Origin of the sequence: Streptomyces sp. OR43 (genome assembly GCF_008042275.1) — a bacterium.
Lineage (GTDB): Bacteria > Actinomycetota > Actinomycetes > Streptomycetales > Streptomycetaceae > Streptomyces.
Genome location: NZ_RDBK01000029.1, coordinates 4,729 through 62,399 on the forward strand (window position 1 = coordinate 4,729; position 57,671 = coordinate 62,399).

At 69.5% G+C, this 57,671-nt stretch carries 47 protein-coding genes and 2 pseudogenes; 22 read left to right on the plus strand and 27 right to left on the minus strand.

Features of this window, described 5'->3' with window-relative positions:
- Positions 1–70: 70 nt before the first annotated feature.
- The 3 genes from EAO72_RS15355 to EAO72_RS15365 all read right to left on the minus strand — a co-directional run bounded on the left by EAO72_RS15355 (position 71) and on the right by EAO72_RS15365 (position 3,431).
- Positions 71–1,696 (minus strand): prenyltransferase/squalene oxidase repeat-containing protein, encoded by a 1,626-nt coding sequence (locus tag EAO72_RS15355; protein ID WP_187285060.1) that lies wholly within the window; start codon positions 1,694–1,696, stop codon positions 71–73.
- Between the two features lie 150 nt (positions 1,697–1,846).
- Positions 1,847–2,728 carry a terpene synthase family protein gene (locus tag EAO72_RS15360; protein WP_148017896.1) on the minus strand — a complete coding sequence of 294 codons (882 nt, stop codon included), beginning with the start codon at positions 2,726–2,728 and terminating at the stop codon, positions 1,847–1,849.
- 88 nt (positions 2,729–2,816) lie between these two features.
- Positions 2,817–3,431 (minus strand): hypothetical protein, encoded by a 615-nt coding sequence (locus EAO72_RS15365; protein ID WP_187285061.1) that lies wholly within the window; start codon positions 3,429–3,431, stop codon positions 2,817–2,819.
- Positions 3,432–3,780: 349 nt separating this feature from the next.
- On the opposite strand from EAO72_RS15365, the gene EAO72_RS15370 reads away from it, so the two are divergent.
- Positions 3,781–4,332: an AAA family ATPase gene (locus EAO72_RS15370; protein ID WP_261991481.1), complete on the plus strand. Its 552-nt coding sequence runs from the start codon at positions 3,781–3,783 to the stop codon at positions 4,330–4,332.
- A 219-nt stretch (positions 4,333–4,551) separates the two neighbouring features.
- Here EAO72_RS15370 and EAO72_RS15375 read toward each other — a convergent pair whose 3' ends face one another.
- Positions 4,552–6,078, minus strand: coding sequence for an alpha/beta hydrolase domain-containing protein (locus EAO72_RS15375; RefSeq protein ID WP_148017899.1), 1,527 nt, complete (start codon positions 6,076–6,078; stop codon positions 4,552–4,554).
- Between the two features lie 227 nt (positions 6,079–6,305).
- Here EAO72_RS15375 and EAO72_RS15380 point away from each other — a divergent pair, with 227 nt between their 5' ends.
- Both EAO72_RS15380 and EAO72_RS15385 read left to right on the plus strand, forming a co-directional pair.
- Positions 6,306–6,845 (plus strand): ArsR/SmtB family transcription factor, encoded by a 540-nt coding sequence (locus EAO72_RS15380; RefSeq protein ID WP_148017900.1) that lies wholly within the window; start codon positions 6,306–6,308, stop codon positions 6,843–6,845.
- Positions 6,842–8,137, plus strand: a complete 1,296-nt coding sequence (locus EAO72_RS15385; protein WP_148017901.1) for an MFS transporter — start codon at positions 6,842–6,844, stop codon at positions 8,135–8,137. The genes EAO72_RS15380 and EAO72_RS15385 overlap by 4 nt, the downstream gene beginning before the upstream one ends.
- A gap of 128 nt (positions 8,138–8,265) precedes the next feature.
- Here the strand turns inward: EAO72_RS15385 and EAO72_RS15390 are convergent, their stop codons facing one another.
- From EAO72_RS15390 to EAO72_RS15400, 3 genes are all read right to left on the minus strand, one after another.
- Positions 8,266–9,027: a maleylpyruvate isomerase family mycothiol-dependent enzyme gene (locus tag EAO72_RS15390; RefSeq protein WP_148017902.1), complete on the minus strand. Its 762-nt coding sequence runs from the start codon at positions 9,025–9,027 to the stop codon at positions 8,266–8,268.
- 345 nt (positions 9,028–9,372) lie between these two features.
- Complete coding sequence (locus EAO72_RS15395; protein ID WP_148017903.1) at positions 9,373–9,867, minus strand: HIT family protein; 495 nt, start codon at positions 9,865–9,867, stop codon at positions 9,373–9,375.
- Between the two features lie 262 nt (positions 9,868–10,129).
- The gene (locus EAO72_RS15400) at positions 10,130–10,483 is read right to left on the minus strand and encodes a DoxX family protein (protein ID WP_148017904.1); all 354 of its coding nucleotides are present in this window, start codon (positions 10,481–10,483) and stop codon (positions 10,130–10,132) included.
- A gap of 375 nt (positions 10,484–10,858) precedes the next feature.
- On the opposite strand from EAO72_RS15400, the gene EAO72_RS15405 reads away from it, so the two are divergent.
- The 3 genes from EAO72_RS15405 to EAO72_RS15415 all read left to right on the plus strand — a co-directional run bounded on the left by EAO72_RS15405 (position 10,859) and on the right by EAO72_RS15415 (position 13,577).
- On the plus strand, positions 10,859–11,713 hold the full coding sequence (locus EAO72_RS15405) for a sigma-70 family RNA polymerase sigma factor (protein WP_148017905.1): 855 nt from the start codon (positions 10,859–10,861) through the stop codon (positions 11,711–11,713).
- 205 nt (positions 11,714–11,918) lie between these two features.
- Entirely contained in the window at positions 11,919–12,524 is a 606-nt protein-coding gene (locus EAO72_RS15410; RefSeq protein ID WP_148017906.1) for a hypothetical protein, read from the plus strand.
- A 210-nt stretch (positions 12,525–12,734) separates the two neighbouring features.
- Positions 12,735–13,577: an endonuclease/exonuclease/phosphatase family protein gene (locus EAO72_RS15415; protein WP_261991482.1), complete on the plus strand. Its 843-nt coding sequence runs from the start codon at positions 12,735–12,737 to the stop codon at positions 13,575–13,577.
- Between the two features lie 297 nt (positions 13,578–13,874).
- Here the strand turns inward: EAO72_RS15415 and EAO72_RS15420 are convergent, their stop codons facing one another.
- The gene (locus EAO72_RS15420; RefSeq protein WP_148017908.1) at positions 13,875–14,393 is read right to left on the minus strand and encodes a hypothetical protein; all 519 of its coding nucleotides are present in this window, start codon (positions 14,391–14,393) and stop codon (positions 13,875–13,877) included.
- Between the two features lie 274 nt (positions 14,394–14,667).
- Between EAO72_RS15420 and EAO72_RS15425 the strand changes: the two genes are divergently transcribed.
- From EAO72_RS15425 to EAO72_RS15440, 4 genes are all read left to right on the plus strand, one after another.
- Complete coding sequence (locus EAO72_RS15425) at positions 14,668–15,201, plus strand: kinase (protein WP_187285066.1); 534 nt, start codon at positions 14,668–14,670, stop codon at positions 15,199–15,201.
- A 299-nt stretch (positions 15,202–15,500) separates the two neighbouring features.
- Positions 15,501–17,156 carry a sigma-70 family RNA polymerase sigma factor gene (locus EAO72_RS15430; protein ID WP_148017909.1) on the plus strand — a complete coding sequence of 552 codons (1,656 nt, stop codon included), beginning with the start codon at positions 15,501–15,503 and terminating at the stop codon, positions 17,154–17,156.
- Between the two features lie 379 nt (positions 17,157–17,535).
- Positions 17,536–18,819, plus strand: coding sequence for a cation:proton antiporter (locus tag EAO72_RS15435; RefSeq protein ID WP_148017910.1), 1,284 nt, complete (start codon positions 17,536–17,538; stop codon positions 18,817–18,819).
- Between the two features lie 223 nt (positions 18,820–19,042).
- Entirely contained in the window at positions 19,043–20,239 is a 1,197-nt protein-coding gene (locus tag EAO72_RS15440; protein WP_261991490.1) for a phospholipase D-like domain-containing protein, read from the plus strand.
- A 123-nt stretch (positions 20,240–20,362) separates the two neighbouring features.
- Here EAO72_RS15440 and EAO72_RS43065 read toward each other — a convergent pair.
- From EAO72_RS43065 to EAO72_RS15465, 5 genes and pseudogenes are all read right to left on the minus strand, one after another.
- Positions 20,363–20,584: pseudogene (locus EAO72_RS43065) on the minus strand (RNA polymerase sigma factor); the annotation flags it as partial.
- Positions 20,585–20,666: 82 nt separating this feature from the next.
- Positions 20,667–21,104, minus strand: coding sequence for an STAS domain-containing protein (locus EAO72_RS15450; protein ID WP_148017912.1), 438 nt, complete (start codon positions 21,102–21,104; stop codon positions 20,667–20,669).
- Positions 21,101–22,198, minus strand: a complete 1,098-nt coding sequence (locus tag EAO72_RS15455; RefSeq protein ID WP_148017913.1) for a cobalamin B12-binding domain-containing protein — start codon at positions 22,196–22,198, stop codon at positions 21,101–21,103. The genes EAO72_RS15450 and EAO72_RS15455 overlap by 4 nt, the downstream gene beginning before the upstream one ends.
- A complete protein-coding gene (locus EAO72_RS15460; protein ID WP_148017914.1) occupies positions 22,195–23,871 on the minus strand; it encodes a SpoIIE family protein phosphatase in 1,677 nt (558 codons plus the stop codon). Before EAO72_RS15460 ends, EAO72_RS15455 begins: the two co-directional genes overlap by 4 nt.
- 235 nt (positions 23,872–24,106) lie before the next feature.
- Positions 24,107–25,288 carry a PP2C family protein-serine/threonine phosphatase gene (locus tag EAO72_RS15465; RefSeq protein WP_148017915.1) on the minus strand — a complete coding sequence of 394 codons (1,182 nt, stop codon included), beginning with the start codon at positions 25,286–25,288 and terminating at the stop codon, positions 24,107–24,109.
- A gap of 93 nt (positions 25,289–25,381) precedes the next feature.
- Between EAO72_RS15465 and EAO72_RS15470 the strand changes: the two genes are divergently transcribed.
- The 4 genes and pseudogenes from EAO72_RS15470 (at position 25,382) to EAO72_RS15485 (ending at position 28,828) form a co-directional block, all read left to right on the plus strand.
- Positions 25,382–25,870, plus strand: coding sequence for a MarR family winged helix-turn-helix transcriptional regulator (locus EAO72_RS15470; RefSeq protein WP_148017916.1), 489 nt, complete (start codon positions 25,382–25,384; stop codon positions 25,868–25,870).
- Between the two features lie 49 nt (positions 25,871–25,919).
- Entirely contained in the window at positions 25,920–26,321 is a 402-nt protein-coding gene (locus EAO72_RS15475; protein WP_315986306.1) for an ABC transporter permease, read from the plus strand.
- Between the two features lie 15 nt (positions 26,322–26,336).
- A pseudogene (locus EAO72_RS15480) lies at positions 26,337–27,129 on the plus strand (helix-turn-helix domain-containing protein).
- Positions 27,130–27,454: 325 nt separating this feature from the next.
- The gene (locus EAO72_RS15485) at positions 27,455–28,828 is read left to right on the plus strand and encodes an alpha-lytic protease prodomain-containing protein (RefSeq protein ID WP_148017917.1); all 1,374 of its coding nucleotides are present in this window, start codon (positions 27,455–27,457) and stop codon (positions 28,826–28,828) included.
- A gap of 251 nt (positions 28,829–29,079) precedes the next feature.
- Here EAO72_RS15485 and EAO72_RS15490 read toward each other — a convergent pair whose 3' ends face one another.
- Both EAO72_RS15490 and EAO72_RS15495 read right to left on the minus strand, forming a co-directional pair.
- Positions 29,080–30,147 (minus strand): aldose 1-epimerase family protein, encoded by a 1,068-nt coding sequence (locus tag EAO72_RS15490; protein ID WP_148017918.1) that lies wholly within the window; start codon positions 30,145–30,147, stop codon positions 29,080–29,082.
- Complete coding sequence (locus EAO72_RS15495; RefSeq protein WP_148017919.1) at positions 30,144–30,890, minus strand: SDR family NAD(P)-dependent oxidoreductase; 747 nt, start codon at positions 30,888–30,890, stop codon at positions 30,144–30,146. The genes EAO72_RS15490 and EAO72_RS15495 overlap by 4 nt, the downstream gene beginning before the upstream one ends.
- Before the next feature lie 199 nt (positions 30,891–31,089).
- Between EAO72_RS15495 and EAO72_RS15500 the strand changes: the two genes are divergently transcribed.
- From EAO72_RS15500 to EAO72_RS15520, 5 genes are all read left to right on the plus strand, one after another.
- On the plus strand, positions 31,090–32,298 hold the full coding sequence (locus EAO72_RS15500) for a CaiB/BaiF CoA transferase family protein (protein ID WP_148017920.1): 1,209 nt from the start codon (positions 31,090–31,092) through the stop codon (positions 32,296–32,298).
- Entirely contained in the window at positions 32,295–33,392 is a 1,098-nt protein-coding gene (locus tag EAO72_RS15505; RefSeq protein WP_148017921.1) for an extracellular solute-binding protein, read from the plus strand. The genes EAO72_RS15500 and EAO72_RS15505 overlap by 4 nt, the downstream gene beginning before the upstream one ends.
- Positions 33,389–34,192, plus strand: coding sequence for an enoyl-CoA hydratase/isomerase family protein (locus EAO72_RS15510; protein ID WP_148017922.1), 804 nt, complete (start codon positions 33,389–33,391; stop codon positions 34,190–34,192). The genes EAO72_RS15505 and EAO72_RS15510 overlap by 4 nt, the downstream gene beginning before the upstream one ends.
- 10 nt (positions 34,193–34,202) lie before the next feature.
- A complete protein-coding gene (locus EAO72_RS15515) occupies positions 34,203–35,375 on the plus strand; it encodes a fumarylacetoacetate hydrolase family protein (RefSeq protein WP_148017923.1) in 1,173 nt (390 codons plus the stop codon).
- 74 nt (positions 35,376–35,449) lie between these two features.
- Positions 35,450–36,490 (plus strand): LacI family DNA-binding transcriptional regulator, encoded by a 1,041-nt coding sequence (locus tag EAO72_RS15520; protein WP_261991484.1) that lies wholly within the window; start codon positions 35,450–35,452, stop codon positions 36,488–36,490.
- Positions 36,491–36,566: 76 nt separating this feature from the next.
- On the opposite strand, the gene EAO72_RS15525 is transcribed toward EAO72_RS15520, so the two are convergent.
- On the minus strand, positions 36,567–37,226 hold the full coding sequence (locus EAO72_RS15525) for a ThuA domain-containing protein (protein WP_148017924.1): 660 nt from the start codon (positions 37,224–37,226) through the stop codon (positions 36,567–36,569).
- A gap of 502 nt (positions 37,227–37,728) precedes the next feature.
- On the opposite strand from EAO72_RS15525, the gene EAO72_RS15530 reads away from it, so the two are divergent.
- Complete coding sequence (locus EAO72_RS15530) at positions 37,729–38,478, plus strand: FadR/GntR family transcriptional regulator (RefSeq protein WP_187285063.1); 750 nt, start codon at positions 37,729–37,731, stop codon at positions 38,476–38,478.
- Between the two features lie 59 nt (positions 38,479–38,537).
- On the opposite strand, the gene EAO72_RS15535 is transcribed toward EAO72_RS15530, so the two are convergent.
- The 10 genes from EAO72_RS15535 to EAO72_RS15580 all read right to left on the minus strand — a co-directional run bounded on the left by EAO72_RS15535 (position 38,538) and on the right by EAO72_RS15580 (position 51,605).
- Positions 38,538–41,237 (minus strand): right-handed parallel beta-helix repeat-containing protein, encoded by a 2,700-nt coding sequence (locus tag EAO72_RS15535; protein ID WP_148017925.1) that lies wholly within the window; start codon positions 41,235–41,237, stop codon positions 38,538–38,540.
- 292 nt (positions 41,238–41,529) lie between these two features.
- Entirely contained in the window at positions 41,530–41,871 is a 342-nt protein-coding gene (locus tag EAO72_RS15540; RefSeq protein WP_148017926.1) for an L-rhamnose mutarotase, read from the minus strand.
- Positions 41,872–42,004: 133 nt separating this feature from the next.
- Positions 42,005–42,847 carry a carbohydrate ABC transporter permease gene (locus EAO72_RS15545; protein WP_148017927.1) on the minus strand — a complete coding sequence of 281 codons (843 nt, stop codon included), beginning with the start codon at positions 42,845–42,847 and terminating at the stop codon, positions 42,005–42,007.
- Positions 42,844–43,755, minus strand: a complete 912-nt coding sequence (locus EAO72_RS15550; RefSeq protein ID WP_148017928.1) for a carbohydrate ABC transporter permease — start codon at positions 43,753–43,755, stop codon at positions 42,844–42,846. The genes EAO72_RS15545 and EAO72_RS15550 overlap by 4 nt, the downstream gene beginning before the upstream one ends.
- 2 nt (positions 43,756–43,757) lie before the next feature.
- Positions 43,758–45,023, minus strand: a complete 1,266-nt coding sequence (locus EAO72_RS15555) for an ABC transporter substrate-binding protein (RefSeq protein WP_261991485.1) — start codon at positions 45,021–45,023, stop codon at positions 43,758–43,760.
- A 90-nt stretch (positions 45,024–45,113) separates the two neighbouring features.
- Positions 45,114–46,559 carry a hypothetical protein gene (locus tag EAO72_RS15560; RefSeq protein ID WP_187285064.1) on the minus strand — a complete coding sequence of 482 codons (1,446 nt, stop codon included), beginning with the start codon at positions 46,557–46,559 and terminating at the stop codon, positions 45,114–45,116.
- 62 nt (positions 46,560–46,621) lie between these two features.
- Entirely contained in the window at positions 46,622–47,623 is a 1,002-nt protein-coding gene (locus tag EAO72_RS15565) for an aldo/keto reductase (RefSeq protein WP_148017931.1), read from the minus strand.
- A gap of 7 nt (positions 47,624–47,630) precedes the next feature.
- Positions 47,631–48,653: a hydroxyacid dehydrogenase gene (locus EAO72_RS15570; protein WP_148017932.1), complete on the minus strand. Its 1,023-nt coding sequence runs from the start codon at positions 48,651–48,653 to the stop codon at positions 47,631–47,633.
- On the minus strand, positions 48,650–49,852 hold the full coding sequence (locus tag EAO72_RS15575) for a mandelate racemase/muconate lactonizing enzyme family protein (RefSeq protein WP_148017933.1): 1,203 nt from the start codon (positions 49,850–49,852) through the stop codon (positions 48,650–48,652). The genes EAO72_RS15570 and EAO72_RS15575 overlap by 4 nt, the downstream gene beginning before the upstream one ends.
- Positions 49,853–50,447: 595 nt before the next feature.
- The gene (locus EAO72_RS15580) at positions 50,448–51,605 is read right to left on the minus strand and encodes a GntR family transcriptional regulator (protein ID WP_187285065.1); all 1,158 of its coding nucleotides are present in this window, start codon (positions 51,603–51,605) and stop codon (positions 50,448–50,450) included.
- Between the two features lie 579 nt (positions 51,606–52,184).
- On the opposite strand from EAO72_RS15580, the gene EAO72_RS15585 reads away from it, so the two are divergent.
- Positions 52,185–54,065: a right-handed parallel beta-helix repeat-containing protein gene (locus EAO72_RS15585; protein WP_148017935.1), complete on the plus strand. Its 1,881-nt coding sequence runs from the start codon at positions 52,185–52,187 to the stop codon at positions 54,063–54,065.
- Positions 54,066–54,197: 132 nt separating this feature from the next.
- Positions 54,198–56,630: a glycoside hydrolase family 95 protein gene (locus EAO72_RS15590; protein ID WP_148017936.1), complete on the plus strand. Its 2,433-nt coding sequence runs from the start codon at positions 54,198–54,200 to the stop codon at positions 56,628–56,630.
- Positions 56,631–56,746: 116 nt separating this feature from the next.
- On the opposite strand, the gene EAO72_RS15595 is transcribed toward EAO72_RS15590, so the two are convergent.
- Positions 56,747–57,649, minus strand: a complete 903-nt coding sequence (locus tag EAO72_RS15595; protein WP_261991487.1) for a sugar-binding transcriptional regulator — start codon at positions 57,647–57,649, stop codon at positions 56,747–56,749.
- Positions 57,650–57,671: the final 22 nt, after the last annotated feature.

The following is a 57,671-nucleotide window of genomic DNA, read 5'->3' on the forward strand; positions in this document are numbered from 1 at the left end:
GGAGACAGCAGGGGGGCGGGGTCACGCCCTCCCCGAGAAGGGCTGTCACGTCAGGCTTCCGCCCGCGGCATCACGCTTTCCCGGAGCGTGGCGATGAGACGGCGGACCCGGACGGAATCCGGCGGGTGGACGAGGCCGGTGTCGAGAGGGTGCGACAGGAGGACGCGACGGGGCTGCCCGCTGTGGCGGCAGGTTTCGTACCGCGGTGTCGGCGAGCCGGCACGATGACGGCTGACTGGCGGATGCGTCGGGTGAGGTGGCCCAGGGCGAGCAGCGTGAACGCGTCGGTCAGCAAAGGGACGTGGTACGGGAACGGACGCGGGCCGAGCATGTCGGGGACGGAGATGATGCTGCCGTCGGGACGCTGTCGAGCGAGCAGACAGCGCGTGGCGCGCACCGCGGGAGCGGGGTCGGATTGTCCGGCCAGGATGATCAGGGCGTACGCGGTGCTGATGGCATCGCTCGGGGCGCCGTTCCGCTGTCCGAAGCCCCCGTCCTCGTTCTGTGCGGCCCGCACGAGGCCGATGATCCGGCGGTTCATGTCGTGGACGGCCGGAGGGAACTGCCGCGAGCCGGGGTGAGCGGCGAGGTACGCCCGGAAGGGGGTGTGCAGGCGGCTGCCGCTCCAGCCCGGAGGAAAGGACCCGTCGGACTTCTGGCGGCCGGCGAGGAACCGCAGAGCAGACCGGACGACCTCATCGTGGCGGCCTTGGGTACTGAGCGCGTTGACCGCGGCGGCGGTCATGCACGCCTCGGAGGGAGTACCCGCTCCGTAAGTGGGGAATCCGCCGTCGGCGCCACGAACCGCGATGAGGCATTCCACTGCACCCCGGATGGGGTCGCGGTAGGTGTCCGCGTCGAGTTGATGCAGGAACTCGACAGCGACGGTGGTGCAGTCCGTGTCGGTGAGACGGGCACCATCGGTGTAGGACCAGCCGCCGTTGGCCTGCTGAACGCGCAGAAGGTGGCCGGCGATGCGGTGCAGTACCTCGCGCGGCGCGCCGGAGCCGCACAGGGCAAGGCCCGCGACGGCGGTGCACCACGTATCGGTGTCCGTGACGAAAGGCAGACCGCCGTCCTTCCGCTGGTGCATGAACGTGGTACGCAGACCGGCGTCGACGACGCCTTCCATGCCGGGTACGCCCACCAGCGCGTGGAGAACCGACAGGTGAACGAGAAGGTTTCCCTCCCACACCCTTCCCGGGGCCTGCGTGGACACCAGCAGGGCGACATCGTCCCGGCAGACCGTGGCCCTGCCTCCCGCCAGGATCGCTTTCACGGCAACGGCCTGCACCGCGGCCCACGGATGCAGCGCGCGCACGTCGAAGGAGTGTGCGTCACCGTTGTCAGGTGCGTCCCCTGCGCCGAGCATCGTGAAGACGGCGTGCACCAGGGCACGTTTGCGTTCTTCTGCGAACTCCGGCGCACGGCTGACGACACCTTCGAGGGCCTGACGACGCGACAGATGCCCGGTGCCACGGCCCAGAGCGGCAGAGGCAACGGCCGCATCCATCGGACCTGAACCGCCGCGGTGGCGTTCCAGGTAGCGCACCACGCGGTCACGGTCGTGCGGATGGACGCGGGATGATCCTGACCGCCGCACCAGTGCCAGGGCGAGTGCGGATTCAAGGACCCGACTTCGACAGGTGTCACGCACGGCACCGTCCGCTCCCACCCGTTTCAGTACATACGCCATGAGTCGACTGTGTCCGGCGGACAGCGATGCCGGGAAATGCGACGACGGCCAGGCCGGGGGAAGCTGCTCGAAGGCAAGAGGTCTCATCGGGGCACGGTCCTTGAGCGCACGGCAAGGCAGTGACGTGCGAGTCGGTAGGGGCGGGGGCACTTACATGGACCGGTGGCCGGGCGACCAGCCGACGTCGAAGCGATCGGTGACACCGAGCCAATACAGCGTTGCGGCCACGAACGACCCGAGGGCGGTCACGAAGCTCCGCACCCTGTCCCGCTCGGATCCGGGAGCGGCCATCGCGGTCAACGAAGCCGCGAGCACGTGGAAATCCTCGAGCCGACGGTCCCGTATCCGCGTCACCTGCTCTCGCGCCGAGCGAGGAGAGCAAGCGCGTTCACGGCTCAGCACGGTCACCAGGTTGTCTCGGTCCTCTCGCAGGTCGTCCTCGGCCGAGACCAGGTCATTGGCCCACCCGGCCACATCGGCCGCGGCCAGCCGCAACGCACTCATGAGCTCCTCCCCACCGGGAAGTCCGGGCCACGGCGCGCGGGCGGTGCATTCCAGAACGTCGGCCATGGGCAGCGCCGTGATGGTCCTGCGGCGCCGCAGGACGTAGTCGTCGAGTCCCAGCCGGGCCCGGTTCGTGCGGTCGGAGGCCTCCTCGAGTGTCGCCAGGGCGAAGTCGCGGTAGTCGGCGACGAACCGTTCCCGCCACTGTGCGGACATCCGAGGGGCCGTACGCCGCCACAGGTCGTCCAGGGCCCGCTCGACCCCACCGGACGGCCAGGCCGCGCCGCCGCCGATCACGCCCAACAGCCCGTCGAACAGAGCCCCGGCCTCCTCCGGCCGGACATCGACCCCACGGCGGTCGAACCGGTCGTCGACCAGGCAGATGAAGGCAGCCCACTGAGCCGTCAGTTCCACGTCCTGGGCGCTCGTCCCCGGCACGGCCACACAGGCGAATGCGCCCAGCCGCATGGCAGCCAGCCGCTTCTCCTCACCGGCGTCGGTGACCAGACCCTGCTCTCGCGCCCACACGAGCACCGCGGCTCCGGCCCTGTCAGCCCGGGCGTCGCCCGGTGGGCGAGGACGGGCCACACCGACGCCCGATTCACCCGGCATCGGATCAGCCCAGTTCCGGGACCACATCGACACGAGCGGCGACCGTGGCCAGACTGCTCCCCACGGGAACAGGCGAGGCACCGTACGCCCGGGAGAACACCGCCGCACCGTCCTGCGTCAGCATCGTGTCGAACGGCTCGGCGACGACCGAACCAGGCGAGCTGAAGGACGGCATGGTGACCGTCATCTTCGTCATGTCGAGTTCGTACGTGGAGAGATCAACCGGCTGCGGGGCCTCGTCTCCGACAGCGGCATCTGCCGAGAGGGTTCGCCGCGCCAGGTCGCCGTGGGCCCCGGTGAAGCTCAGGCTGCGCCCGTCCGAGTCCCTGGTGAAGGTCATGGCGCCGTCGGTGGTCCAGGTCCCTTCCGTCAAGTCCAGGCTGATGCTGCCCTTGATCGGCCACTGCACGCACGGGGCCGGCCCCGAGGAGTCGAGCACGGCCGGAGCGGTGGCTGACACCACGACGCCGTCCGCCGCCAGGTGCTGAGCAGCGGCAGAAGACAGGCACCAGGTCACCGCCCCGGCGACAGGCATCACGGGCCCCGCCGCCACCGCGGCGGACACGGCAAGAGTGGACAGGGAAACCAGGACGGTAGTGATCACAGCACGACGCCGCATGGGCAAGCCTTCCGTTGTAGAGGCGCCACGATTGCCTGGAATCATCCGAAAACTGAAAGAATGAACGTTTCGGCATGACAAGTTCACCTGAAGGCGTGAGGCAGTGACTTCCACCGCAGGCCGGCCCGAGTGACCGTCGGGGGCCCGCCGGTCCGATGCCGATGTGCCGGTGCATCGCAGTCGGCGGTACAGACGATCCACGGCACGGCACGGCAAGGCATGGCAGGGCAAGGCACGGCAGGGCAAGGCACGGGACAGGGGCCGTGGCAACATGGCTGACCACCATGGAGCGCCCGTTCCCGAAGAGGGATCGCGCATCCGGCATGCCGCCTGCACACGAGAGGCCCCCGTGGACACCGAACTGGGTTCCGCAGTCGTCCTGATCACCGGCGTGATGGCGGCGGGGAAGTCCACCGTGGCCGAACTGCTGGCAGGGCGGCTACCGCGAGCCGCCCATGTGCGCGGCGACGTCTTCCGGCGGATGGTGGTCTCCGGCCGGGAGGAACTCCTGCCTGACGAGACCGTCGAGGCCAGAGCTCAACTGGAACTGCGCCACCGGCTGTCCGCGCTGGTTGCCGACGAGTACGCGCGCCATGGCTGGACCGCGGTCGTCCAGGACATCGTCCTGGGGGAGGACCTGAGCCGGTTTGTCGCCAGGGTGCACACGCGGCCTTTGTACGTCGTCGTGCTGGCGCCTTCCATGACCACCGTGCAGAGCAGAGAAGCCGGGCGCCCGAAGACGGGCTACGGCGCCGGGTGGACGGTCGAGGCCCTCGATCGGACTCTGCGCGAGGAGACGCCGCGCATCGGGCTCTGGCTGGACACGTCGGAGCAGACGCCGGCCCGGACGGTCTCATCGATTCTCGACAACCTGCCCACCGCACGCGTACAGGCCGGCTGACATCGCCGCCATGGCCGCGACTTCATCCGCCGCCGCTTCGGCGGTATCCCAACGGGGCAGGCCGCACCGTGACGACTCGCCCGACAAGCGCTACGGAGCCTGTGGCCCGCCGTTGCCTGGCTGGGGCAGGCGCGTGCCCAGGGTTCACGGTCTGCCGGCCGCGGCCCCGCGCCGGGGTGGTGCCGGGCGGGACCGCGGCCGGCGAGTCGGCCCGGTGGGTCAGCTGCCGATTGCCGAGTCCTGCGCGGCGGCGATGATCGTCGTCGCGTCTTCCGGGAGCAGATAGCCGGCATTGACGGAGGTCTGCGCGGCGTTGCGTACCTTGTTCACGTAGTCGGCGTGGCTCGGGTAGAGCCGGGCGAGCACCGGTTCCGAGGTGGCCGGGTAGTTGGGGTCGGAGGGGTCGCCGTCGTCGTGCCGGTCCCAGACGTCGGCGTCGCCGTTCCATGGGTCGCGGGCGCCGTACAGGCCGCAGAAGACGCCGCTGCCGGTGGTGTCGCGGGAACCGGTGAGCGTACGGGTGGGCACCGTGACGTCCGGCAGACGGACGCCGCCGGTGGCCAGGCCGGTGGCCGGGTCACGCAGGACGGTGCTCAGCGGCTGACCGCTCGGCGGCCGCGCACCGCCCCGTGCCCACGTGGCCAGGTGACGCAGCGCCGCGTTCATCGCCCAGTGTCCGGGCCCGTCGTTGAACGGAGCCGAGCCGGCGGCGCAGTCGGGCGACGGCGCGGCGGAGCCCGCCGACTTCTGCACGGTTGCGTCGCCGAGGTCGAAGGCCCACTGGTCACCGTGGGCGGTGCCGGCCAGTTCCCAGTGCACGACCCTGCCGGTGTCCGGCTGCCGTGCCGTCGCGGCGCCCGGCACATCGGTCTCGGTGAGGACGACGAACGTCGGCACCGGCAGGTCGGTCCTGATCCGGGACGGGTTCGGCATCAGCAGGGTGTCGGCGAGCACGCCGCTGATCGGTGAGGCGATGGCGCTGTTGCTGTGCACCATGAATCCGTCGTAGACCTGGGACACCGGCTGGACGGCGTTGACGTAGGTCGTCATGAACCCCGCCGACTGCGACTCGCCGTCGGCGAGGAGCGTACGGACCGGGAGCCCGCCGAGCGGGTCTGCCCCGACGGGGGTGCGCAGTGCCTGGCCGGCCTGGGAGAAGATGTCGTAGGCGAAGGCGTCACCGGGGTGGACCAGGCTCCCGTACCGGGCCGGGTCCCAGCCCTTGAGGCCCTTGATCTCACCCAGCCCGCCGTTGACCCCGACGGCCTGCGCCGACACGCCGACCCAGGCGTATCCCTCGCGCAGTAGCTCGTCCCGCTGGAACCAGTAGTCCGGGGAGAGGTCGAACTGCCCGCTGACGTTGAGCCACTCCACGACCACCGTGCCGTTGAACCTGGCCGGATCCGCGGGGCGGCGCACCAGCAGCCGGCTCTTGTACGCGGCGGTGCCGGACGCGCGGACCTTCCACCGGCCGTCCGACGTCCATAAACCGGACTTGGCGTACGACGTGGCGGTGCCCGAAACGAAGTACTCGTTCTCCGTGTAGCCGAACGAGCCGAGGTCCTCCGCCGCTGCGAGGAACGGGAAACCGTGACTCCCGGCGGGCGGAACGGTGACCGTGGGGCTCGCGGCCGCGGCCGGGGAAGCGGCGACGGCCGGCGGGGTGGCGGTGAGGGCGCCGCAGAGCAGCGCCCACAACGCGGCGGCGATGACGGACCGCCTGGATAACCGATGGAGCATGCGCATGGATTGCCTCCTGTATGCCTGTCCCAGTGGGCTGAGTGCGTCGAGACCGCAGTCTCGACGGACGGGGACGGGCTGCCATCGGTGAATCCACCGGTGTCCCGGGAGCGGTGACCGATCCCCGGTAATGGACGAATCGCCGTGCGATCCGAACCTGCCACCGAGGAGACCTGTCGGACCGGCGCGGCAAACCCCTTGACCAATGGTCAAGAAGTGTTGACCATTGGGGCATGCCTACCGACGACCTCCCTGAGACGTTCCACGTCACCACGGACGAGCAGCTACGCGCCCTTTCCAATCTCACGCGGCACCGGATCATGGCCGTGCTCCGTTTCGAGCCCGCGACGATCACGCAGATCGCCGGGCGAGTGGGCCTGGCGAAGGGCAGCTCCAGCTACCACGTCCGGCTGCTCGAACGGGCCGGCCTGGTGAAGGTGGTGCGCACCCGGAAGGTCAGGGGCGTCACCGAGCGGTACTACGCGATGGCCGCCCAGTCGCTCGTGCTGCCGGACCCGGGCGAGGGCGGACCCGACGTGCTGATGCGGCATGCGGTGGCGGACCTGGAGGCAGCGCCGGCGGATGGCGAGCGGCACGTACGGATGGCGCATCTGCGGCTCACCGACGAGCAGTTCGCAGAGCTGGGGGAACGGCTGCAGGCCCTGGCGGACGAGTACCGGAAGCTCTCCGATCCGTCGCTGCCGGACGCGTCACTCGTCTTCGCGCTGTTCCACCCGACACGGCACGAGCAGGCCGAAGGAGGCGCCAAGTGACTTCAGCCGCTGAGAAGTTGCCGACCGGCTTCGGACGGCTGTGGACCGCGCAGACGGTGTCCTCGCTCGGCGACGGGGTGTCGCACGCGGCTCTGCCGCTCCTCGCTCTGACGCTGACACGGAATCCGATGGCGCTCGCCGTCGTCACGGCCGCCGGAACACTGCCGTGGCTGCTCTTCGGGGTGCTCGGCGGCGCGCTGGTGGACCGCTGGGACCGTCGGCGCACGATGTGGGTCACGGACGCGGCGCGTGCGGTGTTGCTGGCGATACCGGCGGCAGCGGCCGCGTTCGACGCGCTGAGCGTTCCCCTGCTCGCGGCCGTCGCCTTCCTGCTCGGCCTCGGCGCGCTCTTCTTCGACACGGCCGCCACGGCCTATCTGCCGGATCTCCTCGGCCGTGACCCCGTGCTCCTGGAGCGCGCCAACTCCCGCCTGCGCGGCACCCAGACCGCCGCGTCCGGCTTCGCGGGGCCGCCCGCGGGCAGCGCCCTGCTCGCGCTCGGCCGGGCGGTTCCGCTGCTCGCCGACGCGCTGTCCTTCGCGCTCTCCGCCCTGCTCGTACGGTCGCTGCCTGCCGCATCCCGGCCCGTACCGCAGGCCCGCGAGTCGTTGCTGCGGCAGGCGCGGGCCGGCGCCTCGTACGTGTTCCGGGACCAGTTGCTGCTCGGGCTCGCGCTGCGGCCGGCGGTCGGGAACATCGCCTTTCTCGCCGTGGAGACCGTACTGGCCCTCTTCGCGCACGAACGCCTCGGCATCGGCACCTTCGGCTTCGGCCTGCTCCTCACGGCGGAGGCCACCGGAGGTCTCCTCGGCGCGGGCATCGCCTCCTTCCTCGGCCGGCGCCTGGGCACAGGCACCGCGCTCACCTGCACGGCCGCGGTCGAGGGACTCGCCGTCCTGGGCCTCGCCGTCGCCCCGAACCCGTACGCCGCCGGCCTCGCGCTCGCCGTCTGCGGAGCGGGCATGGGCGCCACGATGGTACTGGCCCCCTCCCTCCGCCAGACGATCGTTCCCGCCCACCTGATGGGCCGGGTCGCCTCCACCTCGCGCATGCTCGCCATGTGCGCCGCCCCGCTCGGCGCCTTCCTCGGCGGCTGGCTGGCGACCACCTACGACGTACGCACTCCGCTCTACGCCGCCGCCGGCCTCCTCCTCACCATGACCGCCGTCACGGCGACCATGACGAGCAACCGCCAGGTGGAGGCAGCGCTGCGCGCGGCCGCCCCGGCCGATGATCCGAAGCACAAGGAACCCGGGGCTCACGTGCAGGAGGGTGCCATGGAGAGCACCTGACAGAAAGCCTGGTCGCAGCCACATCGCCCGCGGGGCTGAGCCGACAGCCGACAGCCGACAGCGCTGTGCGGATGCTCGGGACCGAGCTGTACGAGACGTACTGGCCGCCCACCGCCGGGATGGACCGGTTACTCCTCGGGCTCCCAGGCGATCAGCCGCTCGAACACCTGCTGGTCGCCCTCGGTCTTCAGGTCGCCCAGCGTGAGGCGGCCCCAGACGAACAGGAGCAGCTCCTCGGCTGTGCCCGTGGCCGAAGCCGTGGCGGGCGCGGCGTCGTCCGTGAGGGGCGCGGGCCAGGCGCCGGTGCCGTCCAGCGTGAGGAGCCAGGAGCGGCCCTCGGTGGCGTGATAGTGAAGGGTGGCGGCCTCGTGCGGCCAGGCCGCCGGGGTGGAGTTGCACGTGTCGAGAAACTCGGCCACACCATCGATCGCGACGTCCGCCGGCATGGGCCGCACGGCGCCTGCGGCGAGCTGGGCGTCGTAGGTGTGCACCAGCAGCTCGTGCACCCGGCGCCGGGCAACGCCCCAGGCATTCGCCGGCGACAGGCCCGCGCCCCACCACGCCCAGCACTCGCGCTCCGGGCCGGCCTCGCGGAGCGCACTCAGCAGCAGCTCGTTCGACTCGGCGTACCAGGCCAGCAGCGCCTCGAGCTCGCGCGGCACTTCCGCGGCATCCCTGGCCGGCGGAGCCGCCGCCGGCCCCGCGGCGATGATCGCGGCCCACCAGCGCTGGCCCGTCCCCAGGTGCTGCACCAGATCGGCCAACGTCCACTCGGGGCAGGAGGGCACCGGCGCGTCGAGGCGGGGCGCGGCGGCAACCGCACGCCGGAACGCGGCCGACCGCTCGTCGATCAGTTGCAGTAGGGCGGAATACTGAAGACTCTCTGTCACATCGCTTACCTATCACCCCGGCCCAGCCGACAGCACCCTGTTTTCCGGGCCGTCAGCTGCGGGATCTGGGACCTCATGGAATGTTCGTCCGGAGCCATCTCCCTTCCCTGACGGGCGCGTTGAGCGAGTCGCGGGGAGGCGACCTACCCCCGACCGCCATGGCCACGCCGGTTCTGGCCCTCAAGGAAGCTCGTGCCCGCGGCTTGTCGCCGTAGCGGACGTCGTCACCCACGGCCGGGCAACTCGGCTTCCGGCGTTGCGGGAACCGCGTCACTATGCAGCAGCCAGCTCCGGCTTGATGACCCTCGGGTGTGGGGCCGGCCGGAAGCCGCCGGAGGCCACAGCTCAGGCCGGCTTGAGCACACCACGAGCGACAACCGCTTCACACAGCCGCGCGGCCATCGAGGCCGACTGTTCAGGCGGCAGGGCAAGGACCCCGTTCTCCGTCATCAAGGTGTGGAACTGCTGTTCACGGTAGGGGACGCCGGGCGGCAGGGCGGCGATGTGCCAGTGCAGATGCGCATTGCCCTGCTGGCTGCCGAGCGAATAGAGGTACGTACGCTCAGCACCGCAGACCGCCTCGACGGCGAGGGCGACCTCCCGGACGAATAGCATGAGTCGGCTGTAAGCCTCCTCATCCAGATCGCGTACGACGTGCTCGACGTGCGCCTTCGGCGCAACCAGGACCTTGCCCGGCACGGTGGGCCACCTGTCCAGGAACGCCACGTGATCGGCATCCTCGAAGACCGTCGCATGCGCGTAGTCCGGGTGACCGGCCAGGAACGCGCAGACGAAGCAGGGGCCGCTCCGGGACCGCTGCACGTAGCTCTCAAGATCCATTGGCCCTCGCTCCGTTGACACCTGCGCACCTCTCCGTAGGGGGTGCGCCAGTCTGCCGCAGATCCGGCGTCTGCCCCGGCGAAACGAGAGCCGTGCCTCAAGAGCGGGATCTGGAAGTGACGTACTGGGGGTGGCTGGCCGACGGCAGTGCCTCTGGCCGACGGGGGTTGTCGTGCACGCTCGTGTGCAGACGGACGCACTTCGTAGCGATCGAACAACCGCCGTCGTCTCCCTCACACGGCCTGGGTGCGTTGGCACTGCCTCATAGCTCGCCCGCGAAGAAGCCGGCGCCGGCGACTGCGAGCAGCAGGTAGCCGCCCGGGAAGGCGATGTTGTGGAAGACCCGTGCGCGGACGTGAGCCAGGACCGCGCCGATGAAGAACGCGGTCAAGCCGATTCCTGCCGCCAGGCCCAGCCGATGGACCCCGAGAAGGCCCATCAGGAGACCGGCGGCGCCCGCGAGTTTGAGCGTTGCCAGGTACGGCATCGCAGTGGGCGGAAGTCCGACCTCGGCTGAGTTGGCCAGCACGAACGGCGCCCGCGCGTAGTCCGCGATCGCCATGAACGTGTTTGCGACGACGCAGACAACGGTGGGGATGATCAGTACGGAACTCACGAGGGGTACGACCCCACGACGGCGAAAGGTTCCGGTGCAACCGGCGCTCCCGTGGCGCGGCTGGTCAGGTCTCGCGGCTGAGCGGCTTGCAGCAGTCCCGCCCACGCATACGCCGCTGCTTCCCCCAACTCGAGGGCCAGGAAGAAAACCGGCCCCGGCTTACCGAAAGGCGCTGTGCGGGCCATGCGCGGAGGTGCCGCTGTCCGGAGAGCGGCGCACACTCTCGCACGGTGCGACCGGACAGCGGCGGTTGCGCCGCTGTCGATGCGGAGCCACGCGATCTGTAGGCTCATGACGTTGTCATCTCCTCGGGATGCGAACGGGAATGGGTTCAACCGACCGTCCGACGTCCGCAAGCCCGGAAAGGTGACACCCATGGCGATCACGGTCGAGGAATTCGAGACCGCGCGACCACATCTGCTGTCAGTTGCGCACCGCATGCTCGGCTCGGCTCATGACGCCCAGGACGCGGTCCAAACGACATGGTTGCGGGCCATGACCGCCCGTTCCCCAGTATCGATTGAGAACCCGTCAGCCTGGCTCACGACCGTCACGGCCAGAGTCTGCTTGGACGAGCTACGCGCCCGACGGCGTCGCAACGAAGCGCCGCTGCTCGCGGACGCCATCCCAGCCATGGAACTGGGCGCGGACGAAGCGATTCTCCGCACAGAGAAGGTCTCCCGGGCGCTCATGGTCCTGCTGAGCCGGCTGACCCCGCCCCAACGGGTCGCGTACGTCCTGCACGACCTGTTCTCGGTGCCGTTCGACCGGATCGCACACGTGCTGGGCGGGACAGTGCCCAGTGCCAAGAAGCACGCCAGCAGGGCTCGACAACGCCTCCACCGCCCTCAGCACGCCCCCGAGCGGAACAGCCGGCCGGACCAGCAGATCGTCGAAGCCTTCCTGGCGGCGGCCCGAACCGGGGATACGCGCAGGATGACCGAGCTGCTCGCGCCCGACAGCGTCCGTGACGCCGACGCTGCGCTGCTGCCTCGCGGAGCCCGCACCACAGTCATCGGTGCTGCCGGCATCGCCAACGAGACCGTGCACTTCCGTGATCGCATTCAGTCGGCCTGCAGACTCACTGTCAACAACAAGTCGGTGTACCTCATCGCTCCGGGAGGACATCCCCTCGCCACGATCGAGATCAGTACAGCCGAGGGGAAGGTCGCGCGCATCGCGGTGCGAGTGGCGCAAGCCGACGATCAGTTCGCGCCTGCCCTGCCGTGAACAACCTGGATTCGTCTCCTTTCGGACACACAAGGAGACGGCGGGCAGCCAATTTCTGATGGAGGTGGCGAGCCGTGAGCCGGCCGACGCTCTCCTTACGGCGTTCGCCGTCTCCCTCTTCCCGGTGAGCGACTGGCCCCGCCTCGGCTCTGGAGCCGGCCACCAGGCGGGCAACGTGATCCTTCGTGCGCAGTAGGGTGAATGGGTGGACGTATCACAGGTGTTGGGGGAGCAGGATGCGCTGCGAGCTGAAGCGGAGGGCGTATACCGCGAGCTCCGGCTGGACGAACTGCTGGCCGCTGTCGGCACTCCGACCATCGTCGGGAGCGCGGCGCTGGGCCTGATGGTCCGTCGGGACCTGGATCTGGACGTGGTGTGCGAGCGTCTGGACGATGCCGCCGTGGCGGCCGTCGCCGCGGTCGGCGCCCGGATCGCGACCCAGCCGCACGTCCGCCTCGTGACTTTCCGCAACGACTGCGGAGCGTGGAACCGGGAGCCGCACGCCTACCCCGACGGCCTGTACCTCGGTGTGGAGTGCGAATCGTCCGGGGCCGGCTGGAACCTCGACATCTGGTTCCTCGACGAGCCCCAGCGCCAGCCCTCGACCGCCCACCTGGCAACCCTGCGCCCACGTCTGACGGACGAGAGCCGCGCGGCCATCATCGAGATCAAGCGTGCTTGGGCCGGTCGTCCCGAGTACGGCACGACGGTGAAGAGCTTCGACGTCTACCGCGCGGRTCTCGATGGCGGCGTCCGCGATCCGGCACGGTTCGAGACCTGGGTCGGGCAGCAGAAGGAGTGGGAAGCGTGACCAGGAACGTCATGTGATCGGCGGGTCAAAGCTTGTCGCGTGCACGGGGCCACGGGTTGCCGGCCAGGAACGTACAGACGAAGCAGAGGACGTACGGGGTTCGCCCCGAAGGAGATGCAGGTACTTCATGTGCCGCCTACGACCCGTCGCATAGCCTCGGGCAGGGAGACCTCATGTGATGGGGTGCGGTGCTGCGTCGAGGAGGCGAAGGTGACCGGAACCGGCGCGCGGTGGCTCACGGGCGTGCTGATCGTGGCCTGCGTGCTGCTTGTCGGCCCCAGTACGTCGAACGGTGTCCACGTCGCCAAGCCGTTGCCGGCCGGCGCCCCGGAGGATGTGGTGCCGAACCGCGTCATGACGTGGAACATCTGCAATCCGTGCAAGGGGAGCGACCAGAACGTCGGCCGGGCGGCGGAGATCGCCACGTACGCTCCTCAGGTCATCGGTCTGCAGGAAGCGTGCGTGCGTGACGTCGAGCGGATCCGGGACCACCTGCAGTATCAGTACGGTTTGGTCTACCACGTCGCGTACGGGTCGGTTCTGCAGAGATGGAGCCGCTGCGGGGGAGTGCCGTGGAGTCCCGGCGGTTTCGGCCAGGCCATCCTCTCGGCCGCTCCGATGACCGGCCAGGTGAACGTGAAGTACCCCGACGGCGGTTCCGAGGACCGCGGGTACATGGCCGTCACCACCCTTGTGGACGGGCGGCCCGTCAGGGTCTTCAACACGCACCTGGCCCAGCGACGTCAGGAGGCGGTCCGCGCGAAGCAGACCGTCGTCCTGGCGAAGGCGGTCGCCCGGTACGACCGCACGATCGTTCTCGGTGACTTCAACGCGGTGCCGGAGGCCGCCGAGCTCAGCGGGATGTGGCGCCTGGCCGAGGACGCGGACTCCGAGTGCGGCCCCTCGGCAGCCGGGATGTGCGAGCCGACCACGGACTGGCGCAGCAAGTTCGACTACATATTCCTGCGCGGCTTCGTCCCGCTCGAGCAAGATGTGCATCTCACTCCGTACTCCGACCACGATCTGGTCCAGGCCGATCTGAGCCGGTCCTAGCGAGGTCCGGCGCTGCCGCTAGGCCTGTGGACGCCCGCAGGCCCACAGGTCTGGGTCAGGTCACAAGTTCTCCGTCTGCTGATGTCGCGGGGTGAGTGGCGTGCCGGGGCCCAAGGCGACGTCGCCGTTTGAGGGCTTGCTCTGCTGGGGCCCCAGCCGGCCGACGAGGCGGGTCTGATCCTTCTTGAGAAGCAGGCGGCAGCAGGCGTTCCGTTCGGGGCGTTGTTCGGCGAGTTTGTCCTCACCCATCGGCTGTCCGGTCCGGTGAACGGTGCAGGACCGGACAGCGTTCGCACGTCAGCTGGGTTCGGCGGCCATCGAGTCGAAGGTTTCCCGCATCAGCTGATCGATGGTGCCGGCCCGTTCGGCCAGGGAGTCGAAGAGGTCAGCGAGCAACCACAGCACGAAGCTGTGCACCAGTGCTTCGTCCGGCGGGATCGGCCCGAACCGATCGCGCCACGCCACTGTGTCCATACCCATGGCCGCCGCCATGAGGACGCCGGTGACGATGGGCACCTGAACCGGGTCAGCCATCTCGAAGGTGGGGAGCTTGCGGATCACAGCTGGGATCAGATCGCTGAGGGGATCCAGGCGGTCTTTCCTGCCTTCCTGCTCGACGAGCAGGTAGCCGGTCAGCACGCCCACCAGAAAGACCGTTCCCCGTGAGACTTCTTCGGGCCCGTAGGTGTCCATCGCAGCCTGGACCCGCTGCTGTGCTTGCCGGCGTTCTTTCGGGGAAGTGCGCTTCTCCAGGACTCGGTACGAGTCCCACGCTGCACGGATCGCTTGATCTACGACCACGCCGTCATCAGTCATGAGGCAACCGTAGTGAGCGAACGACGTGCGGGAGAAATCCTCGAGCAGCCGGCCACGGAGACCTGATGAAGCCATGCCCCGACGGAGACTGCTCCGGCACCGCCTGCGTGGGGGTGCCACCGGAGCTGCGACACAGCAGGTGCCACACCCCGTGCTGCGTCCGTGACCTGCGCATACACACGAAGGGGTTGAACAGCACGCGTGTAGCACCACCGGGTAGACCTGACCGAAGTTCCTTGAAGCGCCAGTGCCCGCCGGTAGCGTGGTGCAGATGATGGTGGGCACCACACAGACCAGGCTCGTTGTCCTGCGCGGGAACAGCGCCTCGGGCAAGTCGACGGTCGCGGCCGGCATCCGGGAGCGATTCGGCCGCGGTCTGGCGTTGGTCGGACAGGACAACCTCCGCCGGGTCGTCCTGCGCGAGCGGGACCGTCCCGGCGCCGCGAATATCGGCCTGATCGATACCGTCGCCCGGTACAGCCTCGATGCCGGGTATCACGTGGTCCTCGAAGGAATTCTGTACGCAGACCGCTACGGGCAGATGCTCCAGCGACTGCGCGCCGAGCATCGCGGGCCCACCCACTGCTACTACCTGGAGGTCCCTTTCCCGGAGACCCTGGCCAGGCACGCGACCAAACCCATCGCGGACGAGGTCAGTGAGGGGCAGCTGCGCGAGTGGTACAGGCCGCTCGATCTCCTTCCCGGCAGCATCGAGACCGTCATCCACGCCGACAGCATCCTGGCGGACACCGTCGACCGCATCATGCACGACACCGGCCTCGCCCGGCTTCCCGCACTGGAGCACTGACCCACAGGGCGGCCCGCGCGGAGACGCGTGTCCGGACGAGACAACGAGACCAAGCACACCATCTGACGCGGTTCGGTTGTCCCCACCTTCCCTCTCGACCTGGTGCGGACCCCGTGCGACCTCACCGTCACGGAACCGGCGCTGGAAGAGCATTCTGCTCGGCCTGCGGCGGGGCGGCGCAAGGCCCTACAGAGGCAGGTGGTGGAAATTGAGCCCGGAAGAACTGTTATGCCGGCCGCCTGCGACGGTCTCCCAGTCATCGGGCATCATCAGCGGCTGACGGACAGGGAAGTTCTTACATGAGCAATCAGCAGATAGCCGACCCAGTGGCCCTGGTGAACGCTGCTCGTCACGGGGACGTGGAGGCGCAGGAGGCACTGGCAGGCGCGTACCTTCCACTCCTCTACAACATCGTGGGCCGGGCGCTGAACGCTTCGTCGGACGTGGACGACGTGGTGCAGGACACCATGCTCCGTGCGTTGGACGGCTTGAACGGCCTGCGGGCTCCGGAGAGCTTCCGCTCCTGGCTGGTGGCGATCGCGATGAATCGCGTCCGCGCACACTGGCAGGACTGCATGACCACTCCGGGCGCACTGGAGGAGGCCGGCGAGGTCGCCGACCCCGGCGCCGACTTCGTCGATCTGACGATGGTGCGGCTGCAACTGTCCGGTCAACGTCAGGAGACGGCGCGTGCGACGCGGTGGCTGGAGCCCGACGACCGGAGCCTGCTGTCCCTGTGGTGGCTGGAGTGCGCAGGGGAGCTGAGCCGGGCCGAGGTAGCCGAGGCTCTTGAGCTGTCGCCCCAATCCACTGCGGTCCGCGTGCAGCGGATGAAGGCGCAACTGGAAACGGCCCGCGTCGTTGTGCGCGCACTCGACGCGCAGCCGCCGTGCCAGGACCTTCGCAGGACTCTCACACCATGGGACGGCCGCCCCTCGGCACTGTGGCGCAAGCGCATAGCCCGGCACGCGCGTGACTGCGTCCGGTGTGCCGGAATGTGGAGAGGCATGATGCCTGCCGAGGGACTGCTTGCGGGGCTGGCGCTGGTACCGGTGCCAGCGGCCTTGGTCGCGCTGTATCCCGCGCAGGACGGGAGCATGGTGTCCATTGCCGCTGCACGGCCGTTCGACGCAGCGGTGAGCGATGGCGCGTCAGCTGCCCCGTCCGGCCGGCACCGTTCTTCGGCCGGTCGGAACCCAGGCCCTCGAAACACGTCGCGCGCCGACGCGCGCCGACGCCGCCGCAACCAGCGGCGGGCGGTCGGTGGCGCGGTGCTGGCTGTCTGCATGACGGGCGGGGGCCTGTGGTACATGTCCCTCGGGCCCGGAGCCGGTAGTCGCGGCGACAGCACGGCGCACACCTCGGCGGGCCCCATCGCTGACCTTGCGGCCCCCGAAACCGATACCCCTACGTCAATGCCGCCGCCGCTGCCGTCGGCATCGACGTCCGTCGCAGCCTCGCCCTCTGCGAAGAGGAGCCCCTCCGTCGCCCCCAGCCGAAAGCCGAAGAAGAGCGTGGCTCCGGAGCCGACTGTCACGCGCGCGCCAAGTGCCACCACCGCACCACCGGTCCCTGTGAGTACCACGGCCCAGGTCGTCAGCCTGGTCAACAAGGAACGGGCGGCGGCCGGATGCGGCGCGCTCACGGAAGACGCGCAGCTTACGGACGCTGCCCAGCGGCACTCGGACGACATGGCAGCCCGCGACTTCTTCGAGCACACCAACCCCGACGGCGCCGACCCCGGACAGCGCGTCACCGACGCCGGATACCGCTGGTCGACGTACGGCGAGAACATAGCCCGGGGCCAGCAGACACCTGAATCGGTGATGGAATCATGGATGAACAGCCCCGGCCATCGCGCCAATATCCTCAACTGCTCCTTCAAGAACATGGGGATAGGCATCCACAAGGGGTCCGGCGGGCCGTGGTGGACCCAGGACTTCGGCGCGAAGTGACCGGCTGGCGGTGGCCATCGGCCCCAGGAGCAGCCCTTTCGGTGCTGCTCCGGACGATGCTCTGACGGCGTCTACAGGGCGAAGGTGCGGGAGAAGGACAGGCGGTGCGGCGGGTGGCCGGCTTGTTCAAGGGCGGCTGCGCTGGTGGCGCCCGTTCGTCTGGCATCCGAGGTCCGCATCAGCGAAAGCTTCGATGACCAGGGTGGCGTACAGCGGTCAGGGGTGAGCTGGCCCGGGCGAGCGTTTGGTGACGGCCCGTGGAGCGGGCGTGGGCTCCGAGCCGCGGGGTATGCGGATATTCCGCCCGCAGCAACCACAGTCAGTACGACCGTCTCCTTCGGCTGCGTGTGGCCCGAAGCGACAGAAAGACTGCGACCGGATGACGTTGGCACACGGCATATACGTGGCAGCAGGCATGGGCATCCTTCTGGCTGCCATCCTTCCCCCAGTGGTCCATAGACGTCCCTTCTCCCTTCCCATGGTGTTCCTCCTCGCGGGCGCGGCGATTGCCCTGCTGCCGCTCGACATGCCCGTAGCGGACCCCGTACGTCACCGGGTCTGGGTCGAGCATGTGACGGAGGTCTGTGTGATCGTGTCCCTGATGGGCGCGGGGCTGGCGATTGACAGGCCGTTCGGATGGCGTGCGTGGGCAGGGGCGTGGCGCTTCCTGGGGGTTGCCCTTCCGCTCACCATCGCTGCCATGGGGGTGCTGAGCTGGTGGCTCATGGACTGGCCCCCGGCGGTGGCCTTGCTGCTGGCGGCGGCGCTGTCGCCCACCGATCCGGTGCTGGCCGCGGAAGTGCGGGTCGGCGAGCCCACGAGCGGCGACGACGAAGGGGACGAGGAGGAGGTGCGCTTCACGCTGACGTCCGAGGCCGGTCTCAACGACGGCCTGGCCCTGCCCTTCGTACTCGCCGCCATAGCACTGGCGACCGCAGCGGGCGAGGGATGGTCCGCAGACTGGGTCGGCCACTGGCTTCTGGCCGACGTACTCCTGCGAGCAGCCCTCGGGCTGGTCGCGGGGGTGGCCCTCGGCCGTCTCCTCGGATGGCTGTTCTTCCGCTCGCCCCACGTGCACCTCTCGCACCGAATGGAGGGTTTCACCGCGCTCGGCGCCACCTTCACCGTTTATGGGATCACCGAGTTGGTACACGGATACGGTTTCCTCTCCGTGTTCATCGCTGCTTGCACCATCCGGTCCGCCGAACGCAACCACGGATACCATCAAGTGCTGCACGGCTTCAGCGAACAGATCGAGCGTCTGCTGACCGCTGTCCTGCTCTTCCTTCTCGGTGTCTACCTGGTCGCTGACGGGCTCTCGATCCTCGGTCTGCGAGAAGCTCTCCTGGGGATCGCTCTCATCCTCGTGATCCGCCCGCTCGCCGGTGTTGCCGCCCAGCTGGGGTTTCCTTCCGGTCGGCGCGAGCGAGCGGTCACGGCACTGTTCGGCATCCGGGGGATCGGGTCGCTCTTCTATCTCACGTACGCACTCGGGGAAGGGCCCTTCGCCCGGTATGCCGACGAGTTGTGGGCAGTCGTGGCGTTCACGATCCTCGCCTCGGTGCTCGTGCACGGCGCGACCGCCACGCCGGTGATCAGGCACCTGGACCGGCGGCGTTCCCAGTCCCGTGGACGTAGTGAGCATTCCCCCACCTCACATTGATGCGAAGTGAAGGAAATGGACGGCCTGCACGGCTCTCGGTGATCCGGTAGGTGCCGCAGCGGAGCGTCCGGCGGGCTTTTGGGGGTAGATGCTTGCTGCTCGGAAGCTCTACGGCCGCCTGCAGACCATGTCTGGAGTGCCGAAGAGGTGCCATACCGGTCCCTTCTCCCGCCCCGAACCGCACAGGTGGAACATGAGTGACATAGCCGTAACCCCCGTCGAAATGGGTCTGCATGACAGTGCGGATAGGGATGCAGGGGTCCGTGACCGGCGCTCGCTGCGACTGAGACGCAGGCTGGAGCGCCTGATCGGGATCGCGGCCACCGAGGGCAACACCATAAGAACCCTGCGCAACGGAGACGAGATCTTCGGGGCGATGCTGGCAGCGATCCGGGACGCCGAACACACCGTGGACATGATGACGTTCGTGTACTGGCGCGGCGAGATCGCCGAGAAGTTCGCCGCGGCACTCGCAGACCGGGCCCGTGCTGGGGTGCGGGTACGCCTGCTGCTCGACGGGTTCGGCAGTCGGCTCATAGAGAAGGACCAACTGGATCTGATGGACGAGGCGGGGGTGGAAGTCGCCTGGTTCCGTAAGCCTCTCTATCTCTCGCCTCTCAAGCAGAACCATCGCTGCCACCGCAAGGTCCTCGTGATCGATGAGCGGACCGCGTTCACCGGTGGTGTCGGGATCGCCGAGGAATGGTGCGGTGACGCGCGCAACGAACACGAGTGGCGGGACACCCACGTACAGGTCAGCGGGCCGGCCGTGGACGGACTGGCCGCCGCGTTCGCCCAGAACTGGGCCGAGTGCCACGACGAACTGTTCGACAGCCATGACCGATTCGTCACCTGCGAGCAGCAGGGCAAAGCGGTGGTCCAGGTGGTGCGCGGTTCGGCGTCCTTCGGCTGGCAGGACATGCAGACTCTGATCCGGGTCGTCCTCGAATCCGCTGAGGAACGCCTCCGGCTCACCACTGCGTACTTCGCTCCCGACGCCTTCTTCACCCGACTGCTCTGTGCCGCCGCCAAGCGCGGGGTGGAGGTCGAGATCCTGCTGCCTGGCCCCCACACCGACAAGAGGGTCTGCCAACTCGCCGGACAGCGCTACTACGAAGAACTGATCGCCTGCGGCGTGAAGATCTACCAATACCAGCCGACGATGCTGCACGCCAAGGTCATCACCGTCGACCGGATCGCCTCACTGGTCGGCTCGACCAATTTCAACCGGCGCTCGCTGGACCACGACGAGGAGGTCATGCTCGCCGTGATGGACTGCGACTTCACCGCTGCTTTGGACCGGCACTTCGAGGAGGACAAGGAGAAGAGCGTGCTCATCGAATGTGGCCGGTGGAAGCGCCGCTCCGTCATGCAGCGTGCCCGAGAGGCTGCGGTCGTGCCGATCCGGCGCTACCTCTGAACGACGCAGCACCGGTGGTGATGGTGGGGGCCGGGTTCCATGGCCGCATGACCGAGTGGGAGGGCCGCGCAAGCCTTGGCGTCGGCGCCGGAGGTCAGGGTGTCCTCGCGGTGGACGCGGGCCGCGTCTGATGCGCGTGGTCTGCAGACGGTCGGCGATGCCCAGAAGCCACGGCACGGCCGAGTCGCGGTCCAGCACCGTCTCCGACCGCCGGCGCCAGGCGTGCAGGAACACGGTCGAGGTCAGGTCCTCGGCCTCGGCCCAGTCGGCAGTGCGCCGGGACAGGTGGTGGCAGACGGTCTTGGATGCAGTTTCGGTCTCGCCGGTTCCGCATGCCCCTGGCAGCGGTGCGTCCAACTGCGCGCCGGCCGGGACTGCTCCGGCACTGGGGTGGCTCAAGCCTCGCCGCTTCGGCCCCTCGTGTTGGTCACACGGTGGGCGCTGAAGGCGGGGAGGCGTGCAACGGGTTCTTGGCCCGTGCGGACAGCTCGTCGGCGTGTGGCTGTTGGGCTTGTCCGTGCTGGGATTCCTGGCCATCGATGGCGAAGAGGTGGCGGATTCCGGTGAGGCGCAGGATCCGCTCCAGGAACGGTGGCGGGTTCTCCAGGTGGAGGCGCACGTCACGCGCTGTGGAACTGCGGTGGATCTGGATCAGTGTGGAGACGCCCATGGAGTCGCAGGCTCTCAACTGGGCGCAGTCCAGGTACAGGTCGCGCATACCTGACAGCTCGGCGATGCAGTTCTCCGCGTACTGGAGGATTTCGTCGGCCGTGTCGTAGTCCAGATCACCTGCGAGCCGCAGAGACGCGGTTTCCGGTCCGGCTTCAACGGTGAGGGTGAAGGAGGGGCGGGGCATCGCGGTCATGTGAGAGCTCCGGAATGTCGGCCGGCGGCTGCCGCAGTGCAGTCCAGGGCGACGCGCGCCTGGCCGAGCAGCCGGATGGATCGGGGGAATTCCTTCAGTTCGGCCGTCAGTATGTCCAGGGCTGGGTGCAGGGACTGAGCGGGGACGTGGCGCGCGGTGAGGATGCTCGCGGTCCAGGTGATGAAGGTGGTGAACAGGTCGTCGTCGTCGGTGTAAAGAGCGACGGTCAGGAATTCGACGATGTGTGCGATGTCCTCGGCGGTGCGCCGACGCTGCTGATCGCTGTAGGCGGCCATCGCCGGGAAGCGCTCTTCCATCTGCGCAAGGACCTCTTTGACGAGTTGCCCCTGCGTGCGGGTGACAAGGGTGTATTCCTGATCCGCGAGGTGGGGCAGGTCATCGATCTGCAGGCGCCCGGCGGCCAGGTTGGGCGCGGCGATTCCGTCCGCGAGTTGCTGTGCGGCGGTGCGGGCATCGGGCGCCCAGGCGTTTGCGCCGAGCAGGCGTGCGTAGCGGCCGTCGGGTCCGAAGGCGGCCCCGCCGGCGAGGACGGGTACGCCGATGGACTGGCAGGCGGTGATCGCGCCGTGGGCTGCGGGGATCCGGGTGGGGATGGAGGAGGAGAGGGCCACTACGTCCGCACCGGTGTGATGGAGGTGGGCGACGAGGTGGGGGGTGGGAACTTGAGCGCCGAGGAAGTCGACCTCCCAGCCCCGCAGGGTGAGGACTTCGGCGAGGAGGCGGGCGGGCAGAACATGCCATTCCTGTTCCACGCACGCCACGGTGACCCGGCCGAGATGCGGTGTGGTGAGGGAGGTGGGGTGGTGGGCGAGAGCGGCGACGACGCGCTCGGCTATGGCACTGGCGGCATGTTCCTGCGCGACGGTGATGCGGTTGGCCGCCCATTCGGTGCCGACCCGCATCTGCACAGGGGCGATCACGTCCAGGAGGGCCGATTCGGCGTCCATTCCGTCGTCCAGGGCGGTGAGGACGAGGCCGGCGGCGGCGAACTCGTCGCGATCGACGGCCGCAGCCCACAACCGCTCCCGAAGTCCCTGGAGGTCACCGCCGTCGGCGGTCGTGCATGTAGTCATGCGGTGTACCTGCCCCGGGTGTGGCCGTTCACCGCGCTCAGGTGGTTGGTAAGGGGTGCGGTGATCGCGACGACGGCCATGTCATCGTGTCTGCCCTCGCGCAGCCACTGCGAGGCGAGCATCTGGATGTGCTCGACGACTGCCTCACTGGGCATGTTCGCGCATTCCGACAGTGCCTCCATCAGGCGTTCTTCGCCGTAGAGGTCGTCGCCGAGCGGCCCGCCGCGGGCTTCTGTGATCCCGTCGGTGTACAGCAGGCAGGTTTCACCGGGCTGCAGGGTGGTTTCCACGGTGTGGGACTCGACGAGGGGAAGGGCTCCGATCAGTGTGCCGTGGGTCTGGATCTCATCGACCCGGCCGTCGGCCCGTACCACCAAGGGCGGGGGATGGCCGGCCGAGGTCAGGCGCAGCCGTACCGTTTTGTCCGAACGCTGGACCGAGGCCATGACCATGGTGGCGAAACGGGCGTGATGGGAGTTGAGGAGCGCCCCGTTGAGGAGTTGCAGCATCCGCTGGTGATCGTCCGCCATCGGGACGAGCGCGTGCAGGGTGTTGCGGATCTTGCCGGTGAGTACGGCTGCGTCGAGACCCTTGCCACAGACGTCCCCCAGGACCACCAGTGAAGCCCCGGTGTCGGTGCTGCCCGGGTGGACGTCGTAGAAGTCCCCCCCGACGCGCTCGGTCGCCCCCGCCGGGCGGTAGCCACCGGCGAACTCGACCCCATTGATCCGGTGCAGTTGTGGCGGCAGCAGATCACGCATCAGTGTCTTGGTGATTTCGGTCTGTTCGGCGTACATCCGGGCGGCTGACAGAGCGGCACCTGCCCGAGCGGCGAACAGCCGGGCAAAGATCTCCTCGTTCTCCGTGAACTGCCCACTGCCGCGCAGCAGGATCAGCGCACCGGCCGGAACACCGTGGCCGGGCAGCGGGGTGATGACGACCGACCCGATCTCCCCGGCGTGCCCTGGGGGAGTGACCCACTCGGGCAGCGTCCTGGGGTCGAGCCACCGCGAGGGTACGGGCGGGAAGCCCTGCAAAGCCTCCTTCAGGCCCGGCAGCTGCGACGGATCCGCCACGATCAGACTGCGGATGGCCTCCTGACCCGCGGTGGCATGGGCGACGGGCAGTTTGTGACCCCTGGCCGGAGCCACGACGACCGCCGCATCCGCAAGATACTGAGAGGCGAGCTGTGCGGTGGCCGTCATGCACCGGTCGGAGTTCAGGGAAGCCAGCAGAACGTTGGAGGCCTCCGAGAGGAATGTGGTGCGTTCGCGCTCGGAGGCCAACGCTTCTTCGGCGAGCCGCCGGTCGGTGTCCTCGATCAGCCACCACACCACATTCCCGTCCCGTCCCCGGGTGGGATGCGCCACGAAGCTCTGCGCTTCGATCTGCCCCGACACCGAAGGGAGCGGGCCGCTGTGCCGAGAATCCTGGGCCGGAAGCGTGGTGCGGAGGACCGCCTCGTGGTGGGCCCTGGCGAGCCAGGCCGGAGCCAGGTCTGCCATGGTGGCCCCGGGCAGCGCCCCCGCCAGCAGGTGAGAGGCCGCAGGGTTGATCTCGATGACGGTGCCATCCGCGTGGGCCTCGATCACGGGATACGGGGCCATGCCCCACACACCGGACGCCGGACGCTCTTGAGTCTTCGTGACGGAGTTTCCTTTGAGAGGGGTCATGAGGGGGGACTCGCCTGTGGCGAGTCTCACCGCCTTCCACCTGGACGAAATACTTACCTTCCGGCAACCATCTCGCAGGCGCGTCGCTCATGGCAACCCGCCCCCTGCCGCGATGGTTCTGAGGGCGCCTCATGCTCGGCACTCCGCGTATCCCGCGATCTCGACCCCGTAGACGGATTCCTGGAGCTAAGTGCCGAAAGACCGCTTCTGTAAGATTTCCACCTCTACGTCGTGGTTAGCGCGTGGCCGGGCGGCCGTGCCAGTCCAGGCAGACGACCAGCGAGTCATCCGCGGCCGGGCCGGCCCCGCGATGCCCCAGCAGTTCCTGCAGCATCGTTCTCGGGACCTGTGACGCGGGGAGCAGGCGCGTGCTGGTGATCGACTTGGCCAGCGCGTGGAGGCTGTACCTCTCGCCCGCGGGCGACAAAGCGTCGTAGACGCCGTCGCTGATGAAAAGCAACCGGTCTCCGGGCTCGACCGTGAAGTGCTGCGAGGCATAGGACGTGTCCTCGAACATACCCAGCGGCATCTGGGCGTCGAGCTCGATCGGTTCTACCACCCCCTTGCGCAACCGCCAGATGCGGGGCGACCCGGCGTCAATGATCTCCACATCTCCGGTCGGCAGATGGAAGCGGAGCAGCAGTGTCGACAGGAACTGCCGCCCCTGGTGCTGGCCGTAGACAGCCTGGTCAGCCAGGAACGCCTGGTCCGCCAGGCTCAGCCCTGCTCGGCGGGCGTTGCGCAGCGCGTTGACGGCGAGGTTGGTGAGCAGAGCGGCGTCGATGCCTTCGCCCATGCCGTTGCTGACCGTCAGAGTGAGGTCGTCCGCAGAGGCCGACCAGTCGAAGCTGTCCCCGAAGATCGCGTAAGCGGGTTCGAGCTGGGCGCCGAGGCTGTACTCGATCCGGGAGCACGACCGCCCGGGCAGGAGCTGCCACTGCATCTCGGCAGCCAGAGTCAGCCGCTCGGCCCGGCGGGCCTGGAGGAACAGGTCGGTGTCCCGCTCCGCAACGACGACCTCGTGCGCCAGCGCACGCGCACACTCCTGAAGATCGTCTATCACGTCAGTCGCCACTTCGTCCTTACCGGGCGGCAGCGTGACGCTCAGCACTCCGAGCCTGTCCCCCCGCACGCTGACAGGCAGATGAACCGTTACGGTGGACAGATGCCCGTCCTTGACGCAGTACGGCTCCTGGGCACCAAAAGCGCGGCCTGCGTCTGTGTCGTACACCGACAGGGGTTCACGGGTTTGTGGCAGAACGCTGACCGGCTGCAGCCTGGTCATGGCGTAGTCAGCCATCAGAAGCTCCACCGCCACGGTTTGATAGCGACGCTCGATCAGGGCATGGAGCACGTCGAAAATCTCATGCGGCGCGGCCTCACGTAGAGCGCGTTCGACTGCACTGGGTCTCTCCACCGCTGCTGGCCCTGCTTTCCTTGACATATCGTTGTTGCTGCGCCTGCTCATATCGACCGTCCGAAACGGGCACAAGTCCAACGGGAGTGTCACATGCGCGAGGACCCCGCCGCCCTCCACTCGCAGGTGGCCGATGCCCTGTCGGAGGTGACCCAGGCCCTGGAACTGCTCGAAATCGCCTGGGAGCGCAGCCGCGATGTCCTCAGTACCGCACCCGTCTCCACCGCACAGACACGTGTGATGTACATCATTCAACGTGAGCCCGGGATCAACCTCAGCGCCCTGCGCCACCATCTGTCCATAGCCGCCCCCTCGGTCACTCGTCTGTGCGACCGCCTTCAGGCAGCCGGCTTCCTCCGCAGAACCCCCCGCCCCGAGGACCGCCGTGAAGTCCAGCTGGAGCTGACCGACGCCGGCGCGGCCCACCTTCGGGAAATTCGGCGTCGCCGCGAGCAGGCTCTTTCCCAGGCCATGAACCGCATGACGCCCGAGGCGCGTCAGGCACTGTCCACCGGACTCGTCGCCCTGTGCGAAGCCGCCCCCGAACCCCTCCAGCCACTGCACCACCAGAACACCGCTTGAACCGGCCGGCGTCGCCGGTATCGGATACACGGTTTCGGAGCTGGAGCGGTTGGCCAGCTCGAGAAGCTGGGCGGAGGTCGAGGCCGGAACCAACCGGTGCCGCTGTCGGGTCGGGCCATTCCTCAAGCAGGCCGACCCCCTGGCGCTGACCTGGCTCGCCGTGATCCCCGGGCTCTCCGCGTCGTCGGTCGAGGGAGCAGGCGCGTTCGCCTACCCCCTCATCTTCCTGCCGTTCGTCAGCTCGGCTTGCGTGCCCACGGAGACGATGCCCGGCCCGGTGCGCCGGTTCGCCGAACATCAGCCGGTGACGTCGATCGTCAACACGATCCGCAACCTGTTCGCCCAGCAGCCGGTCGGCGACGACATCTGGACCGCCCTCGTATGGTGCGTCGGCATCCTCGTCGTCGCGTACGTCTTCGCGATGACCGCCTACCGCCGGAAGATCGCCTGAAGCAGTCTGAGACCCATGCTCACCATCAGCCGGCTTGCGACCCACGCCGGCGTGACGGTGCGGGCGGTACGCCACTACCACCGGATCGGGCTGCTGCCGGAGCCCGGCGCGATCGGTCCGGATACAGGACCTACGACGCTGGCGCGATCGTGCGACTGATCCGGATCCCACCCTGGCAGATGCCGGCGTGCCGCTGGCCCGGGTGCAGGAACTCCTCGACGCCGGCCCGGAGGAGTTCGCCGGCGGCGTCCAGGAGATCGACAAGGATCTGCGAGCCGAGATCCGGCGGCTGCAGGGCACCCGCGGACGGCTCGCCCGTCTCGCTGCCGGAGAGCACCTGGCGCTCCCACAGAGCGTCGTGGACTACCTCGACCGGTTGCGCGGGCTTGGCGTCGAGGAGCAGTACATCGACATGGAGCGGGACGCCTGGATCATGATCGCCGCCCAGGTGCCGCACCTGATCGACGCCGTGATCGCCAAGAAGCACGAGGAGCTGGACGACCCCGACACGGTGAAGCTCTACAGCCTTCTCAGCGGCGCACTCGACTGGCCGGACCACGACCCGCGGATCGTCGAGGTCGCCGACATCATGGAGCGCCTGATGATTCGCGCTGTTGAGGCCGGCGAGGTGGATGCCGACGACGGCATCGACGACCGGTTCGTCGGCCTGCTGGACTCCACCATGATCGGTTCCTCACCGGGCGCCGCGCGGCTGCTGGCGATCCTGGAGGAGCGGGGCTGGAGGGGCTGGACCCGCATCGAGCGAGTGCCTGCCGAGAGACTCAACACTGACCTTCCGCCAACTTGAGGGCAGGTAAGGGTTCCTGGTGTGACGCTGTCCGGGGCAGATGCCCTGCTGGACGGGCGGCAACGGCCGCGCACCCGGCGTCGCGGTGGAAAGCCTCTGGGGACACACCGGCCGCTGCGGCGGTCCGAAGCTGCCCGCCTAGACGTTGGTCTGTACGCAGTTCCCGGACATGCCTTTGCATGCGGCGAGTGGTGCGTGGAGGCAGTTAGGCCGCATGGTGCCTTCCTGTCGGCCATCACGCCGGAAGCATGGGCGCAAAAGGCATCATTGCTGCCGTTTCGGTAATGCCTGTGGTCTCAACTTCCGATGGAACAAGGAGCACCTGATGGCCCACAGAAGCACCGGAGCCGCACCTGCTGCGCTGACCGCGGTCGGAGCCCTCCTGCTGACGGGCCTGCCCGTCGCGTTCGCCGCCGAGCAGCCCGCGCCCGCAACCGCATCCGCGCCCTTGGCGGCAGGGGCGGCCCCCGGGTGGAGCGAGCCGTCCGCTGCCCTGCTGAACGCGCTGCAGCGCGATCTGCACCTGACACCCGAGCAGGCGCGCGAGCGGCTGGGCAACGAGGCGGAGGCAGGTACGCGCGCCGGCCATCTCCAGATCGCTCTGGGCAAGAACTTCGCCGGCGCGTGGGTGCACGGCCAGGATTCAGCCAGCCTCACCGTGGCCACCAACGACGCGGCCGACGCCCCCGTCATCGAGGCTGCGGGCGCCGAGGCGCAAGTCGTCCCGTACGGCCTGGACGAGCTGCGGGACGCTGCGGCGAAACTGGACCGGGCCGCGGCCGACGCCAAGGGCCTCGACACGCCGGTGCGGTACGTCGACGTCCGTAGGAACCGGGTGACGGTGCAGGCCCCCAGGAGTGACGCCGCGGAAGCCCTTGCCGCGGCTGCTGGGGTGGACAGGGCCATCGTGAACATCAGTCTCTCCCCGGAACGGCCCCGCGCCCTGTACGACATCGTCGGCGGCGACGCCTTCTATGTACAGGCCGGACGCTGTTCCGTCGGCTTCTCCGTCACCAAGGGAGACGATCAAGGCTTCGCTACTGCCGGGCACTGCGGCACGGCGGGTACGGCCACGACCGGCTTCAACATGGTCACCCAAGGCACCTTCCAGGCGTCCACTTTCCCGGGCCAGGACACGGCCTGGGTGAAGACCGAGAAGGACTGGACAGCTGTACCACAGGTCAGGGGGGCGGGTGGTGAGAACGTCCAAGTGGCGGGCTCGACCCAGGCGCTGGTTGGCGCGGCGGTCTGCCGTTCCGGCTCCACCAGTGGCTGGCACTGCGGTGAGATCGAGCAGCACGACACCTCCGTCAGCTATGCGGAAGGCACCGTCAACGGGGTGACCAGGACAACGGTGTGCGCGGAGCCCGGCGACTCCGGCGGCCCCTACATCTCGGGCAGTCAGGCGCAGGGTGTCACTTCGGGCGGATCCGGGAACTGCACCAGCGGCGGCACCACCTACTTTCAGCCCATCAATCCACTCCTGGAGACGTACGGGCTCGTCCTCACGACCACCACCGCGCAGAGCGGCGACACGCCTGGCACGGAGACGTCGCAGGGATCCTGGGGGGCCGGCCACGTCTACCAGGTCGGCGACGAGGTCACGTACAACGGCGTCACTTACCGGTGCGTCCAGACCCACCAGGCGCAAGGAACCGGGCAGCCCGCAGACACGCCGGCGCTCTGGGAGCGCGCCTGACAGAGTGGTGACATGTCATTGACGGGCACCCCCGAGTGATGCGCGGCCGCCCGGTCCAGCCCGCAGACACGTGGGCGCGGATGTTGCCGGCCGGGCGCCGCACGATCGCGGCCGCAGCGCCGTGCCCCGCCGGCCCGGCCCGGGTGCCTGCCCTTCCACCCTCGCCACCCTGTGACCCACATATCCGGAGCGGCCGCGCCGTTGTCGGGGCCGGTGCTCGGCCCCGCGAAGCGGTCCGCTCCGTCGGTTGATCAGCCGGTCCGGCCTACCCGGAACGTCGTGGTGTACAGGCGTTCCTCACCCGGCTCCAGGAACGTCATGGATCCGTTCTCCCGGGCCGCGGGCTCGCCCTGTACATGGTGCGTGGAAGGCTCGAAGCCGACGGCGTAGGCGCCCTCGCGCAGGTGCATCCACTGGAAGAAGGACGGGAACTGCGCCCGGTCGTACTCCAGCTCGAAGTACATTCCCAGGCGGTCGTTCACCAGCCGGGGCCGTACCGAGCCGTCGGCGTCCGGTTCCAGTTCGTGCTCGTAGACCTGCTCGACGAATCCGGACAGCGGGCCCGGCATCTCGGTGTTCGAGACGCCCTGTTCGGCGACGCTGTCGCTCTGCCACAGCGTGCGGCGCAGCGGCAGCTCGTAGCGCGCGCCCTCGTCCAGGAAGGGCCAGCCGACGTTGATGTGGTAGAGGAACATGTGCGGTGTGGGGTCGAAGCCGGCGTTGCGCACCCGGTCGATGAGCCGGATCTCCGTCCCGCCGAGATCGGCCTCGATGCGGCGGGTGAGCCGCAGGTGCTCGCCAAAGATCGCGGCCTGGCGGACCTCGCCCTCCGCCCAGAGGACGCAGTGGTCCTCGTCCTGCCACTGCTCGCCGTAGCCGGTGAGCCGGGCGGGCAGGTTGCCGACCCGGCCGTGCAGTGCGTGGGAGGCGGTGCGGCGCGGCGGGTAGCGGTACTGCGAGGCGTCCACCTCGGCGCCGAACAGCGTGTGGTCGAGACCGGCGGTGAGCAGCAGACCCGAGAAGCTGCGCATCATCGACAGGCCGTCGTCGTCGCGGTACTCGTGCAGGCCGGGGTGGCGGAATCCGGTCGCGGAGCGCCAGCCGAACCCGCGGCCCAGGAACTCCGCCCCGCCGAGATCCATGGCCCGGTCCACGAGCACATCGAAGGAAAGTCCTGCGCCGGTACGGAACTCCAGCGTGCGGATGCCGCGTTCGGAGCCGTCGTCCAGGACGACGGACCGCACACCGCCGGCGGCTGCCAGGTCGCCCGCGTGACGGGCGACGGCGTGACGGTCGTAGTCGCGTCCGTTCAGGTTCACGCCATCACCCACCCTCCGTTGACCTCCAGGCACTGGCCGGTGACGAAGGAGGAGTCCGGTCCGGCGAGGAAGGAGACAGCCGAGGAGAGCTCTTCCGGGCGGCCGCGCCGCTTGAGTGCCTGATGGTCGAGCACATGCCGCGTATAGGCCTCGGGATCGTCGTGGATCTCCTCGGCCGCCGTGGGGAACGCGCCGGGGGAGACGCAGTTGACGCGGATCTCCGCAGGCCCGAGCTCGCGGGCGAGCGCGCGGGTGAAGGCGACGGCGGCGCCCTTGGTGGAGATGTAGGCGGCGAGCGAGTCCCAGCCTCCGTGCATGGTGATCGAGGCGACGTTCACGATCGCCCCGCCGCCCGTGCCGGCCATGCGGCGCGCGGCCGCCTGAGCGGCGACCCAGTAGGCGCGCTGGTTTACCGCGACCACATCGTCGTACTCCGCCAGCGGCACGTCGAGGAAGGGCCGGCTCGGGTATACGGCGGCGTTGTTGACCAGGACGCGCAGGGTGCCCAGCTCGGTCGCGGTCCGTTCGACCGCCGCTTCGACCGCCTGTGCGTCGCGCAGGTCGGTGGTGAGAGCCAAGGCGCGGGCACCCGACTTCCGCACCTCCTCGACCGTCTGCTCCAGTGATGCGGCGTCGCGGTCGAGCACGGCCACATCGTGCCCGTCGGCGGCCAGACGGGAGGCTATGGCGCGTCCGAGGGCGCCGCCGGCGCCGGTCACGAGTGCTGCTTGCGGTTGACTCATCGGTGGTTCCCATCTTCCCGGTGCCGGCCGGGCGCCGCGGGGCGGATCGAGGCGTTGACACTGCGAGCGGTGCCCGCATAGCGTGAATGTTAGCGCTGCCGGTAGCGCTAACAAAGAGCTTGGAACAACAAATGCGGCGAAGGCGCGGTGAGTCCCCTTCCCTCCCTCCTCCTCGCCTCCCTCCCCTTCAAGGAGTCCCATGACGACGCCTGACAAGCCCGGGATACTCAGCGGGTACCGGGTCCTCGACTGCTCCATCGCCATGGCCGGCCCGTTCGCGGCCCAGCGGCTCGGCGACCTCGGAGCCGACGTGGTCAAGGTCGAGCCGGTCACCGGGGAGTGGCAGCGTCATGCTGCCGCGGGAGGCGCGGGCGGGAACCGGATCAACGTCTCCTTCCTCTCGCTGAACCGCAACAAGCGCTCCCTCGCCGTCGACCTCAAGGACCCGGACGGCAAAGAGGTGCTCCGCCGGCTCGTGGCCGACGCCGACGTCTTCCTGCAGAACTACCGTCCCGGCGTCGCCGACCGCCTCGGCGTCGACTACTCCTCGCTGGCGGAGATCAACCCGTCGCTCGTGTACGTCTCCATCTCCGGCTACGGCGAGGACGGTCCTTACGCCCAGCGCCCCGGACAGGACCTGCTTCTCCAGGCGATGTCCGGTGCCATGCTCTCCGCGGGCCGCGCCGGCGCGGCACCGCAGGCCGCGGGCCAGTACCTGGTGGACGCCGTCACCGCGTCCACCGCCTTCGAGGGGGTGCTCGCTGCGCTGCTGCACCGCGAACGCACCGGTGAGGGACAGCTCGTGACGGTGAACATGCTCGACGCCGTCACGACACTCCAGATGCAGGAACTGTCGGTGCACACCGTGGGCGGCCTGGCGCAGAACCGCTCAGCCGAACCGCACGCACACGTCTACATCCGTGCACCCTACGGCGCGTTCGAGACCGCCGACGGCTACATCGTCCTCGCCTTCCCGCCGCTGAAGACACTCGGCGAACTCCTCGGCGAGGAAAGCTTCCTGTCCATGGAGGACGAGGAGCACGGCTGGACCCACCGCGACGAACTCTTCTCGCGCACCGCTTCCCGGCTCCGTACCCGTACCTCGCGCCACTGGCTCGACGCCTTCGAGACCGCGGGCGTATGGGCCGGACCGGTCTACGGCTACGCGGACCTGGTCGACGACCCGCAGATTCGCCACAACGGCACCTTCGTCACCTACGACCACCCCACCGAGGGCCGTGTGAAGGTGCCCGGGTTCCCTTACAAGTTCTCCGCCACGCCGCCTCGTATCGACCGAGGCGCCCCGCTCACCGGCCAGCATTCGCGCGAGATCCTGGCCGAAGCGGGCCTCGGCCAGGAGGAGATCGATGCGCTGTTCGCCTCCGGCACCGTGACGGAGACCCAGTGACCTACACCGGACTGACCTGGGACCACCCGCGCGGCCACGACGCCCTCGCCGCGGCGGCCGGCGACCTCGTGCACTGGTCCGTCCAGCCGCTGGAGGGCTTCGAGTCCCATCCCGTGGACGAGCTCTGCGCCCGGTACGACCTGGTCGTGCTGGACCATCCGCACCTCGGCGAGGCAATCGCCTCGGGCTGCCTCCGCCCGCTGGACGATCTCTTCGGCAGGGAGGAACTGGACGGCTGGCGTGCCGGCTCGATCGGACCCACCATGCGCTCGTACGCGATGGACGGCAGCCAGTGGGCCCTGCCCCTGGACGCCGCCACCCAGGTCTCCGCGACCCGCACCGACCTTGCCGGGGAGCCGCCCACCACCTGGGAGGAGGTGCTCGGCCTCGCGAGCCGCGCCCCGGTGGCCCTGTCGCTCGCCGGACCGCACGCCTTCCTCACCTTCGCCTCCGTCGCGGTCGCCCTCGGCGAGGAACCGGCCGCCGACCCCGGTGAACTGATCAGCGACACGACGGGACGCGCCGTCCTGGACCTCATGGCCGGGATCGACGCCCGCGCACCCGCCCGTACGCGCACTCTCAACCCGATCGGGCTGCTGGAGCTGATGGCGGGCACCGACCGCCTGGCGCACTGCCCGCTGGTGTACGGCTACGTCACCTATGCGGACCGGCTGTCGTTCACCGACGCCCCGGCCGCCGGGCCGGGGGGACGGCCGGGATCCACCCTCGGCGGCACCGGACTCGCCGTCAGTTCCCGCTGCACCCCCACCTCGGAACTCCTGGACCACATCCGCTGGCTGATGTCGCCCTCCACCCAGTGCGGATTCCTGCCCCGGCACAGCGGGCAGCCGAGCGCACGCGCCGCCTGGACCGACCCGGCGATCGTCGCAGCGGACTTCTACCGCCGGACCACCGCCACCTGTGAACAGGCGTGGGTCCGTCCCCGCCATGCCGGCTACATCGGCTTCCAGCGCGCGGGCTCCGCGGTTGTCCGGGACGCACTGGCAGGCGAGACCAGCCACCGGGCGGCAGTCGGCCGGCTGCGAGCTCTCTACCGCGCGAGCCGGACCACGAAGGAAGCAGGACGAGCATGACCGACACCACCAGCACCCCGCCCGACCTCGGCACCGGACACGTCCTGCTCGACGTCGCCGACCGTGTGGCCACCCTCACGCTGAACCGGCCCGAGAAACTGAACGCCGTGACCCCCGAGATGTCCCGCGCCCTGGTGCGGGCCGTGCAATGGTGTGACACCACGGACGACGTCCGCGCGGTGATCCTGACCGGTGCGGGCGGGCGCGCCTTCAGTGCCGGATCGGACATCCGCGAACTCGACGGCTACCGCACGCCGTGGGAGTTCCGCAACCGCGTCGACTACTGCGACGCCATCCGCGAGGCCCGGACGCCCACGATCGCGGCCGTCGGCGGCTACGCCCTCGGCGGCGGGCTGGAGACAGCTCTGTCCTGCGACATCCGGATCGCCTCACGGACGGCGTCCTTCGGAGCACCGGAGATCACACTCGGCTGGATCGGTGGCGGCGGCATGGCGGCCTTCCTCAGCCGTGCGGCCGGCCCGAGCAACGCGGCACTCATGCTGCTCACCGGCGACCGCATCGACGCCGCACGGGCGCTGGAGTGGCACCTCGTCAGCGAAGTGGTCGCCCCCGGTGAACTGCTCGACCGGGCCCGCGCCCTTGCCGCGGTCATCGCCTCCCGGGCCCCCGTGGCGGCGGAGACCGCCAAGATCAACCTGCGGGCGGCCGGGAATCTGCCCGAGGACCAGGCTCTCGCCTACGAACGGGACCTGCAGACGATCTGCTTCGCCACCGAGGACGCTGCCGAAGGCCGCCGCGCGTTCGCCGAGAAGCGCCCGCCCGTTTTCCGCAAGGCCTGAGAGGAACGACATGACCCAGTGGCCCGACGCCGCCACCACCCTGCCCGACGACGGCACGGAAGGGGCCCTCGTCGGCCGGGTCTGGCAGCCCGGCATCGGTCCCTGCGTCGTCGCCGTCCGCGAGAGCGGTGTGCACGACGTGACGAGGACCTTCCCGACCGTCCGCGACCTCTGCGAAACGCCCGACCCGGCGGCGCAGTTGCGCACCGCCGACGGCGAGCGCCTCGCCGGACTCGACGAACTGCTGGCCAACACACCGCCCGATTCACGTGATCCCGCACGTCCCTGGCTGCTGGCCCCCGTGGACCTTCAGGCGGTCAAGGCCGCCGGCGTGACCTTCGTGGTGTCCATGCTGGAGCGGGTGATCGAGGAACGTGTGCGGGGCGACGCCTCCGGCGCCGCCGAGGTGCGCGAGCGGATACGCGGACTCGTCGGGGACGATCCGGCATCCCTTCGGCCCGGCTCACCGGAGGCCGCCGCGTTGAAGGACCTCCTGGTGGCCCGGGGGATGTGGAGTCAGTACCTGGAGGTGGGCATCGGGCCCGACGCCGAGATCTTCACCAAGGCCCCCGTGCTGGCCGCCGTCGGCACCGCGACCGATGCCGGGGTCCTTTCCGTCTCGCGGTGGAACAACCCCGAACCGGAGATGGTGATAGTCGTCTCCTCCGCAGGGAAGGTCGTGGGCGCGACTCTCGGGAACGATGTCAACCTCCGTGATGTGGAGGGACGTTCGGCGCTGCTGTTGGCGAAAGCCAAGGACAACAACGCCTCTGCCGCCCTGGGGCCGTTCGTGCGGCTCTTCGACGCGGCCTTCGGGATGGACGACGTGCGGAAGGCGGCGGTGGCCCTGACCGTCGAGGGCGAGGAAGGGTACCGGCTCGACGCGGTGTCCTCCATGTCCGCCATCAGCCGCGATCCGCTGGACCTCGTCGGTCAGCTGATCGGCCCGCACCACCAGTACCCCGACGGTGCGGTGCTCTACCTGGGCACGATGTTCGCCCCCGTCGAGGACCGTGACGCCCCGGGCCAGGGCTTCACCCATCACGACGGAGACCTGGTCACCATCGCCACGCCCCGGCTCGGTTCACTCGTCAGCCGGATCAGGCCGAGCGATGCCTGCGAGCCGTGGACCTTCGGAATCGCCGATCTGATGCGCTCCCTGGCCGCACGGGGAGCGCTGTGACGCAGGGCGCGCCGTCCGCCCGGACCGGCCGGGCGGACGGCGCGGCGGCGGGCGCAATGGATATCGTCTCGGATGTGACCCAGCCACCCCGCCGCCCACGCAAGCGTTCCGCCACCCGTTCGGTGACCCTGTCGGACGTGGCGGCGGCGGCCGGGGTGTCCGCCCAGACGGTCTCCCGGGTCGTGCGCGACCCGCGGTCGGTGCCGGACGAGACCCGGGCCAACGTCGAAGCGGCCATCGCGGCGACCGGCTACGTGCCCAATCTCGCCGCCAGCAACCTGGCGTCGAACCGCAGCCGCACSGTCGGTGTCCTGGTCCCGCAGATCAACGCGTCGGTCTTCGCGGACACCGTTCACGCCTTCTCGACCGTCCTGGCGGCCCACGGCTACCAGATCTTCGTCGGCACGACCGACTACCGGCCGGAGCACGAGGAGGACGTGCTGCGGAGTTTCCTCGGCCGGCGGCCGGACGGACTGCTCATGGTGGGAACCGACCACACCCCCGGAACCCGTGCCCTGCTGGCCGCCGCTGGAGTGCCCGTCGTGGAGACCTGGGGCTGGTCGGACGATCCGGTGGACCTGCTGGTCGGCTTCTCCAACGCGGCGGCGGCCGCCGCGATGGTCGGGCACCTCGTGGAACGGGGCCGGCGCAGGATCACGTTCGCCGGGCGGCACACCTCCGGGGACCCCCGGGCCGCCGAGCGGCTCGACGGCTACGCGACCGCTGTCCGTGAGCTGCTGGGGACTGCTCCGCGCACGGTGGACGCGGGGCCGGAGCCCGTCACCATGGACACCGGCGTCACGCTCCTGGACCTTGTGCTGGAGCGGCATCCGGACTCGGACGCCGTGATGTTCTCCAGCGACGTCTTCGCCGCCGGTGCCCTGCAGGCGTGCGTGCGCCGGGGGATCGACGTCCCCGGCACGCTGGCCCTGGCCGGGTTCGGCGACTTCGAGCTGGCCCGGCACCTCGTCCCCTCGCTCACCACCGTGGCGGTGCCCGGCACGCTCATCGGCGAGCTGGGGGCCGAGTTGCTGCTGGAGAGGATGCGCGGCACCCCGGTCGGCGTTCCGCACCGGGACGTGGGCTACCGGGTCGTCGCCCGCGCAAGCTCCTGACGCACGGGTCGCCGCCGGGGCGGATCCCGCTGAGGCCCGGGGCGGCCGGCGCACCGGCGGGCGGCCGCCCCGGACCTCAGCGTGCTGCCCAGACCAGGCCCCGTTCGACCATCTTCGCGGTCTGCGGCACCTCCAGGTCCGCGACGCGGTGGCCGAGGGTGCAGACGAAGACCCGGCCGGCTCCCCAGCGGCGCGTCCACACGACGGGGAACTCGACCGGCTCGTCCCACTGGCCGCCGTCGGGGGAGAGGACCGAGGTGGCCAGCACCGTGTTCAGAGTGTCCGTCAGCACCCAGTAGTGCTCGGTGAGGACGTCGAAGTCCTCGATGCCCTGGGTGATCTGGCCGTCCCGCTCCGGCAGGGCCGTGATGCGGACGGTGAAGTCCTGGAACCCGTCCGGGTGCCACAGGAACCGTCCGCCCACCATGCGCAGATAGCGAGCGGCGGCGACATTCGTTCCGATGACGCCGCCGTGCCAGCCGGCGAAACCCGTTCCCGCCTCCACGGCCGACACGAGCGTCGTCTCCTGGAGGAGCGTCAGTTCACCCCCGGACCATGAGTGGACGACGAGGTCGGTGGCGGCGAGCAGGTCCGCATCCTCGTACACCGAGAGGTCCTCGGCGACGGATACGTCGAACCCCGCGCGTTCGAGCCGGGGAATGAACATCCGGGTGCATCCGACCGGGTCGTGCCCCTCCCAGCCGCCGCGTACCACCAGGGCGTTGCGCTGACTCACTTCGGATTGCCTCCGTACGGTGTCGGTTGTGCCTGCGGCTCCGATGGTTCCGCTCAGCCGCTGCCGGGCGGAACCGCGCCTGGTCGATTACTGCCGGCTCCCTCAACACCCCATCCCTGAGTGCGAATTGAGGACCGGGGAGTAACCTGATGCCAAGCGCTCCAGGTCTTCCTGTGGTCACGCTCCTCGGCCCGCCGTTTCCGTCCTGGCCGTGGACCGGAACCCAGTGACATGCGTCGCACCCCGCCTTCGGTCGAAGCGTGTCGCACGGTGGTGACGGGCGAATCCCGCCCCCGGGCCCTGGCCGTGCGTGCCCGAAGTGCCTTTCGCGGGCGACCGGTCCGGCCCCGGGCATGCTCTCGCTTCCGGGGCGGTGGCGTGACCGGAAACCTCAGTCATCACTTATGATACGAGTGATGACCTTAGCATGTTCCGCTAGCCTTGAGCCCTCGGACAGTGGGGACCGGGCACACCTGCACACACATTGGGAGTCGCTGACCAGATGAGTAACCCATCCGCGGACGCCGTTGCCGTGTCCCCCCGTCAACGGCGTCGGCCTCCCCTCGCCGCCGCCGTCGTGCAGAGCCTGGCGACGGCCATCGTGCTCGGCGAGTACCCGCCCGGAACGGCACTTCCCTCGGCGGGCGTCCTGTGCGAACAGTACGAGGTGAGCCGCACCGTCATCCGTGAGGCGACCATGGCCCTCTCCGAGAAGGGCCTCGTCGCGACGCGCCAGGGATGGGGGACGGTCGTCCTCGATCAGGAGCAGTGGAGTCTGCTCGACCCCCTGATCCTCGACGCGCTCTTCCAACGGAAGGACCGGCTGGTCTTCCTCGACAATCTGATCGAGATCCGGACGACCCTCGAGTGCGCCATGTCCGCCCGCGCGGCGCGTCTCATGGACGACACGCAGGCGGCGGCGCTCTCGGCCAAGCTCGACGAACTCGCGGCTCTGCGAGGTGACCCGGAGGCCTACTCCCGCGCCGACATCGAGTTCCACGAGATCATCCACCGTGCGTCGCGGGACGCGTTCGGGCGCGCCATCGTGTCGAGCATCCAGGGCAAGGCCGTGCGCTACCCCCAGTACAGCGGCGATCCCACGCGTGAGCACATCGAGCTGACGCATGAGGCGCACGCACGGATCGCGGCCGCCCTGCTCGCCCAGGACGCCGACGAGGCGGCCGAGGCGATGCGGGACCACATCACGTCCTCCTGGGATCGCCGGCGACCGCTCGACACGTCCGGCGCGTGACGTACGCCGGGGCATCCGTGTGCGTGGATGCCCCGGCGTGAGGAGACGGCGTCACCCGGCTACCGGTGGACGGCGTCGGTGTCGCGGTTCGCCGGGCGGCCGATGCCCTGCGTCGTGACGCTGCGGTTCCACTCCCTGACCCAGGCAGCCCCGTACGACCGCGCCACTGAGCCGGAGGCCGAGAACCTGAGCGTGCCGAGGTCGAGGCCGGTCTCAGCCACCGAGGCGGCCAGGACAGGGCTGGTGTTGACCCGGTTGCTCCACCGCGACAGGCTGTACTGCGCTGCCGGCTCGGCGAAGTCGGCCTTCGTCTCGATGAAGCCGCAGCAGCCGACGATCACCGCGTGGTTGATCTCGACCCGCGACGGCACCCAGACCGAGTCGGGATCCTCCCACACCGTCGCGCGGCTGCAGCCGTTGGTCCCGGACGTGGTGTAGACGGCGGCCGTGCACTCCTCGCCCGTCGCGGTCACGCGTGGCACGTACCAGTCGTTGACCTCCGGATACGTGATCGGCTTTCCGTCGGAGTACTTCTGCTTCCCGTTCGTGTAGTGCGCGTGCCAGGCGGCGACGGTCCGGGGGGTCGCGCTGTACTTCTCGCCCTCGCGGACGTCGAGGAACGTGTTGTAACGGCTCTCCAGCACCCAGCTGTTGGCCAGGGGAAGGCGCGTCTCGCCGTTCTTGTGGTAGATGCCGCCGTGGCCCACGTGGTCCACCCCGATGAACACGTTGTCGTTCGCGGTGTTGCTGTGGCCGGAGTTGAAGTTGACGCCGGACTTCGCGTCGCTCACGACGTTGTGGTGGAAGCGGACTCCGGTCGCGCCGTCGTCCATGTACAGGGCGTCGTTGGAACCCCCGATCTTCTCGAAGTGGTTGTAGGCGATCTCGTTGCCGAGGTAGGTGAAGTCCCGCCCGGCGTAGACGGCCCCCATGTCGCCCGCGTTCTTCACCACGTCGTAGAAGTGGTTGTGGTTGACGCGCATGTCGTTGCCCATGATCTGCACGGCCATGTGCGGAGCGTCGTGGACGTAGTTGTACTCGAACGTGTTCCCCACGCCGTACATGTAGCCGGCCGGGGTGTACGTGGCGAGTTTGGAGAAGCGTGTGATCTCGTTGTGGCGGGCGACGTTGTTTCCGCGTTCGAGCGTGGCGCGGTCGCCGCCGCCGAGCAGTACGCCTCCGCCGCCGAGATCGTGGAGGTAGGAGTTCTGCACGACGTTGTCGTGCCCGCCCTGCACGGTCTCGTAGTCCGGCATGCTGGTGATCGTGTCCGTCGTGCGCCCGATCCGGATCGCGTCCATGCTCACATTGGAGATGTCGACCCCGTCGATGAGGGTCCCGACGGCGTCCAGCAGCTGCACGCCGCTGATCAGCGACCCGGTCATGGCCAGGCCGCGGACCGTCACGCCCCGGGTGCCGTCGAGCAGCATGAAGTTCTTGTCGAACGTCTGCAGCGTGGTGGTCCTGCCCTCGACCGTGCCGTTCGGGGGCCGGTAGTAGAGGACGTCGTTGTCGTGGTAGCGGTCGATGTAGTACTCGCCGGCCGTGTCCATCTCCGACAGGACGTTGAGCACCTTGACCTTGGTCCAGGAGTCCTGCGGGATGTACATGGAGGGGTACTTCGTATACAGCTGCTCGCCGCTCCACGACAGGATGCGCACCATGTCGTTGGCGTAGTTGTTGCCGAGGTAGCCCGAGAGCCAGCCCTCCGTCTCGGACTCGGTGTTGTCGATGTCCTCGATCCAGCGCGGATCCAGCTGGACCGGTACGTCGGAGTACTCGCCGAATCCGCGGGTGCCCGGATCATCCACCACGGGCACCGCCTCGGGTGCCCAGTTCCGGTAGCGGTCGCCACTGACGGCGCGGCCGCCGACGGTGAAGACGGACGGGGTCATGCGCCGCATCTCCTCCGGGCTCCAGGTGTCCCGCTGCCCGGTGTCGGGAAGGAACTGCTTCTTGTCCTCGAACTGGGCGCGGGGCGTCGTGCCGGAGCCGTTCCAGGCGCTCTCCGGCCCGAAGCGGGCGTCCGGGTCCACGTTCATCAGGTCCCGGGGGCCGTCGGCCTTCCACTTGGCTCCCGTCCCCCACAGGTGGCAGGCGGTCTCCGTGGTGGTGCACGCGTCGCCGTTCGGGTACTCGGCCAGGGTCTGGGTGCCGCCGTCGACGACGAGTTCCGGAGCGAACGGCTGCTGGACCCAGTTGAAGCCGTTCTTGTAGAGCGTGCCCGGGTCGATCCCGTGCGCGCCGAGGTCGAACACCCATACGCCGTCGCGCAGTTCCGGTGTGTTCAGACGGGTGTTGGAGGAGTACCGGGGCTCGGCGAGCGTGTCGTCCGAGAGGTCGGTGAGCCTCTGCCACCCGTCCGCCGGAAGTTCGTGCGACCCGGTCAGCGTGACCGTCTCATCGCGGTACGCAGCGTACGTCACCCATGAGTTCTCCTTGCCGCTGAGCCGGACGGTGTCGTCGAGGACGTATGTCCCGCCCCGGAGGTACACCGTGCCGCGTGCCTCGGCCGAGGTGCGGCCGGCCAGCGCGTCCCGCGCCGCCGTGATCGTCCGCAGCGGGGCATCGCGGCTCCCGCTGTTTCCGTCGTCGCCGTCCGAGGCCGACACGTAGACCGTGAGGGCCCCGGAGGAGGCCGCCTGGCCGGACGGCGCGGCCGACGCGGTGCCGGCCGCCGGCACGCCGACGCTCGTCACCAGCGCCAGGGCGACGGAGCCCAGCAGGGTCCGCGCCGGTCGTCTCCCGGTTCGTGACATGAAGGAGCCTTTCGTTGGATTCCGTGATTCCGTCCCGGACGCGACAGCCGGTCCTCTTCGAGGCGTCCCGGCGTCCCGGCGTCCCGGCGGCCATGAGCGGACGCCGGAGAGGAGCCCGACAGCCCCTGTGCAGCCCGGGCCAGAACCGCAGGCAAACAGAACATGTATGACATGTGCAGACTATGACTCCCGTTGACCCCGCACAAGCGTCGCGACAGGACCGGGCGCCGGAGACCGGGCGCGAGGGGGCGGGGCGGTGGGAGATGGCCGGGCGGAGCCCGCGGACGGCGCGTCAGTCCAGATGGAAGACCTCCTCCGCGTCCACCCAGCGCTCCCCGGGCTCCGCCGAGCCGAGAGGCTGCTGGCAGGGATCGGTGAGGGTCCACCACCACTGGGTCTCCGGGTCGGCGGCGACGGCGGCCATGTCGGCGTCGTAGTCGTCGCCGGTGTACTCGTAGTAGGCGAACAGTGTGTGGTCGCGCAGGAAGATGGAGTACGACGTGATGTGGGCGCGGGACAGGGTGTCCAGGACCGGCTGCGGGACCGACCGGTGCAACTCCCGGTATTTCTCTTCCTGTTCCGGGCGCAGGCGGATCACGGACGCTACACGGCGCGGGGTACGGGGGGCGGGCATGGCGAGGCTCCTTCATGACGCGGGCCAACGGCCTCTGCCGGCCGGGCGGAAGGGCCGGGCCGGTCGGATGTGGGGGAGGAGAGGGACGGGCGGGGCCGGCCGGAGGACGCCCGGCCGGCCCCGCCGTCGGGGATCAGCCCTTCACGGCTCCTGCCGCGAGGCCGCTCATGACGTGACGTTGCATCACGACGAAGATCACCAGAATGGGGATCACGGCGAGCAGCAGGGTCGGGAACACCTTGGTGTAGTCCGTCGAGTACTGGCCGACGGCGGCGTACACACCGGTGGTGACGGTGTAGACGTCACTGCCGGGGCCGAGGATCATCTGCGGACTGGCGAAGTCGTTCCACACGCTCAGGGAGTTCAGGATGAACACGGTGGCGATGATCGGCCGCATCAGCGGCACGATGATCCGCCACAGCGTGTGGTACTTGCCGGCCCCGTCGATGGCCGCGGCCTCGTCCAGCGACCGGGGCAGCACGCGGATGTAGCCGAAGAAGACGAACAGCGTGAACGGGATGGTGGTGGCTGTCATGAAGAGGATGAGGCCGGGCATCGTGCCCATCAGTCCCACGGCGCGGAGCACGAAGATGACCGGCACCAGGATCACCTGGGTCGGGATGAACATCCCCGCGATGAAGAAGAACAGCAACAGCCGGGAGATCAGCTTCGGTGTGCGGGCCAGTACGTAGGCTGCGGGCGCGCACACCACCATGGCCAGCGCGTTCACACAGAGCACCAGCGCCAGCGTGGTGCCGTAGCCCTTGAGAATGCTGAAGTCGGGGTTGTTCCACGCGTCCGCGAGGTGCTGGAACGTCGCGGTGCCGAGGTCCAGGGTGAAAGGGTTGCTGAGGATTTCCCGCTGACTCTTGAAGGCGTTGACCACCAGGAGGTACATCGGCACGAGCATGCCGAGGGACGTCAGGGTGACGAACGCCACGCGCAGGGCGGCGGCCGAGGTGGGTGTCTTCTTCATCCGATGGACTCCGCGTCGTTCTCGGCGCGCCTGCGCAGGAAGAGGACCGTGAGGGACAAGGCCGCGGCCGCGAGGATCAGCAGCACGGCCTGGGCCGATGCCAAGCCGATGTTCCGCTGGGGGAACGAGACCGCGAGGATCGAGTAGGCGAGGGTCTTGGTCGATCCCGCGGGACCGCCCCCGGTCAGCGACACGACGACGTCGTACGTCTTCAGCAGCGAGATGCCCGAGGTGATGACGGCGACCGTCACCGTGGAAGCCAGCGATGGCCAGGTGACGGCACGGAAGGTCTGCCACCGGCCGGCTCCGTCGAGCTTCGCCGCCTCCAGCAGATCCTCCGGCACGGCCTGGAGCCCCGCCAGATACAGGATCAACTGCACGCCGAACAGGGACCAGACGATGACGAGGATCATCGACCACAGAGCCCAGTCGGGGTCGCTGAGGAAAGGCAGGCCGTCGGTTCCGACCTTCTCCAGCATGGTGTTGACCACACCCTGGGGCCCGAGGATCGCCTGCCAGAGGAAGCCGACGACCAGCGCGCTCAGGACATGCGGGTAGAACATGACCACCCGGCCGAAGGTGTTGAACCGGTTGGTGCGCTTCAGCAGCAGCGCGAGGCCGAGCGCCGCGACGTTGACGACGACCGCGCCCACCACGGCCACCACGGCGGTGATCACCATGGTGCCCGTCATGTCGTCGGAATCGAAGATGGTGCGGTAGTTGTCCAGCCCGATGAACTCGGGGACGCGGGTGGGGAATCCGTTGTACTCGGTGAAGCTGTAGTAGAACGCGTAGATCACCGGTACGACCAGGAGTGCGGCGTAGATCAGAACCGCGGGGACGACCATGCTGATACTGGCGCCCGCGTTGCGCCATCGCCGCTGCTTCGAGGGGAGTGTGCGTGCCATGGTCAGCGGTTCTCGTCGGTCCACTGGTCGATGGCCTTGGCGGCCTCGGCCGGGCTCGCCCCCGTGTAGAGGCTCTGAGCGACCTCGGTGAACTCGGGGTTGAAGCCCGTCACCGGCAGCCGGACATTGCCCTGGCCCTCGCCCACGGCGACGAGCGCGGGAGCATGATCGAGAATGCCCTGGATCAGGGCGTCGGTTCCGGTCTGCTTGACGTCCGACTCCTGGCGGAACACCCCGTCGGAACCGAGCTGTGCCTTGACGGCCGCCGGGTCGGTCACGAGGAACTCCACCAGCCGCTTCGCGCCGGCTTCGTCCGACGCGCCCTTGTGGACCATGTACGGGTTGGCCATGGTGGCGCCCTGCGGACCGGGATAGCTCTTGCCGTCAGCGGCGGGCGGGGAGAACACGCCCACCTCGAAGGGCAGTTTCCCGGCCTTGGCCAGCGTGGCGGCGAACCAGCTGCCGTTGGTGTAGAGACCGGCCTTGCCGGCGATGAAGTTACCGTCCGCCTGCGAGGGGTTGAGCCCGGCGTCGCTCTTGGCTATGTATCCGGCGTCGATCCAGTCCGCGTACATCTGGAAGGCGGGCTTGTAGGCATCGCCCACGGTGAGCTTCTCGTCCGTGACGGCGCTCTGCCACTTCGGGTGGAGCTCGTTGAGCGTCGGGTGGTAGATCTGCTGGAGCTGGAGGCCGGTCTGGTAGTCGCCCGCGGTCTGCATCGGCGTGTAGCCGGCCTTCTTGAGCTTGCCCAGATCGGCCGTCATCTCCTTCCATGTGGTCGGAGTCGCGGTGATGCCGGCCTTCTCGAACGCGGTCTTGTTGTAGTAGACGAGCGACTGGGTCTGGGTGCCTACGCCGACGGCGAAGTGCGTGTCGCCGATGGCGTACGCGTCGAACATCGGGGTCCCCTTGGCCCAGGCCTCACCGCTGAGGTCGACCAGCTCCGGAGCCGTGTCGTCGTCAGGGAAGATGGACTGGATGACATCGGGGGCGGTCCCCGCGGCAAGTTGCTGGGGGAAGGACTCGGCGACGGACTTGCCGGTCGGGCCCTCGATCTTCACCTTCAGACCCGTCTCGTCCTCGAACGGCTTGACCAGCTTCTCCCAGTAGGCCCGGTCGAGGTTGTCGGTCAGGTTGACCATCATCCGGATCTCGCCGTCCTTGCCGCCGGACGTACCGGAGCCCGATGAGCAGGCCGCGAGGAGCAGCAGCGGAACCACAGCGGCAAGGGCGGCTCCGCGCGCCTTGCTCCCTCGGTTGGCAGACATCATTGTCGACTCTCTTTTCCTCGGTAGGGAAAGCTGGTGATCAACGTTCGCTGGACTGCGGGGGGTGCGGATGCGGGTCGTGCCCCGGTGTCACAGCCGCCCCCGGTAGGGCAGGGGGCCGACGGCCGTGATGTCGGTGAGTGCCTCGTCGCCGTCGACGCGGTAGATGCCGTCGTTGGCGACGAAGAACTCGAGCGCGGCCGGATACCGCAGGTCCTCGGGCAGCGGCTCACGGTCGGTCCAGGCGAAGAACTCCCGGGTGAAGATGGCCTTGTCCTTGCGTCCGTAGATGTGCAGGTCCCCCGCGGTCAGCGGTGACCGCACGCACCAGTGGACGCCGGACTCGGCCCAGAAGGCGCGGTCGCTGATCAGTACCGACTGCCGGTCCCGGGGGGCAAGCACCTTGTCCCAGAAGCCGTCGCCCGGTCCCAGTCGCGCCATCAGGAACATCAGGTCGTGGGCGTGCCAGGCGGTGCTGGGCGCGATGTCGGCCTCGTTGTGCCAGCCACTGGCGGAGGCGAAGTAGCCACCGGGCGTCTGGTAGCCCGCATAGGTGGCCAGGCACGACTCGGTGAACGCTTCCAGCTCGGCGTCGGGACCCTCGGCCAGCACCTCGTGGATGCCGTAGAGCGTCAGGCCCATGCCCGCGATCAGCATGGGAGTGTCCGTCTTCAGGGCGCGGTCGCCCTGGACGTACCAGTAGCGGTGGTAGCGGACGGCGCCGGTTTCGTCGGTCCACGCCGAGCGGGCCACGTGCCGGCACAGCCGCCTCGCCTCGGCCAGCAGCTCCGGATCGCCCTGGGCACGGTAGCCGAGCACCAAGGGGACGATCATGAGGCCGTAGTACTCGGCCGGTTCCAGAATGCCGCCCTCGGTACGGTCCTGCACGGTGCGGAACGTGCCGGAGCTGTCCGCGTCGGGTACACCCCGGTGGTGGAACAGGCGCACCAGGGTGGCGAGGTCCTCGGGTATCTGCTCCGCGTAGGTCTTGTCGTCGGCCAGCTCCGTGTAGAGCTGTTTGACCCACACCCGGGCGTACTCCTGGTTGCAGGTGCCGTCCTCACCGGCCCGGCCGCCCCCGTACATCTCGCACGCGTCGAGATTGCGGCGTACGGCCGCGAGCGCGGCGTCCACCTCGTCGTCGGGCAGCAGATGACGTGCGTGCTTCAGCGCGAGCAGCACACCGAGGCTGCCGACGGCGTTGTGGATGAGGCCGGTGGTCGCCGACTCACCGACCTGGAAGCCGATGTGCTGGTACTGGCCGTCGTCCTGGAACTCCGTGGCCTGGTAGCGCACCAGACGCCGCAGCAGCGCGATGCCCCGCTCGTCGGGCTGCTGCGCCAGGGCCTGTGCGAAGGCCCCGACGGCCGGGCCGGCGAACGTGGTGTGCCCGCTGGTGAAGTCGAGGAAGGTGAAGGGGTTCGTGCCCCACACGCTGTGGTTGTGGAAGCCGTTGACCGCGCCTTCCTCCGTGATCCAGCTGTGCAGCCAGCCGGCGAGTGCGGCCGTGTCCGGCTCGGGCGTACGGTGTTCCATGGCGTTCCTTCCGTAGTGATGACACGGCCGTGCGGCATCCGGCCGCGCGGAGCCGGTGACGTTCATGTCCGTCCGTCCGCGGCCAGCGTCGCCGGGCTCGCGGGAAGCAGGGACAGCGCGGTCAGTTCGTCCCAGAGGGTGTCGGGGACCAGGGCCGCCAGCCGCTCGGCGTTGATGCGGGACTGGTGGGCGTTCCGTGCGCCGAGGACCACCGAGGTGACCGCCGGGTGTCGCAGGGGGTGGGCGATGGCGGCCTCCGGGAGGCTGCTGCCGTGCCGCTCGCAGACATCGGCGATCGCGGTGGCCCGGCCGAGCACTTCACGGGAGGCCGGCCGGTAGTCGTAGGTGGCGTGCATCGGTGGGCGGGGAGCCGCGAGCAGCCCGGAGTTGTACACCGCGGCGGCGATGACGCCCACGCCCCTCTCCAGGGCGAGCGGGAGCAGTTCGTCCGCGGCGGAGTGGTCGAGCAGGGTGTGGCGGCCGGCCACCATGACGATGTCCACGTCGCAGCGGCGTACGAACTCGGTGAGCATCCCGGTCCGGTTCATTCCGGCGCCCACCGCCTTCACCACCCCCTGGTCGCGCAGTTCGACGAGGGTCTCGACGCCTGTCGTGGACGCCTCCTGCCAGTGGTCGTCGGGGTCGTGGAGATAGACGATGTCGACGTGGTCCAGGCCGAGACGTTCCAGACTGGCCTCCAGGGACCGCAGGATCCCGTCCCGGCTGAAGTCCCAGCTGCGGCGGAACGCCGCGGGCACCACGAATCCGCCGTCGTCGCCGAGGTGTGCCGTCCGCGGACTCGGCACCAGCAGCCGGCCCACTTTGGTGGAGACGGTGTACTGGGACCGGGGACGCCGCGAGAGGGCCGCGCCGAGGCGGCGTTCGGACAGCCCGAGCCCGTAGTGCGGGGCCGTGTCGAAGTAGCGGACGCCGCTCCGCCAGGCCGCGTCGACGGCGCCCGAGGCGTCCTCGTCGCTCGTGACCCGTCCGAGGTTGCCCAACTGTGCTGCGCCGAAGCCGAGTTCTGTCAGAGCCGGGGTGCGTGCGGCGGTTCGGGTACGCATGTGCGCCTCACCGGACCCTGGCGCGCGCGGAGGCCGCGAGGTCCTCCGGGTGGGCGAACGGACGGCCCGACGCGAACCGCTCCACCTCGTCGACGACGGCGTCTCCGATCCGGTGCAGCTCACCGCCCATGGAACCGGCGAGGTGCGGGGTGAGCACGACGTTGTCCAGCGACCACAGGCCACTGTCCGCGGGGAGCGGTTCGGGGTCGGTGACGTCGAGTACGGCGTCGATCCGGCCGCTGCCGAGCTCCGCGGTCAGGGCGTCCTGGTCGACGACGGCTCCACGGGCGGTGTTCACGAGCGTTGCCCCGTCGCGCATGAGGGCGAGCAGGCCCGCGTCGATCTGCCCCCGCGTTCGCGGTGTGAGCGGCTGGTGCAGGGACACGACGTGACTGCTTCTCATGAGTTCGTCGAGCGGCACCGGCCGTGCACCGAGGCCGTTGGCCTCCTCCGCGGTGAGGGTGGGGTCGTACAGGAGCACGTCGACATCGAAGGAGCGGAGCAGGGCGAGGACCGCGCGACCCACTGTGGAGGCGCCGACGATGCCCACGGTCTGCCGGTAGTTGCCGGGTACGGAGTGCGTGGCCGGATGGTCCGGAACGCTCCTGGAACGCCGGAACGCCCGCGCGGCGGGCAGCGCCCGCTTGCCGGCCAGAAGGATCATGGCGAGCGTGTACTCGGCCACCGGAACGGAGTTGGCGGCCCGGGCGTTGGCGGCGACCACCCCGCGGGCAGCGAAGGACTGGGGATCCTCCAGGCAGGTCGCGGCGACACCGCCCGCGTAGACGACGGCCCGCAGCCGGGAGACATACGGGAGGTGGGCGGCGCGGACGACGGGGGCGTTCCAGCCCGCCACGAGGATGTCCGCTCCGGCCAGGGTCTCCCGTGAGCGGGCGGAGTCCAGTTCGGTGAGAACGAGGCCGGTGTCGATGTCGGCGGCCCGGCGAAGGCGGGCGAACGCGTTCTCGTCGAAGAGGGAGCCGGGCAGACCCGGCGGGTTCATCGCGAGGACGGCGCGTGGTCGTGTCACGGGGCGATCCCCTTCCGGGCGCGCCCGACGGCAGCGTTGTCGGTGGGCCGGCCGTCATCTCCGGACTCGGCCACGAGGCGCAGGCCGGCATCGGACGGCCGGACGTGGGGTCCGGCCGGCTGGGCCCAGCCGGCCGTCTCCTCGAGCCGTGCGATCGCCGCCTCGTCGACGGTGATGCCGAGCCCCACGGAGTCACCGAGGACGATACCGCCGTGGGCGATCTCCTGGTCCACGGTGAGTCCCACCGGGGCCGAGGTGTCCTGCACTTCGGTGACGAGGTGGTTGGGGGTCGCGGCGGCGGCGTGGGCGAGGGGGTTGGTCTCGTATCCGACCGGGCTGACGGGCAGGTCCTGGCCGTGGGCGAGGGTGGCGACCCGGAGGAAGTGGGTGATGCCCCAGACGCTGCCGGTCTGCACCACCTGCACGGCGTCCCCGGCCAGGAGAGGACGGAACTGCTCCAGTCCGGTCAGGTTCTCGCCGGTGGCGACGGCAGTGCGTGCGGCTCGCCCGACGGCCCGGTTGCCTGACACGTCCCACCGGCGGACCGGTTCCTCGATCCAGGTGAGGTCGACGTGGCTCTCGATGCGGGCCAGCAGCCGCACCGCCTGGTGCCTGCCCCAGGTCTCGTTGACGTCGAGCATCAGGGCGGGGGAGCGGGTGGTGGCTCGTAGTACGTCCGCCACCGCGTTGAGCCGCGTGATGTCGCGGTCGGTGTCGAGTCCGCCCTTGATCTTGGCTCCGGTGAAGCCGCGTTCGGCCCAGCCGGTGTACAGCGCGACGAGTTGCTCGTCGTCCAGGGCGATGTCCAGGCCGGAGGCGTAACCGGGAACGAAGCGGTCGGCGGCGCCGAGTGTGCGCCACAGTGGTTCACCGGCCATCTTCGCCTTGAGGTCCCACAGCGCCATGTCGAAGGCGCCGATGGTGCCGAACACGGACCCGCCGTGGCCGGCCTTGAACGTGTGGGCCAGCATCCGGTCGTAGAGGGCGGTGACGGCCCGGGGGTCCTGACCCTCGATGGCGGGGAAGATCCGATGGGCCTCGGTGTGGGCCCCCAGGCCCACGCCGGTGAGACCGCCGTCGGTTTCGACCAGGATGAACGGGACTTCGGTGACCCCGCTGGCGACGAAGCCGTTCGCGTCCCCGACGGGGCGGCCCCAGTTGTGCACGGTCCGCAGGGACCGGTATCCGGTGATCTTCATCTGCTCCCCCTCTGAGTGCTCGTTAGCAGCCCCTGGACGGAGGCGCGGGAGGCCTCCGGGGTGGCTGGTGCTTCCCTGGACCGGTGACCTGTGGTCCGGGAAGTCCGGGCGCGGGCCGCGGGGGATGGTGCCGGGGCACGCGGCTCGCGCTCGACGACCGCGCCGTTTGCTGATGTTTCGGGGGCGTTTTCTCTTGGCGCGGGCCATGGCGTCGCGCCGTCGAGGGGGAGGCCCCGTGCCACCCCTTCAACAGTCGTAACGTATCATACAAGTGACGACCTGGAGGCTCTGCGGTAACGCCGAACTCGCCTGTGCTGCACGGTTCGTGGACGGCAAAACGCCATGTCGGAGTACATGCTGTGCCCGATGAGCCCGGATCAGGCCCCGGCAGGTCCGTCGCCCGCACCAGAGGGGGGCGACCTCGCACCCGCGGGCCGGTCGTACACGGTCCGTCCCGGCCGGCCCGACTCCCGTCCGCCCGTGCGGCTGCGTCCGGTGATACCCCGCCCAGGCCCGTGGGCCGGGGCCCGGTTCCGCGTTCTGCCCCGCGCCGTGCGGACCGTCGAGCCGGAGCGTTCCCGAGGCCGCCCGGCTGTCAGCCCGAGGCGCCCGGGCCTTGCGGGCCGGCCAGGTAGCCGTCCACCTCGCCCGCGGCGTGGGCGGCGAACATCGACCCGGCGACCTCGGGATCCCCGGAGCGCAGGACCTCCAGGAGATCCGCGTGGTGCTCGGCCAGCGCGCCCCAGCCGCCGTCGTAGCGGGGGTCGCCCAGTACGTGGAGATCCCAGAGGCTGGTCTCGATCACGCGCCACAGCCGGAGCAGCGCGTCGTTGCCGGCGGCCGCGCACACATGCCGGTGGAACGACATGTCGGCGCTGCGGAAGGCCGCGATGTCGCCGTTGTCCACGGCGAGGCGCAGCCGTGCCACATCGTCCGTCAGCAGCCGTGTGTGCTCGGCGTCCAGGCGGCCGGCCGTGCGACGGGCCACGTACTCCTCGAACATGACCCGGATGTCCCTCACGTCCTGGGCCTGTTGCTCGGGGATCCGGGCCACGCGCGTGCCGCGATGCGGCTGGGAGGTCACCAGGCCCTCGTGCGCGAGGCGCTTGATCGCCTCGCGCGGCGGTGCCTGGCCCGTGCCCACCCGGCGGGCGATGTCCGCCTCCACGAGCGGCTGACCTGGTGCGAGTTCGCCGCTGACGATCCAGTCGCGCAGCAGCGCGTACACGTGGTCCGAGGGCGGCCTGTGCGGGAGGCGTGCCGGGGCGGGGGCCGTTCCCGCCGTGCTTCGGCCGCCCCCTCGCCGGCGCCCGCCCTTCGGCGGTTGCACCCTCTCGGGCAGCTCGGCGGCCTGCTCGCGCCGGATGCGCGCCACGGTGGACTGCGACAGGCCCAGAGCGTCCGACAGGGTGCGGGTGGACGGCACCGGAGTGCCGTCGCCGGCCTGCGCGAGCACCTCCGCGATGCGCGCCTCCGCCTCCCGTCTGGTCACGCTGCGCGGTCGGCCCGAGCGGGGGGCGTCCCTCAGTCCGGCGACGCCCCGGCGCACGTAGCGGTCCCGCCACTTGGCCACCGTGGCGGGACTGACCTGGAACCGCTGAGCCACCTCGGCGTTGGTCAGCCCTTCGGCCAGGGCCAGGACGATGCTGCTGCGCAGACGCACGGCCGCGGGCAGCCGGCGCGAGTAGTCGGACAGGGCCGCCCGGTCCTCCTCGCTGAGCTGGGGAAACGCCTGCGGATCGGAGAATGTCATGGCTTTGCCACTCCACGGTTGGGTGAACTTATGACTCGGAGGGCCACGGGAATGACGTCCCGCACACATCAACTTATTGTTCGCTCCGGCGTATTGACGGCGACCGGGCGCGAACATCTTACTTATCGTGCTCAGCCAGTGACCCACCAGATCGTGCTCGGCGAAGCCCCCGAGGAGGAAACGCTGCGTGAACGTAGGACCGGAGGGACGGGGTCCGGAAGAACCGGCGCTGTGCCTCCCGTCCGGACCTGAACACCCTCCCCGGCCCGGTCCGGGACACCTGGAACGCTCCGGGGGCGACCGCCCCCGATCATGACGGCCCGCGCGACGGCACCCCGTGCCCGCGGTTACCCGGGCCGAATCCTTCCTGCGCCCTTCCGCGCACGTACGGCCCGGGCGGAGCAGTCCTGCGCCCCGGTGACCGGCGGGCGATGACCGACCGAACGTGAAGCCGCGATGACGTGCTCGGACGTCGTCATCGCGTGCAGGAGCACGCCCCGGTGCGCCACGATCCGCGCCCTCCCGGCGGCCGCACGCCCGAACGACAAAGCCACACAACGCACGTGGCAAGGAGACCTCATGCCCCTCACCACCCTCGTACGAGACAGGTCAAGACTTCCCCTGCTGCTGGCGGCCGGCGCCCTGCTGGTCAGCGGAGCGACACTGAACGTCCCCGACGCGCAGGCGCGGGCGGCCGGCTGCAAGGCCACCGATCTCTTCGTCGCGCCCGACGGCAGCGACCGGGCCAAGGGCACCGAGACCAGCCCCTTCAAGACCATCGAAGGCGCCCGCGACCACATCCGCGACAAGGGCCTCAACCGTCCCGGGCGCATGCGGTGCGACATCAACGTCAATCTGCGCGCGGGTGACTACCCGGTCTCCACCACGATCGACTTCGACGACCGGGACTCGGGTGCCGACGGGCACCGGGTGGTCTACCGCTCCTACGACGGCGCGGGCAAGGCCCGTGTGATGGGCGCGGCCCCGGTCACCGGCTGGGAGGAGTACAAGGACGGCATCTACCGTGCGGACGTCGGCACGGACAAGCCCTTCTACACCCTCTTCGAGGACGGCAAGCGTGCCACCACGGCCCGGTATCCCAACCGCAAGTCCGACGACGAGTGGGCCCCCTACATGACCTCCGTGCTCTCCGAGCCGGAGAAGGAGGCCGTCCGCCAGTGGCTGTACTCCAGCCCCGGCGACTGGGACGCGAGCTGGAATCTCGACCAGGCCTCGGCCGTCGTCTGGTCGGGCGGCAGCTGGAGCTGGTTCACCGACACCGTCCCGATCCGGGACTGGAACCCGGCGAAGAACCAGATGACCCTCAAGTACTGGACCCGCTACGCGCTGATGAACTCCCGCGGGGGGTCCCGGTACTTCCTGCAGAACTCGCTGGACTTCCTGGACCAGGCGGGCGAGTACTACATGGACTTCAAGAAGGGCCAGGTGTACTACAAGCCGCGTGGTGACATCAACGACGTCACCGTTCTGCGGCCCACCGTGAAGACGCTGTTCAACCTGGCCGGACCCAGCCCGGACCGGCGCGTGCAGAACCTCTCCCTGGACGGGCTCTCGCTCCAGTACACCGACTTCGTCGACTGGTACCGCTACGGCTGGATCAGCGACGGCGACTCCGGCGAGCCGCACAAGTACCCGGAGTACGACCGGCAGATCGAGCTTCCCCGCAACCGCTTCGGCGCCGTCACCGTGACCAACAGCAAGGACATCACCCTGTCCCGGCTGCACATATCCGACACCGGATACCACGCGGTGTACGCGCTCTTCGCCAACGACGGACTGACGGTCAGGGACAGCCTGCTGGAGAACATCGGCGGCGACGGCATCAAGGTGGAGGGCCCGTACCCGGGCGAGGGCAACACCTCCAACGGCCACCTGCTGACCAACAACTACATCACCCACTACGGCGAACTGGTGCCCGGCGACGCCTCCGGAATCGAGCTCCAGAACACCGGTCACAACACCATCAGCCACAGCCACATCAAGCACAGTGCGCGCTACGGCGTGAGCCTCGAAGTGCGGCCCGAGGTCGCTCCCGCGGACGACTACGCCCGAGACAACACCTTCGAGTACCTGCGCATCGACCAGGCCGGTCTGGACAGCGGTGACATGGGCGCCTTCTACACCTACGGAGTCAGCAACGTCGAACCGCACACGATCGACAACCACGTCCGCCAGATGGTCATCGGCGATGTGATCCCGGACGGTTCCATGCCGGACAGCGGAACCCGCGGTGTCCACATGGACGCCGGCGGCTGCGGGTTCAGCTTCGAGGACATCGAGGTCGGCAAGACCACCGACCAGAGCTACCAGAGCTACCAGTGCAACGACGTGAAGAACGCCAACTGGGAAGACGGTTACGACGCCTCGAAGATGGAGTACGACAAGATCGGTGTCTCCGCCGACTTCCCGTACCCGCTGCCCGAGGGCGACACCCAGTGACCGGTCTCTGACCGGACACCCCGAGAGGTACGGGCCCGTCCGCGGGACCGGCGACGGTCCCCACCGGTGCGGGCCCGTACCTCCGCACCCCCGGTGCGGGCCCGCACCGCACCACACATCTGGAGGCACCCCATGTCCGAGTTGTCCCGGCGGAACGTCCTGGTTGTAGCCGGAGCATCCGCGGCGTCGATGGCTCTGAGCGCCGGAAACGCACAGGCGGCCGAAGCGGCCGGTGGCGCCGCACCGGCGGCCGGCGGCTCTGCGCACGGCCCCAACCCCATGCGCCTGTGGTACCGGTCCCCGGCGGCGGAATGGCTGGAGGCACTGCCGGTCGGCAACGGACGGATCGGCGCCATGGTCTTCGGCGGAACCGACACCGAGCGGCTCCAGCTCAACGAGGACAGCCTGTGGGCCGGGGGCCCGCACGACTACGTCCGTCCCGGTGCCGGCACACACCTGGACGAGATCCGCCGCCTGGTGGTGGAGGAGAAGTGGAACCAGGCGCAGCGGCTCATCGACACCGACTTCATCGGCAGTCCCTCCGAGCAGGTCGCCTACCAAGTGCTCGGTGACCTCGAACTCGCCTTCGACAGCACGGGCGAAGTGACCGACTACGAACGCGAGCTGGACCTGGAGACCGCCGTCGCGCGCACCGGCTACACGCGCGCCGGAGTCCGCCACGTGCGGGAGGTATTCGCCAGCAGCCCAGACCAGGTCATCGTCGTGCGGATGACCGCCGACACACCGGGCGCCATCGGTTTCACCGCCCGTTTCACCACACCCCAGCGGGCGACCGGCTCCACCGTGGACGCGCACACCGTCGCGCTCGACGGCGTCAGCGGCGACTGGTACGGCCTGCCCGGGTCCGTGCACTTCCGCGCGCTCGCCCAGGCGAGGACCGAGGGCGGCCGCGTGTCCACCGCTGACGGCGTGCTGACCGTCGAGGACGCCGACAGCGTGACCCTGCTGATCTCCATGGCGACGAGTTACCGCAATTACCTGGATGCCGGAGCCGATCCCAAGGACCGGGCCCGCCGCCACCTCGCCCCGGCGGCCGGACGCCCGTACCAGCAGCTGCGCAGCCGCCACGTGGCCGACTACCGGCAGCTGTTCTCCCGGGTCGCCATCGACCTGGGGCCCTCGGAGCGGACCGCTCTGCCCACCGATCAGCGCATCCCGCTCTTCTCGGACGGCAAGGACCCGCAGTTCGCCGCCCTGTACTTCCAGTACGGGCGCTACCTGCTGGCCTCCTGCTCCCGGACACCGGGCCAGCCTGCCAACCTCCAAGGCCTGTGGAACGACAGCCTCAACCCCGCCTGGGAGTCCAAGTACACCGTCAACATCAACTTCGAGATGAACTACTGGCCGGCCGGACCCGCCAACCTGGCCGAGTGCTGGGACCCGGCCGTGCAGATGGTCCACGAGCTGGCCGAGTCCGGAACCCGTACCGCCAAGGCGATGTACGACGCACCCGGCTGGGTGCTGCACCACAACACGGACGGCTGGCGGGGGACCGCGCCCGTGGACGCCGCACAGTACGGCATGTGGCCGACCGGTGGCGCATGGCTCTGCCTGATGCTCTGGGACCACTACCGCTTCACGGGTGACAGGGGCGAGCTCAGCCGCAACTACCCGGTGATGAAGGGTGCGGTGGAGTTCTTCGTCAACACGCTCGTCGTCGATGCGAAGACCGGCTGGCTCGTCACCAACCCCTCGCAGTCTCCCGAGGTCACCCATCACCAGGACGAGGGCGAGAGCGTCAGTATCTGTGCCGGTCCCACCATCGACATGCAGCTGCTGCGGGACCTGTTCGACGCCTACCGGAAGGCCGCCCGGGAACTGGGCAGGGACGCCGGACTCGTCGAGCGGGTCAGTGAGGTCCGCGACCGTCTCGCGCCCACGCGGGTCGGGTACCTCGGCCAGATCCAGGAGTGGCTGGAGGACTGGGAGGAGGCCGCGCTGGTCCGCAGCCGTCATGTGTCCCACCTGTACGGCGTCTTCCCGAGCGCGCAGATCAATCCGCGCACGACCCCCGAACTCGCCGCTGCCGCGGTGAAGAGCCTGGAACTGCGCGGAGCGGCCGGTCAGGGATGGTCGCTCGCCTGGAAGATCAACATGTGGGCCAGGCTCCTGGACCCGGCACGGGCCTACAAGCACCTGGCGGACCTGCTCACCCCCGCGCGCACCGCCCCCAATCTCTTCGACCTGCACCCGCCGTTCCAGATCGACGGCAACTTCGGCGGGATCTCCGGCATGACGGAGATGCTGCTGCAGAGCCACGCCGACGAGATCGCCCTGCTGCCGGCGCTTCCCGACGCCTGGCCCGCCGGCTCCATCCGCGGGATGCGGGCCAGGGGCGGATTCGAGGTCGATCTCGCGTGGACGGCGGACGGGATCACGCACGCAGAGGTGCGCTCGCTGCTCGGCAACCCGGTGCGTGTCCGGACCCCGCACCCGGTGGACGTCGAGGGTGCCGATGCCGGCCGGCCCGAGGAGTGCGTGGTGTCCTTCGATACCCGCCGCGGCGGACGGTACCTGCTGACCGCCCGGTCCACGGGGCGCTGACGCGGGGGAGCGGCCCACCGGTCAGCGGCGCGACGACGGGCTGCGCCGCGGCCCGGCCCCCGGTGGTCCGGAGCCGCGGCAGCGGCCTGTGCGTCCACGTGCCGTGACCCGGCGCGTCACTTCAGCAGTTCCCTCGCCACTTCGACATCGGTGATCAGGATGTTGGCCCATTTGCCGAGCACCGCACCGCGGATCGCGGCAGCCTTGTCCATGCCTCCGGCAACCGCGATCCGGCGTTCCACCGCCCGCAGCCGGTCGGGTTCGATGCCGATGAGGCGGTCGTTGAAGCGCGCGTCGACGGCATGCCCGTCGGCGTCGAAGTACCGGGCGCACACGTCACCGACTGCCCCCAGTTCCCTGAGGTCCCGCTGGTCCTCGTCGGTGATCGCGTTGCCGGAGCGGCGCAGCAGAGGCGACGGGTCGAGGCTGCCGACCCCGAGCAGGGCCAGCGTGAGCCGGGACCACGCCTGCATGGTCTCGGCCATCGCCGGTTCCTCTGAGAGCAGGTCACGCAGCTGCGGGCTGCCGACCAGCGCGGCAGACGGAGCGAACACCGGCTGGGCACCTGTCAGTTCGGCCAGGCGGCTCGTCAGGCGTGTGGCGTGCAACTGTACTTCCGGGCTGCCGGAGCCGCCGAGGAGCTGGACGACCTCGTGGGCGACGGACGACGTCCTGGCCCGCATGATCTTCACGGACTCCAGGAGCGTCGCGCTCCACGAGGAGACCCCGATGGTGTCGCCCCCCTTGAGCGTGGCGTCGAGGTAGGTGGCGGTCGCGGCGGCGAGGGCCGGGATCACGTCCGTTCCCGGGCCCTCCACCTCGACCACGACGGCGTCCCGGAGCGCGAAGCGCTCGACCAGGGCCTCCTCCAGCTCGGCGTGAACGCCGTCGGGGGAGACGACCACCGTGCGCACCACACCGCGCTCGACCGCCTCCTTGAGGAGCCGGGAGACACGGGGCTGCGACATGCTCAGCTGCGCCGCGATCTCGGGCTGCCGCACACCACGCTCGTGGTACATACGGGCCACCTTGACCAGCAGC

Bases quoted from the DNA above. Each gene is read 5' to 3' on its own strand.
- EAO72_RS15355 (WP_187285060.1), bottom strand. From the start codon at position 1,696: ATGGCGTATGTACTGAAACGGGTGGGAGCGGACGGTGCCGTGCGTGAC.
- EAO72_RS15365 (WP_187285061.1), bottom strand. From the start codon at position 3,431: ATGCGGCGTCGTGCTGTGATCACTACCGTCCTGGTTTCCCTGTCCACT.
- EAO72_RS15375 (WP_148017899.1), bottom strand. From the start codon at position 6,078: ATGCGCATGCTCCATCGGTTATCCAGGCGGTCCGTCATCGCCGCCGCG.
- EAO72_RS15380 (WP_148017900.1), top strand. From the start codon at position 6,306: ATGCCTACCGACGACCTCCCTGAGACGTTCCACGTCACCACGGACGAG.
- EAO72_RS15395 (WP_148017903.1), bottom strand. From the start codon at position 9,867: ATGGATCTTGAGAGCTACGTGCAGCGGTCCCGGAGCGGCCCCTGCTTC.
- EAO72_RS15405 (WP_148017905.1), top strand. From the start codon at position 10,859: ATGGCGATCACGGTCGAGGAATTCGAGACCGCGCGACCACATCTGCTG.
- EAO72_RS15420 (WP_148017908.1), bottom strand. From the start codon at position 14,393: ATGACTGATGACGGCGTGGTCGTAGATCAAGCGATCCGTGCAGCGTGG.
- EAO72_RS15425 (WP_187285066.1), top strand. From the start codon at position 14,668: ATGGTGGGCACCACACAGACCAGGCTCGTTGTCCTGCGCGGGAACAGC.
- EAO72_RS15430 (WP_148017909.1), top strand. From the start codon at position 15,501: ATGAGCAATCAGCAGATAGCCGACCCAGTGGCCCTGGTGAACGCTGCT.
- EAO72_RS15435 (WP_148017910.1), top strand. From the start codon at position 17,536: ATGACGTTGGCACACGGCATATACGTGGCAGCAGGCATGGGCATCCTT.
- EAO72_RS15440 (WP_261991490.1), top strand. From the start codon at position 19,043: ATGGGTCTGCATGACAGTGCGGATAGGGATGCAGGGGTCCGTGACCGG.
- EAO72_RS15450 (WP_148017912.1), bottom strand. From the start codon at position 21,104: ATGACCGCGATGCCCCGCCCCTCCTTCACCCTCACCGTTGAAGCCGGA.
- EAO72_RS15455 (WP_148017913.1), bottom strand. From the start codon at position 22,198: ATGACTACATGCACGACCGCCGACGGCGGTGACCTCCAGGGACTTCGG.
- EAO72_RS15460 (WP_148017914.1), bottom strand. From the start codon at position 23,871: ATGACCCCTCTCAAAGGAAACTCCGTCACGAAGACTCAAGAGCGTCCG.
- EAO72_RS15470 (WP_148017916.1), top strand. From the start codon at position 25,382: ATGCGCGAGGACCCCGCCGCCCTCCACTCGCAGGTGGCCGATGCCCTG.
- EAO72_RS15485 (WP_148017917.1), top strand. From the start codon at position 27,455: ATGGCCCACAGAAGCACCGGAGCCGCACCTGCTGCGCTGACCGCGGTC.
- EAO72_RS15495 (WP_148017919.1), bottom strand. From the start codon at position 30,890: ATGAGTCAACCGCAAGCAGCACTCGTGACCGGCGCCGGCGGCGCCCTC.
- EAO72_RS15500 (WP_148017920.1), top strand. From the start codon at position 31,090: ATGACGACGCCTGACAAGCCCGGGATACTCAGCGGGTACCGGGTCCTC.
- EAO72_RS15510 (WP_148017922.1), top strand. From the start codon at position 33,389: ATGACCGACACCACCAGCACCCCGCCCGACCTCGGCACCGGACACGTC.
- EAO72_RS15515 (WP_148017923.1), top strand. From the start codon at position 34,203: ATGACCCAGTGGCCCGACGCCGCCACCACCCTGCCCGACGACGGCACG.
- EAO72_RS15530 (WP_187285063.1), top strand. From the start codon at position 37,729: ATGAGTAACCCATCCGCGGACGCCGTTGCCGTGTCCCCCCGTCAACGG.
- EAO72_RS15535 (WP_148017925.1), bottom strand. From the start codon at position 41,237: ATGTCACGAACCGGGAGACGACCGGCGCGGACCCTGCTGGGCTCCGTC.
- EAO72_RS15540 (WP_148017926.1), bottom strand. From the start codon at position 41,871: ATGCCCGCCCCCCGTACCCCGCGCCGTGTAGCGTCCGTGATCCGCCTG.
- EAO72_RS15545 (WP_148017927.1), bottom strand. From the start codon at position 42,847: ATGAAGAAGACACCCACCTCGGCCGCCGCCCTGCGCGTGGCGTTCGTC.
- EAO72_RS15550 (WP_148017928.1), bottom strand. From the start codon at position 43,755: ATGGCACGCACACTCCCCTCGAAGCAGCGGCGATGGCGCAACGCGGGC.
- EAO72_RS15555 (WP_261991485.1), bottom strand. From the start codon at position 45,023: ATGTCTGCCAACCGAGGGAGCAAGGCGCGCGGAGCCGCCCTTGCCGCT.
- EAO72_RS15560 (WP_187285064.1), bottom strand. From the start codon at position 46,559: ATGGAACACCGTACGCCCGAGCCGGACACGGCCGCACTCGCCGGCTGG.
- EAO72_RS15565 (WP_148017931.1), bottom strand. From the start codon at position 47,623: ATGCGTACCCGAACCGCCGCACGCACCCCGGCTCTGACAGAACTCGGC.
- EAO72_RS15575 (WP_148017933.1), bottom strand. From the start codon at position 49,852: ATGAAGATCACCGGATACCGGTCCCTGCGGACCGTGCACAACTGGGGC.
- EAO72_RS15580 (WP_187285065.1), bottom strand. From the start codon at position 51,605: ATGACATTCTCCGATCCGCAGGCGTTTCCCCAGCTCAGCGAGGAGGAC.
- EAO72_RS15585 (WP_148017935.1), top strand. From the start codon at position 52,185: ATGCCCCTCACCACCCTCGTACGAGACAGGTCAAGACTTCCCCTGCTG.
- EAO72_RS15590 (WP_148017936.1), top strand. From the start codon at position 54,198: ATGTCCGAGTTGTCCCGGCGGAACGTCCTGGTTGTAGCCGGAGCATCC.
- EAO72_RS15595 (WP_261991487.1), bottom strand. From the start codon at position 57,649: ATGTACCACGAGCGTGGTGTGCGGCAGCCCGAGATCGCGGCGCAGCTG.